Source organism: Mycobacterium sp., from assembly GCF_036488105.1.
In the GTDB taxonomy this organism is placed as follows: Bacteria; Actinomycetota; Actinomycetes; order Mycobacteriales; family Mycobacteriaceae; genus Mycobacterium.
The window spans coordinates 1-56434 of the sequence record NZ_DASXHW010000109.1 but is presented as its reverse complement, the minus strand read 5'-3'; the positions used below and the strand labels follow the sequence as shown (position 1 = coordinate 56434).

Annotated in this window: 53 protein-coding genes and 1 pseudogene; 30 read left to right on the top strand and 24 right to left on the bottom strand. The window is 64.6% G+C overall.

The genetic code is table 11. From position 1 onward, the window contains the following. The 3 genes from VGH54_RS05995 to VGH54_RS05985 all read left to right on the top strand — a co-directional run. On the top strand, nt 1–212 hold a 212-nt coding region (locus tag VGH54_RS05995; RefSeq protein WP_331511016.1), incomplete at its 5' end, for a nuclear transport factor 2 family protein. After that, a complete protein-coding gene (locus tag VGH54_RS05990) occupies nt 205–1827 on the top strand; it encodes an NAD(P)/FAD-dependent oxidoreductase (RefSeq protein ID WP_331511022.1) in 1623 nt (540 codons plus the stop codon). The genes VGH54_RS05995 and VGH54_RS05990, both read left to right, overlap by 8 nt. A 9-nt stretch (nt 1828–1836) precedes the next feature. Further along, nucleotides 1837–2958: a PHB depolymerase family esterase gene (locus VGH54_RS05985; RefSeq protein WP_331511015.1), complete on the top strand. Its 1122-nt coding sequence runs from the start codon at nt 1837–1839 to the stop codon at nt 2956–2958. Here the strand turns inward: VGH54_RS05985 and VGH54_RS05980 are convergent. Next, complete coding sequence (locus VGH54_RS05980) at nt 2921–3562, bottom strand: helix-turn-helix domain-containing protein (protein ID WP_331511014.1); 642 nt, start codon at nt 3560–3562, stop codon at nt 2921–2923. The two genes, VGH54_RS05985 and VGH54_RS05980, sit on opposite strands and share 38 nt — an antisense overlap. 68 nt (nt 3563–3630) lie before the next feature. Here VGH54_RS05980 and VGH54_RS05975 point away from each other — a divergent pair, with 68 nt between their 5' ends. Genes VGH54_RS05975 through VGH54_RS05960 form a run of 4 tightly spaced genes read left to right on the top strand, consistent with a single transcriptional unit; the run spans nt 3631 to nt 6975 of the window. Next, nucleotides 3631–4713 carry a phosphotransferase gene (locus VGH54_RS05975; RefSeq protein WP_331511013.1) on the top strand — a complete coding sequence of 361 codons (1083 nt, stop codon included), beginning with the start codon at nt 3631–3633 and terminating at the stop codon, nt 4711–4713. Continuing rightward, complete coding sequence (locus VGH54_RS05970) at nt 4710–5093, top strand: nuclear transport factor 2 family protein (protein WP_331511012.1); 384 nt, start codon at nt 4710–4712, stop codon at nt 5091–5093. Before VGH54_RS05975 ends, VGH54_RS05970 begins: the two co-directional genes overlap by 4 nt. Next, nucleotides 5057–6127: a TIGR03857 family LLM class F420-dependent oxidoreductase gene (locus VGH54_RS05965; RefSeq protein WP_331511021.1), complete on the top strand. Its 1071-nt coding sequence runs from the start codon at nt 5057–5059 to the stop codon at nt 6125–6127. Before VGH54_RS05970 ends, VGH54_RS05965 begins: the two co-directional genes overlap by 37 nt. Before the next feature lie 11 nt (nt 6128–6138). Beyond that, nucleotides 6139–6975: an SDR family oxidoreductase gene (locus VGH54_RS05960; protein ID WP_331511011.1), complete on the top strand. Its 837-nt coding sequence runs from the start codon at nt 6139–6141 to the stop codon at nt 6973–6975. 3 nt (nt 6976–6978) lie between these two features. Here VGH54_RS05960 and VGH54_RS05955 read toward each other — a convergent pair whose 3' ends face one another. Beyond that, on the bottom strand, nt 6979–8475 hold the full coding sequence (locus VGH54_RS05955; RefSeq protein WP_331511010.1) for an acyl-CoA carboxylase subunit beta: 1497 nt from the start codon (nt 8473–8475) through the stop codon (nt 6979–6981). A 158-nt stretch (nt 8476–8633) separates the two neighbouring features. On the opposite strand from VGH54_RS05955, the gene VGH54_RS05950 reads away from it, so the two are divergent. The 3 genes from VGH54_RS05950 to VGH54_RS05940 all read left to right on the top strand — a co-directional run bounded on the left by VGH54_RS05950 (nt 8634) and on the right by VGH54_RS05940 (nt 11628). Then, nucleotides 8634–9674: an LLM class F420-dependent oxidoreductase gene (locus VGH54_RS05950; protein WP_331511009.1), complete on the top strand. Its 1041-nt coding sequence runs from the start codon at nt 8634–8636 to the stop codon at nt 9672–9674. Between the two features lie 25 nt (nt 9675–9699). After that, a complete protein-coding gene (locus VGH54_RS05945; protein ID WP_331511020.1) occupies nt 9700–10920 on the top strand; it encodes a cytochrome P450 in 1221 nt (406 codons plus the stop codon). Between the two features lie 336 nt (nt 10921–11256). Then, entirely contained in the window at nt 11257–11628 is a 372-nt protein-coding gene (locus VGH54_RS05940) for a DUF732 domain-containing protein (RefSeq protein ID WP_331511008.1), read from the top strand. Between the two features lie 50 nt (nt 11629–11678). Here VGH54_RS05940 and VGH54_RS05935 read toward each other — a convergent pair whose 3' ends face one another. The 4 genes from VGH54_RS05935 to VGH54_RS05920 form a co-directional block, all read right to left on the bottom strand. After that, a complete protein-coding gene (locus VGH54_RS05935; RefSeq protein ID WP_331511007.1) occupies nt 11679–13034 on the bottom strand; it encodes an HNH endonuclease signature motif containing protein in 1356 nt (451 codons plus the stop codon). Nucleotides 13035–13113: 79 nt separating this feature from the next. Continuing rightward, nucleotides 13114–13863 carry an alpha/beta hydrolase gene (locus VGH54_RS05930; protein ID WP_331511006.1) on the bottom strand — a complete coding sequence of 250 codons (750 nt, stop codon included), beginning with the start codon at nt 13861–13863 and terminating at the stop codon, nt 13114–13116. A 24-nt stretch (nt 13864–13887) separates the two neighbouring features. Beyond that, a complete protein-coding gene (locus VGH54_RS05925; protein WP_331511005.1) occupies nt 13888–15045 on the bottom strand; it encodes a Zn-dependent alcohol dehydrogenase in 1158 nt (385 codons plus the stop codon). Further along, nucleotides 15042–16277, bottom strand: a complete 1236-nt coding sequence (locus VGH54_RS05920) for a cytochrome P450 (RefSeq protein ID WP_331511004.1) — start codon at nt 16275–16277, stop codon at nt 15042–15044. The genes VGH54_RS05925 and VGH54_RS05920 overlap by 4 nt, the downstream gene beginning before the upstream one ends. 100 nt (nt 16278–16377) lie before the next feature. Here VGH54_RS05920 and VGH54_RS05915 point away from each other — a divergent pair, with 100 nt between their 5' ends. From VGH54_RS05915 to VGH54_RS05905, 3 genes are read left to right on the top strand one after another with little or no spacing between them, the layout of a single operon-like run. After that, the gene (locus VGH54_RS05915; protein WP_331511003.1) at nt 16378–16737 is read left to right on the top strand and encodes a Rieske (2Fe-2S) protein; all 360 of its coding nucleotides are present in this window, start codon (nt 16378–16380) and stop codon (nt 16735–16737) included. Then, nucleotides 16734–17786, top strand: a complete 1053-nt coding sequence (locus VGH54_RS05910; RefSeq protein WP_331511002.1) for an amidohydrolase family protein — start codon at nt 16734–16736, stop codon at nt 17784–17786. Before VGH54_RS05915 ends, VGH54_RS05910 begins: the two co-directional genes overlap by 4 nt. Then, a complete protein-coding gene (locus VGH54_RS05905; RefSeq protein WP_331511001.1) occupies nt 17783–18952 on the top strand; it encodes an amidohydrolase family protein in 1170 nt (389 codons plus the stop codon). Before VGH54_RS05910 ends, VGH54_RS05905 begins: the two co-directional genes overlap by 4 nt. A 32-nt stretch (nt 18953–18984) precedes the next feature. Here the strand turns inward: VGH54_RS05905 and VGH54_RS05900 are convergent, their stop codons facing one another. Both VGH54_RS05900 and VGH54_RS05895 read right to left on the bottom strand, forming a co-directional pair. After that, nucleotides 18985–19653, bottom strand: a complete 669-nt coding sequence (locus tag VGH54_RS05900) for a response regulator transcription factor (protein WP_331511000.1) — start codon at nt 19651–19653, stop codon at nt 18985–18987. A 176-nt stretch (nt 19654–19829) separates the two neighbouring features. Beyond that, nucleotides 19830–20489, bottom strand: coding sequence for a DedA family protein (locus VGH54_RS05895; RefSeq protein ID WP_331510999.1), 660 nt, complete (start codon nt 20487–20489; stop codon nt 19830–19832). A 301-nt stretch (nt 20490–20790) separates the two neighbouring features. Here VGH54_RS05895 and VGH54_RS05890 point away from each other — a divergent pair, with 301 nt between their 5' ends. After that, nucleotides 20791–22146, top strand: coding sequence for a HAMP domain-containing sensor histidine kinase (locus VGH54_RS05890; protein ID WP_331511019.1), 1356 nt, complete (start codon nt 20791–20793; stop codon nt 22144–22146). A gap of 54 nt (nt 22147–22200) precedes the next feature. On the opposite strand, the gene VGH54_RS05885 is transcribed toward VGH54_RS05890, so the two are convergent. The 3 genes from VGH54_RS05885 to VGH54_RS05875 form a co-directional block, all read right to left on the bottom strand. Then, nucleotides 22201–23457, bottom strand: a complete 1257-nt coding sequence (locus tag VGH54_RS05885) for a hypothetical protein (RefSeq protein ID WP_331510998.1) — start codon at nt 23455–23457, stop codon at nt 22201–22203. Nucleotides 23458–23543: 86 nt separating this feature from the next. Beyond that, entirely contained in the window at nt 23544–24185 is a 642-nt protein-coding gene (locus VGH54_RS05880) for a hypothetical protein (RefSeq protein ID WP_414688650.1), read from the bottom strand. Next, entirely contained in the window at nt 24182–24994 is an 813-nt protein-coding gene (locus tag VGH54_RS05875) for a hypothetical protein (protein ID WP_331510997.1), read from the bottom strand. The genes VGH54_RS05880 and VGH54_RS05875 overlap by 4 nt, the downstream gene beginning before the upstream one ends. Before the next feature lie 160 nt (nt 24995–25154). Here VGH54_RS05875 and VGH54_RS05870 point away from each other — a divergent pair, with 160 nt between their 5' ends. Together VGH54_RS05870 and VGH54_RS05865 are read left to right on the top strand one after the other, a co-directional pair. After that, nucleotides 25155–26297: an acyl-CoA dehydrogenase family protein gene (locus VGH54_RS05870; RefSeq protein WP_331510996.1), complete on the top strand. Its 1143-nt coding sequence runs from the start codon at nt 25155–25157 to the stop codon at nt 26295–26297. Beyond that, nucleotides 26297–27562 carry an acyl-CoA dehydrogenase family protein gene (locus VGH54_RS05865; RefSeq protein WP_331510995.1) on the top strand — a complete coding sequence of 422 codons (1266 nt, stop codon included), beginning with the start codon at nt 26297–26299 and terminating at the stop codon, nt 27560–27562. The genes VGH54_RS05870 and VGH54_RS05865 overlap by 1 nt, the downstream gene beginning before the upstream one ends. On the opposite strand, the gene htpG is transcribed toward VGH54_RS05865, so the two are convergent. Further along, on the bottom strand, nt 27559–29499 hold the full coding sequence (htpG, locus tag VGH54_RS05860; RefSeq protein WP_331510994.1) for a molecular chaperone HtpG: 1941 nt from the start codon (nt 29497–29499) through the stop codon (nt 27559–27561). The genes VGH54_RS05865 and htpG overlap by 4 nt on opposite strands. Before the next feature lie 61 nt (nt 29500–29560). Beyond that, nucleotides 29561–29683 (bottom strand): annotated as a pseudogene (locus VGH54_RS05855) (CoA transferase); the annotation flags it as partial. Nucleotides 29684–29942: 259 nt separating this feature from the next. Between VGH54_RS05855 and VGH54_RS05850 the strand changes: the two are divergent. The 9 genes from VGH54_RS05850 to VGH54_RS05810 are packed head-to-tail and all read left to right on the top strand — an operon-like array spanning nt 29943 to nt 38949. Next, on the top strand, nt 29943–30806 hold the full coding sequence (locus tag VGH54_RS05850) for a mycofactocin-coupled SDR family oxidoreductase (protein ID WP_331510993.1): 864 nt from the start codon (nt 29943–29945) through the stop codon (nt 30804–30806). 46 nt (nt 30807–30852) lie between these two features. Then, nucleotides 30853–31173, top strand: coding sequence for a hypothetical protein (locus VGH54_RS05845; RefSeq protein ID WP_331510992.1), 321 nt, complete (start codon nt 30853–30855; stop codon nt 31171–31173). Between the two features lie 50 nt (nt 31174–31223). Next, nucleotides 31224–32162, top strand: coding sequence for a thiamine pyrophosphate-dependent dehydrogenase E1 component subunit alpha (locus VGH54_RS05840; RefSeq protein WP_414688651.1), 939 nt, complete (start codon nt 31224–31226; stop codon nt 32160–32162). Nucleotides 32163–32166: 4 nt separating this feature from the next. Next, entirely contained in the window at nt 32167–33165 is a 999-nt protein-coding gene (locus VGH54_RS05835) for an alpha-ketoacid dehydrogenase subunit beta (RefSeq protein WP_331510990.1), read from the top strand. Continuing rightward, nucleotides 33158–33409 carry a biotin/lipoyl-containing protein gene (locus VGH54_RS05830; protein ID WP_331510989.1) on the top strand — a complete coding sequence of 84 codons (252 nt, stop codon included), beginning with the start codon at nt 33158–33160 and terminating at the stop codon, nt 33407–33409. Before VGH54_RS05835 ends, VGH54_RS05830 begins: the two co-directional genes overlap by 8 nt. Nucleotides 33410–33429: 20 nt before the next feature. After that, entirely contained in the window at nt 33430–34302 is an 873-nt protein-coding gene (locus VGH54_RS05825; protein WP_331510988.1) for an enoyl-CoA hydratase-related protein, read from the top strand. Between the two features lie 16 nt (nt 34303–34318). Beyond that, the gene (locus VGH54_RS05820) at nt 34319–35854 is read left to right on the top strand and encodes an acyl-CoA synthetase (protein WP_331510987.1); all 1536 of its coding nucleotides are present in this window, start codon (nt 34319–34321) and stop codon (nt 35852–35854) included. 18 nt (nt 35855–35872) lie between these two features. Then, nucleotides 35873–37252, top strand: coding sequence for an aromatic ring-hydroxylating dioxygenase subunit alpha (locus VGH54_RS05815; protein ID WP_331510986.1), 1380 nt, complete (start codon nt 35873–35875; stop codon nt 37250–37252). Then, nucleotides 37249–38949, top strand: a complete 1701-nt coding sequence (locus VGH54_RS05810; RefSeq protein ID WP_331510985.1) for an FAD-binding protein — start codon at nt 37249–37251, stop codon at nt 38947–38949. The genes VGH54_RS05815 and VGH54_RS05810 overlap by 4 nt, the downstream gene beginning before the upstream one ends. Nucleotides 38950–39007: 58 nt before the next feature. Here VGH54_RS05810 and VGH54_RS05805 read toward each other — a convergent pair whose 3' ends face one another. From VGH54_RS05805 to VGH54_RS05795, 3 genes are all read right to left on the bottom strand, one after another. Then, on the bottom strand, nt 39008–39856 hold the full coding sequence (locus tag VGH54_RS05805) for an enoyl-CoA hydratase-related protein (RefSeq protein WP_331510984.1): 849 nt from the start codon (nt 39854–39856) through the stop codon (nt 39008–39010). Between the two features lie 29 nt (nt 39857–39885). After that, complete coding sequence (locus VGH54_RS05800) at nt 39886–41079, bottom strand: amidohydrolase family protein (protein ID WP_331510983.1); 1194 nt, start codon at nt 41077–41079, stop codon at nt 39886–39888. Between the two features lie 79 nt (nt 41080–41158). Then, the gene (locus VGH54_RS05795) at nt 41159–42193 is read right to left on the bottom strand and encodes a hotdog fold thioesterase (protein ID WP_331510982.1); all 1035 of its coding nucleotides are present in this window, start codon (nt 42191–42193) and stop codon (nt 41159–41161) included. Nucleotides 42194–42461: 268 nt separating this feature from the next. On the opposite strand from VGH54_RS05795, the gene VGH54_RS05790 reads away from it, so the two are divergent. After that, nucleotides 42462–42770 (top strand): DUF732 domain-containing protein, encoded by a 309-nt coding sequence (locus VGH54_RS05790; RefSeq protein ID WP_331510981.1) that lies wholly within the window; start codon nt 42462–42464, stop codon nt 42768–42770. Here VGH54_RS05790 and VGH54_RS05785 read toward each other — a convergent pair whose 3' ends face one another. Genes VGH54_RS05785 through VGH54_RS05765 form a run of 5 tightly spaced genes read right to left on the bottom strand, consistent with a single transcriptional unit; the run spans nt 42771 to nt 48562 of the window. Beyond that, entirely contained in the window at nt 42771–44273 is a 1503-nt protein-coding gene (locus tag VGH54_RS05785) for a class I adenylate-forming enzyme family protein (protein ID WP_331510980.1), read from the bottom strand. It abuts the gene before it with no gap. Continuing rightward, nucleotides 44270–45205: an acyl-CoA dehydrogenase family protein gene (locus VGH54_RS05780; RefSeq protein WP_331510979.1), complete on the bottom strand. Its 936-nt coding sequence runs from the start codon at nt 45203–45205 to the stop codon at nt 44270–44272. The genes VGH54_RS05785 and VGH54_RS05780 overlap by 4 nt, the downstream gene beginning before the upstream one ends. Further along, a complete protein-coding gene (locus VGH54_RS05775) occupies nt 45202–46350 on the bottom strand; it encodes an acyl-CoA dehydrogenase family protein (RefSeq protein WP_331510978.1) in 1149 nt (382 codons plus the stop codon). The genes VGH54_RS05780 and VGH54_RS05775 overlap by 4 nt, the downstream gene beginning before the upstream one ends. A 2-nt stretch (nt 46351–46352) precedes the next feature. After that, complete coding sequence (locus VGH54_RS05770; protein WP_331510977.1) at nt 46353–47486, bottom strand: acyl-CoA dehydrogenase family protein; 1134 nt, start codon at nt 47484–47486, stop codon at nt 46353–46355. Beyond that, on the bottom strand, nt 47483–48562 hold the full coding sequence (locus VGH54_RS05765) for an acyl-CoA dehydrogenase family protein (RefSeq protein WP_331510976.1): 1080 nt from the start codon (nt 48560–48562) through the stop codon (nt 47483–47485). The genes VGH54_RS05770 and VGH54_RS05765 overlap by 4 nt, the downstream gene beginning before the upstream one ends. Before the next feature lie 92 nt (nt 48563–48654). Between VGH54_RS05765 and VGH54_RS05760 the strand changes: the two genes are divergently transcribed. Next, a complete protein-coding gene (locus tag VGH54_RS05760) occupies nt 48655–49506 on the top strand; it encodes an LLM class flavin-dependent oxidoreductase (protein WP_331510975.1) in 852 nt (283 codons plus the stop codon). 9 nt (nt 49507–49515) lie between these two features. On the opposite strand, the gene VGH54_RS05755 is transcribed toward VGH54_RS05760, so the two are convergent. Both VGH54_RS05755 and VGH54_RS05750 read right to left on the bottom strand, forming a co-directional pair. Beyond that, a complete protein-coding gene (locus VGH54_RS05755; protein ID WP_331511017.1) occupies nt 49516–50244 on the bottom strand; it encodes an SDR family oxidoreductase in 729 nt (242 codons plus the stop codon). 12 nt (nt 50245–50256) lie between these two features. Further along, complete coding sequence (locus tag VGH54_RS05750; RefSeq protein ID WP_331510974.1) at nt 50257–51078, bottom strand: FadR/GntR family transcriptional regulator; 822 nt, start codon at nt 51076–51078, stop codon at nt 50257–50259. A 192-nt stretch (nt 51079–51270) separates the two neighbouring features. Here VGH54_RS05750 and VGH54_RS05745 point away from each other — a divergent pair, with 192 nt between their 5' ends. After that, complete coding sequence (locus VGH54_RS05745) at nt 51271–53652, top strand: CoA transferase (RefSeq protein WP_331510973.1); 2382 nt, start codon at nt 51271–51273, stop codon at nt 53650–53652. A gap of 16 nt (nt 53653–53668) precedes the next feature. Then, on the top strand, nt 53669–53860 hold the full coding sequence (locus VGH54_RS05740) for a ferredoxin (protein ID WP_325688507.1): 192 nt from the start codon (nt 53669–53671) through the stop codon (nt 53858–53860). 6 nt (nt 53861–53866) lie between these two features. Here VGH54_RS05740 and VGH54_RS05735 read toward each other — a convergent pair whose 3' ends face one another. After that, nucleotides 53867–55090 carry a cytochrome P450 gene (locus tag VGH54_RS05735; RefSeq protein WP_331510972.1) on the bottom strand — a complete coding sequence of 408 codons (1224 nt, stop codon included), beginning with the start codon at nt 55088–55090 and terminating at the stop codon, nt 53867–53869. Nucleotides 55091–55276: 186 nt separating this feature from the next. Between VGH54_RS05735 and VGH54_RS05730 the strand changes: the two genes are divergently transcribed. Further along, nucleotides 55277–56392, top strand: coding sequence for an aromatic ring-hydroxylating oxygenase subunit alpha (locus VGH54_RS05730; protein ID WP_331510970.1), 1116 nt, complete (start codon nt 55277–55279; stop codon nt 56390–56392). The last annotated feature ends 42 nt before the right edge of the window (nt 56393–56434 follow it).

Below are 56434 nucleotides of genomic sequence, written 5' to 3'. Positions count from 1 at the left end.
ACCATTGCCATACCCCGGAAATCACCCTCACCTCGCCCGTGACCGCCACCGGTATCTGGGCGATGGAGGACTGGGTCATATTCGGCAATGGCAACGAACTGCACGGCGCGGGCCATTACCACGAGACATATGAAAAGCAGGACGGCACTTGGCGGATCAAGACGCTGCACCTGACTCGGACCATCCAGCAGATCACCGGTGACAATGCGTGATAGCGATCCGCGCTTCGACGCGCTCGTTATCGGTGCGGGATTTTCCGGCTTGTACACATTGCATCGGCTGCGTCAGCTCGGGCTCCGGACCCGGGCGTTGGAGATGGCCGAAAACGTCGGTGGCACTTGGCTGTACAACCGCTACCCCGGTGCGCGGTGTGACATCGAGAGCATCGAGTACTCGTACAGCTTCTCCGAGGAAATCCAGCAGGAATGGGTGTGGACCGAGACCATGCCGGCCCAGCCCGAGGTGGAGGCCTACCTGAACTTCGTTGCCGACCGCCTTGACCTTCGCCGTGACATCCAGTTCGGCACCAGGGTCGTCGCGATGACCTTCGACGAGCAGGCGGCGGACTGGACGCTGCGCACCAAAGCCGGTGAGAGTCTGAAGGCCCCGATCGTCGTCGCCGCGACCGGAATCTTGTCCGCGCCGCTGGAACCCGACATCCCCGGGATAGCCTCCTTCGCCGGGACGTCGTTGTTCACCAGCCGCTGGCCGAAGGACGGCGTCGACCTTGCCGGACACCGGGTCGGCGTCATCGGGACCGGCTCGACCGGTGTCCAACTCATCCCGGTGGTTGCTCGAGAGGCCGAGCAGCTCTATGTGTTTCAGCGTTCTCCGGCCTACACCCTGCCGTGGCGGGTGCGGCGCTTCGAGCCCGGCGAGCTGGACGAGCTGAAAGCGCACTACGACGATATCCGGGCGGCCCAACGAGCCCACCCGGTTGGAGCGGCGCGGCTGAGCGCCTTCTCGGTGCTGCTCGGGATGCTCGGCAAGCCGCCGTTGAAGACGGCGTCACGCGAAGATCAACTACGCGCCGTCGAAGAGGACGGCGTGCTGGGCGCGCTGAATTGGGGTGACATCTTCTTCGACTTCGAGGCCAACCGGATGGCGGCAAGGTTGTATAGCGAGGCGGTAGCCCGGATCGTCAAGAACCCCGAAACGGCGGCCTCGTTGGTGCCCGATCACCCGTTCGGCTGTAAGCGGCCAATCATCGACCAGGGCTACTACGAGGCGTTCAACCGCGACAACGTAACGCTCGTCGATTTGCGCAAGGGAGCGATCCGCGCCGTGAGACCGTCCGGTATTCGCACCGACCAACGTTCTTACGATCTCGACGTGATCGTCTATGCCACCGGCTTCGACGCAATGACAGGCGCGTTGAGCCGCATCGACATTCGTGGCCGCGACGGACTTTCGCTCGGCGAATTCTGGGCCACCGAAGGGCCGCTGTCCTATCTGGGGCTGGCCGTCGCCGGCTTCCCGAACCTGTTCACGATTCAGGGCCCGGGCAGCCCGAGCGCGGCCACCAACTTCGTCGCCGCCCTCGAACAGCATGTGGACTGGATCTGTGACTGCATTACACATATGCGCACCAACGGTATTCGCACCATCGAGGCATTGTCGACCGCGCAGCAGGAGTGGATCGACCATGCCACCTCGTTGGTCGCCCCGACCGTTCTCGTCCATCCGTCGTGCAACTCCTGGTACAACGGTGGCAACGTGCCGGGCAAGAAACGGATGTACATGGGTTACACCGGCGGAATCCCTGAATACCGGCGCCGCTGCGACAAAATTGCGGCCGCCGGTTACACCGGTTTCAAACTGGCGTAGGTGAGCGGCATGTCGTTGGCGACGCGCAGCCTTGGCCTAACCCACGACGTGGTCCGCGAGCTGGGCATGGTGGTGCCTCGGACCGTGGCCGGCCTCAACGAGTCGACCGGGTGGACGCCGGCGTCGCCGCGCGGGGTGCGTCAGTTCGGCGAGGTCATGCTCGATGAACTTGTGCTATCCGGGTTTTCGCTGCTAGGCGGAACACCAAAGGCGATCCGGTCGCCGGACGCGTGCGTCGGGGCAGCCGAGGAGTTGTCGGCGCTGGGCATCGATCACGCGCATGCCGACCCAGAACCGTTGCAGGTGCAGACGACACAGCGACGGCGCATCGCCGGTCTGGCGTACGAACGGCTGACGTTCGAGCACGATCCAGCGCTGCCGAAGACGTTGGCGGCCGAGGGTCTCGGTGGCCCAGCGAGGGCCGTGGTGCACCTGTGCCGCCATACCGATGGCCCCCGGCCGTGGCTGATATGGGTGCACGGCGCCGGCCAGGGTGGCGCCGAAGACCTGCTGCTGACGCGGATCGGACGGATCCATCACCAGTTGGGATTCAACGTCGCAATGCCGGTGCAGCCCGGCCACGGCTGCCGGCGGCGCGAATGGCCGGCGTACCCGGACATGGACCCGCTCGGCAATGTCGCCGGCATGATGCGCGCAGTGTCGGAGGTACGCGCCGTGGTCAAATGGGTCCGGCCGCAAGCCAGCGCGGTTGTGGTGTCGGGGATTTCGATGGGCACCCCAGTGGCCGCACTGGTGTCACACCTGCAGCGGGACATCGACGCGGTTGGGCTGTACACCCCTATCCTCGGACTGAATGCCATGATCGCACGACACCTGGGACGTTGGGGCTCGTCGAGAGATGTATTCCGCGAGTTGCTGGCATCCCCGGTGGTCTCGCAACTGACCTCGGTCATCGATCCGCTGGCCGTCGACCCCGGGCCTCCGCCACATCGGCGGCTCATCGTCGGTGCGTGGCACGACCGGATGGCGATGCGCGAGCCCACGACCGCGCTGCAGGACCGGTGGGGTGGCCAACTGTACTGGTATGACGGCAGCCACGTTGGTCACATATTCTCGCGGCGGGTGCGGCGAGTTACCGAGCGATTCCTGCGCGAAGTTGAGCAGCTGTAGAGCCGTACTGCCGAATGATCCGGGAGCGAACGCAGTCCAGCTCGTCATCGAGGGCATGAGCTTGTGGTAGTGCGACCCACTGAAACGCGATGCCGAACACCGCGGCGGTGATGTCCTTGACGGCAGCATCGATATCGATATCGGATCGGACTGAGCCGTCGTCGATACCGTTGCGCAGGCCCGTTTCGACTTTGACCGCACCGCTGGTGAGTTGGGCCTGGACCCGTTGGCGCAGAGGCGATGTCGTCTTCGCTGCTTCGAACGTGGCAACGAACATCGCCCGCAGGAGTTCGCGATCCTCGCCAAGGATTTCCTGTATGCGATCGAAGTGCGCGAGGACCTGCTGCATGCCGATGGTGCTCGGGTCGGGTTCGGGGTTGAGCCGCTTCACATACTCTCCGAGGAAGGCTTCGAGGATGGCGTCCTTGCTGCCGTACCGGGCGTGCACCATGGCGCGGCTGTATCCCGCGCGGCGCCCGATCTCTGCGGCTGTGGTCGCTTCCCAACCCTTCTCCACGATCAGCTCAGCCGCGGCGTGTAGTAAGCGGCGGTTCGACAATTCCACGCGCTCGGGTTGGGTGAGCCCGCGTGCAGGGGATGGCACGGTTGCATTTTAAACCCTCGACAACTATGTTAGTTGTTCATCGTCAAATATCTTTCAGGAGCGCGATGATGACACTGGCCGAAACGCGTGTACCCCGCGCAATCGACGAGGTGACGGTCGAGTGGCTCAGCGAGGCCATGCGCGCAGACCACGCTTCGTCGAAACGTCTGACCGTCAATGCCATTCGTGTCGAACAGATTGCACAAGACACCGGATTCTCGTCGCTGCTGTACCGGGTTCACCTGACGGGCGAACCCGGCGCGCCGTCGACTGTCATCGTCAAGCTGCCCGCCCAATCCGAGGCGCGGTGGGCGATGGACATGCTCGGCGGCTATCGGCGAGAGTTATCGTTTTACCAATACATTGCCGGCAGGGCCCCGATAAACACACCACATGTCTACGCCGCCGGGATGGCTGAGGACTCAGCGGATTTCGTGCTGGTGCTCGAGGATCTGCGAGCCTGGGACAACGCTGATCACCTGGCGGGTCTGTCGATGCATCGGGCTCGGTTGTGCATCGAGCAGCTGGCCGGCATGCACGCTTGGTCGGTCACCACCACCGACGCGACGGCGCTCGACGCGTTTCCGAGCCTTGACGCGCCGATTGTCCGCGACATCCTGCATCCCGCCTTCGAGCTCGGATGGCGCGTCTACCGCGACAGGTCGGCGGTGGCGGTTCCCACCGCGGTGGCAAGGTATGCCGAACGGTTCGTTGAACTGGCGCCGAAAGCGCTGGCCGCTTTGACGGTACGGCCGATGTTGCTGCACGGGGATATCCGGGCCGACAACATGTTCTTCGACGGAGACTCGCTGAAGATTGTCGACTTTCAGTTCGCATCTCGGGGTGCCGGTGCGACCGATGTCGCGTACCTGATCAGCCAAGGGTTGCCCACCGAGGTGCGTCACGGACACGACGAGCAGCTGGTGCGCGAATACCTTGCTCGGCTCGCCGACAACGGTGTCACTGACTATTCGTTCGACGAGGCGTGGCGCCACTATCGGCTTGCGGTCGCCTATCTGATGCTTCTCCCCGTCATCACGCTCGTCGGCTGGGACACGATGCCGGAGCGCTCACGCGCCTTGTGCCTGAAGCTAACCGAACGGGCGGTGGCCGCCATCGACGACCTGGACGCAACTGAGGTGTTCGAATGAGCACCTCATCCCGCACGGCCCGCGAGGTCGTCGAGCTCTACAACCTCGTGGTGTGGAACAAGCGCGACTTCGCGCTGGCCGAGGAGTTGATCGGCGACACGGTCACCCGGCATGAGGTGGGCGAGGCGACCCTGCTCACGCACGAGGAGGCAGTCAACCGCATCACCGATCACTGGGCGATGTTCGAGGCCATCAGATTCGACCTGAATCTGGTGGTTGCCGGTGACGATGGCGAACACGTCGCCATCGTCTACCAGTCTCCGATGACGCTCAAGGATGGCACCAATGTTGACGTCGGCAGCATGGAGATCTTCCGCGTCGTTGCCGGGAAGATCACCGAAGTCTGGAATTGTGGCTACAAGCAAGGAGTTTGGAGTTGATCAAGACGCTCGACGAATTGGGTTATTACCTGCTGGCCGGAGCCGGCGGTGAGGGGCCGGCCACCTTGATGGACGAGGCCCGCCGCGGCGAGGAGCTGGGCTTCGGCACGGCGTTCATCTCAGAGCGCTGGAACGTCAAGGAGGCGTCGTCACTGGTTGGGGCGGCGTGTGCGGTGACCAGCCGGATGCAGATCGCCACCGCCGCAACCAATCACAACACCCGACATCCGCTGATCACCGGATCGTGGGCAACGACGATGCACCGGCTGTCCGGCGGCCGCTTCACTCTCGGCGTGGGGCGCGGTATCGCCGCCATCTATGGGGCATTCGGCATTCCGGCGGTGACGACCGCACAGATGGAGGATTGGGCGCAGGTCATGCGCCGGCTCTGGCATGGCGAGGTGATCTTCAACCACGACGGCCCAATGGGCAAGTACCCCATCCTTTTTCTCGATCCGGATTTCAAGGAGGACATCCGGCTTGCCCTGGTGGCGTTTGGACCCAACACATTGGCGTTGGGCGGCCGGGTGTTCGATGACGTCATCCTGCACACCTACTTCACGCCGGAGACGCTGCAGCGCTGCGTCACAACCGTGAAGTCCGCCGCCGAAAAGGCCGGTCGCGACCCCGACAGCGTACGGGTGTGGTCCTGCTTCGCCACGGTCGGCGACCATCTCCCGGAACAGCTGCGGTTGAAGAAAACCGTCGCGCGTCTGGCCACCTATCTTCAGGGCTACGGGGACCTGTTGGTGCAGACCAATAACTGGGACCCCGTTGTCCTACAACGGTTTCGGGCTGACTCGGTGGTGACGTCGATCGCCGGCGGGATCGACCACAAAGCCACACCCGAGCAGATCGAGCACATCGCGACGCTGATTCCCGACGAGTGGCTGGAGCCGTCGGCGACCGGGTCGGCGAGTGAGTGCGTGGAGCGGATCCGCAAGGAATTCGACTACGGGGCCGACGCGCTGATCATGCACGGCGCCACCCCCGACGAACTCGAACCCGTCGTCGCGGCGTACCGAGCGACCTGATAGGAAAAGGTATGTCGCAGTATTTGAAGGACAAGGTCATTATCGTGACCGGCGCGGCGAGCGGTTTCGGCAAGCTGATTTCGGAAAAGTGTGCCGCCGGTGGCGCGAAGGTTGTCGGCGTCGACGTCAGCGTCGAAGGCTTGAACGAGGTATTCGACGGCATCCGGGCCGCCGGCTTCGAAGGGACCGCCCACGTTGCGGACGTCACCGACATGGCCCAGGTTCAGGCGGCGGCCCAACACGCCGTCGACGCCTACGGTCGCATCGACGTGATCGTGAACAACGCCGGTGTGATGCCGCTGGCGTTTTTCGCCGATCACGAACGCGCGTGGGAGAAGTGGCACAAGGCGATCGACATCAACATCAAGGGTGTCGTGAACGGTATCTCAGCCGTCTACGACACCATGATCAAGCAGGGCCGCGGTCAGGTCGTCAACATTTCGTCGATCTACGGCAATGCCGGAACCGAAGGCTCCGGCGTCTACAGCGCGACCAAGGCGGCCGTCGATGTGCTGTCGGATTCGTTGCGGGTCGAGGCCCAAGGCAGGATCAAGGTGACCACGGTCAAGCCGACGGGTGTTCTTGGAACCAATCTCGCCGCCGGGGTCGTCAACGAGGCGGCGATCATCGGCATCGTGGGGCAGAAGGGCGCCCAGTTCCTCGAAAATGCCGGCAACTTGCAAACCGGAGCGCTTCGACCCGAACAGATGGACGTGGACTCCGTGGAGTACTGGCTGATCAGTCCCGATGATCTGGCGAACGCCGTGGTACATGTCATCGACCAGCCGTGGGGAATCAACATCAGCGACGTGACCGTTCGCGCCAGCGGCGAGAATTACGTCTGCTGACCCTCAGGGCATGATGACGGTCCGGCACACCGGTTCGGCGGCGGCCTGCCGGCTCGACAATCCCCGCCGCAACGACGCTAGCAGCGCGTCGCGCGTCTCGTGTGGATCGATCAGCTCATCAAAACCCATGTGCTCGGCGGAACGGTAGGACGCCTGCAATTCTGCATCGCGCAGCTTTGCGGTGAGGTCTTCACCGGCGTGCGATGCCTTGCTCAGCGCCGCCGCGCTCATCGCACCCATGGTGGCGCCCGGGTAGGCGAAGGTGGCGCCTTGGCCGTCAAAACTCAACAGCGACATGACCATTGAGCCGAATCCGTAGGCCTTGCGCAGTGTCACATGCAGCTTGATCGTGGTGGCCGCAGTCTGCGCGGCGAACATGCGGGCGCCGGCCCGCAGCACCCCGCTGCGCTCAGACCGGCTCCCGGGCAACATGCCTGGGTTGTCGGCAAGGAAGACGATCGGCAGGTGAAACGAGTCGGCCACCATGATGAAATGCGCCGCCTTGTCTGCGGCGTCGGCGTCGATGGAGCCGGCCAGCACCTTGGGTTGGTTGGCCACCACCGCGACCGGATGGCCACCGAGATGGGCGAGCGCGCAGATGATCGCCCTGCCGAACCGGGGCTGGACCTCGAACCAGTCCGGCCGGTCGAAAATCACGTCGAGCACGGAGTGCATGTCATAGACGCGGCGGTTGTCGCGCGAGACGATCTCGATCAACTCCGGCGTCGGCCGCGGCTGTGTCGTCTCGTCGTCGGGCAGCGGCGACGGGTATGACCATGCGCTGGACGGGAAGTACGACAGGTAGCGACGGATGTCGTCGAGCACCGCCTCGTCGTCCTCGCCGACGTTATGGATCACCCCGCTGGCCAACGCCACGCCGGGTCCGCCGAGGTCCTCCTTCGAGATGTCTTCTCCGGTCGACTCTTTGACGACGGGAGGCCCGGCGGTGAAGATGGCCCCCTGTTCGCTCATGATGCGGAAGTCGCACACCGGCGCCACCAACGCGCCGTGCCCGGCCGACGGGCCCAACACGGCGCCGACGGTCGGCACCCGGCCCGAGCATTGCGCCTGTGCGAGTAGGTCGGTCGGGGAGCGTCCATAGTGCCCGCCGCCCGGACGGAACCCCGCACCTTCGAGCAGCATCACCAGCGGAATCTTGTCCCGGAGCGCCAGTTCGGCAATGCGGTAGCGCTTGGAGTTGCCACCGGGCCCGATGCTGCCGGCCAGCGTGGTGAAGTCTTCGGCGCCGAGCATCACCGGTGATCCATTGATCAAGCCGGACCCGACGACGATGCCGTCAGCTGCGGTCTCGCCGCCGACCAACGTGCCGATTTCGCGAAACGTCCCAGGATCGAGAAGGTGGTCGATGCGCGCCCGTGCATCGAGTTTGCCCTTGCCGTGGTGCTTGGCCAACCGCTCCGGACCGCCCATCGCCAAAGTGCGCTGGCGGCGATTCTCGAGATCGTCGAGCGTCTCCTGCCAGTCGGGGGGCTTCGTCATTGGCACGTCCTCACTCGTCGGCCGCCACCTACTGAAGTGCTTACTGTAGCGTCTGCGAGAGGTGCACGGCCAGCGGCCGGCGGCGCTGCAGCGTTCTTGCTACCTCTGCGCGTAGCCGACATTGACCCTACCGAATCGCTTACTGTAGCTTCACGAGTATGACGCTTGAGCGCTCAACGCAAGCGTGCGGCCTCAAGGTCGACGGCGGCGTCTTCACCGACCTCGCTCGCGTGCCCGAACTGGCGGGTGAACTCGAGCAACAGGGCTACGACGCGTGTTGGACCGGCGAGATCAACCATGATCCGTTTCTGCCGCTGCTGCTGGCTGCCGAACACACCTCGCGACTCGAGCTGGGCACCAGCATCGCGGTGGCATTCGCGCGTAACCCGATGACCGTTGCCAACGTCGGCTGGGATTTGCAGACCTACTCGCAAGGCCGCTTCATTCTGGGCCTGGGTACCCAGATCAAGCCGCACATCGAGAAGCGATTCAGCATGCCGTGGAGCCACCCGGTGGCCAGAATGCGCGAGTTCGTGCTTGCGCTACAGGCGATCTGGTCGGCGTGGAAGGACGGCACCCGGCTGCGGTTCGAGGGTGAGTTCTACACGCACAAGCTGATGACGCCGATGTTCACACCTGAGCCGCAGCCCTACGCCGCGCCCCAGATCTTCATCGCCGCCGTCGGCGAGGCGATGACCGACATGTGCGGCGAGGTCGCCGATGGCCTTCTGGCCCATGCTTTCACGACACGGCGGTATCTGCACGAGGTCACTCTGCCGGCGGTCCGGGGCGGGCTCGAGCGTTCCGGGCGTGACCGCAGCACGTTCCAGATCGCGTGCCCGGTGTTCGTGGTGACCGGCGCCGACGACGCCGAAATGAGCGCCGGCGCAGCCGGAGTCCGTAAACAGATCGCTTTCTACGGATCGACACCGGCCTACCGCAAAGTTCTCGAACTGCACGGCTGGGGCGACGTGGCGTCCGAGTTGCACCGGCTGTCGCTGCAGGGGGAATGGGACGCGATGACGACGCTGGTCGACGACGAGATTCTGGATGCGTTCGCCGTTGTCGCGCCGACGAACAAACTCGCTGCCGCGCTCAAAGGCCGCTGCGACGGTGTCATCGACCGCGTGATGCCGGCGTTTCCCCGTACCCTTTCCAAGAACACCGTCACCGCGGTATTGCAGGAGCTGCGTCAATGAGGAGCCGCCGATGAGCACACCGACGATGGACGAAGCCGCCAAGGTCCTCGCCGACCCGCAGGCCTATGCCGACGAGACGAGGTTGCATGCCGCACTGACGCATCTGCGGGCCAACGCTCCGGTCTCCCGGGTCGAGGTGCCAAATTACCGTCCCTTCTGGGCCATCACCAAGCACGCGGACGTCCTGGACATCGAGCGCAACAACACGTTGTTCACCAACTGGCCGCGCCCGGTTCTGACGACGGCGGAAGGCGACGAGCTGCAAGCCGCGGCCGGGGTGCGCACGCTGATCCATCTCGACGATCCACAACACCGCGTGGTGCGGGCGATCGGTGCGGATTGGTTCCGGCCCAAAGCGATGCGGGCGCTGAAGCTTCGCGTCGACGAGCTTGCCAAGAACTACGTCGACAAGATGATGGAGGTCGGCCCCGAGTGCGATTTCGTTCAAGAGGTCGCGGTGAATTACCCGCTGTACGTGATCATGTCGCTGCTGGGCATCCCCGAATCGGACTTCCCGCGAATGCTCAAGCTCACCCAGGAGCTGTTCGGCAGCGACGACAGCGAGTTCAAACGCGGCAGCAACAACGAGGATCAATTACCGGCCCTGCTCGACATGTTCGGTTATTTCAATGGCGTCACCGCGTCGCGCCGCGAACACCCGACCGAAGATCTGGCGTCCGCTATCGCCAACGCCCGCATCGATGGCGAGCCACTGTCCGACATCGAGACGGTGTCCTACTACCTCATCGTCGCCACCGCCGGCCACGACACCACCAGCGCGACCATCTCCGGCGGATTGCACGGTCTGATCGAGAACCCCGACCAACTGCACCGGCTGCGTGATGATCTCGACCTGATGCCGCTGACCACCGAGGAGATGATCCGATGGGTCACGCCGGTCAAGGAATTCATGCGCACTGCCGCCGAAGACACCGCAGTGCGCGGAGTACCGATCGCGGCAGGAGAGTCACTGTTGCTGTCCTATGTATCGGCCAATCGGGATGAAGAGGCCTTCGCCGATCCGTTCCGCTTCGACGTCGGCCGCGATCCCAACAAGCACCTGGCTTTCGGTTACGGTGTGCACTTCTGTCTGGGGGCTGCGCTGGCCCGCATGGAAGTCAGCAGCTTCTTCTCCGAGCTGATACCGAGGCTGAAATCGATTGAGCTGACTGGTGACCCAGAAACCGTGGCGACGACGTTCGTCGGCGGGCTCAAGCACCTGCCGGTCCGTTACTCGCTGCGCTGATTAGGGCGCCTCGTCGTCATCCTCGAGAAGCTTCTCGGGGTGATGAAAGGTGTTGATCCGCGGCTAGCGGCAAACCGGCGAAATACACTATTACGACGCACCGTAACGCGGGCCGAGCGCGGCAGATGGCCCGACACCTGTGCCGATGAGCGCCCATCCTGGCCAATACCGGCGTCGCGGCGAAAGAGCTACAAGCGGAAGCGCGAATTCCGTTATATAGCAAGCATGTCGGATATCTCCTGCAGCTCGACCAACGGGAGAAGGTGGCAGATTTAGTGTTGGGGTTCATCGGCTCAGCCGGCTAGGGCTACCGGGACTGGCGGTTCTTAAAGATCGGTGCCACACTCAACCATCACCCTCGATCCGTTCCGTCCGGTCTTAGCCGCCGTCGCAGCTGTACTGCTCGCGGCTGCTGTCGCCCATGCCGACACGCTGGATGCCCAGTTTTTAGGGTTGCTGTCGAAAGACGGGATGAATGTCGGTCCATCGGACCGGTTGATCGCCATTGCGCGTGAGCGGTGTGCCGATGACGGTCTTTCTCGTGATACCGAGCGGAATTGGATCTTCGGCGCGCACCCGAGTCCGTACGCCCAAGCTATGTGGAAGATCAATGCCGAGCTGCAATCGCAGGGTTTAGCGGCTGGGCAGGTGGGGCCATTCGAGCGCGACGCCATTATCGTGTATTGCCCCGATACGCAGAACAAGTGAGCCAATAGCCCAGCAGTCGATCTGGTGTTGGGACACATCGGCTCGGCCCGCTAAGGGAATTCATCATCCTGTAGCAGTTTTTCGGGGTGGTGGTAGGTGTTGGTGCGGGGTTGCCCGTAATCCAAATGCGGCGGTGGGATCCATTCGGTGTCGCCGCGCGCGTTTTTGCGGGTGGTCCAGCCTTGTTCGGCGAGTTTGTGGTTGGGGCCGCAGCCAAAAGTCAGCTCGTTGACGTCGGTGACGGGGTTGGTGGCGTAGGGGTCGTTGTGATGCGCTTCGCAGAGGTAGCCCGGCACGTCGCATCCCGGGAATGAACAACCACGATCCTTGGCGTACAACACAATTCGCTGGGCTGGCGAGGCGAGGCGTTTGGTGTGGTAGAGCGCGAGTGCTTTGCCCTTGTCGAAGATCGCCAGATAGTGGTGGGCATGGGAGCCCAGCCGGATCACGTCAGACATCGGCAGTAAAGTACCGCCGCCGGTCAGCCCGCGCCCAGCGCCCTTCTCCAGTTCCTGCAGCGTGGTGGTGACGATGATGCTGGCGGGCAGTCCGTTGTGTTGACCGAGTTCGCCGGAGGCCAGCAGCGCGCGGGCCGCGGCGAGCAGGGCGTCGTGGTTGCGCTGCCCGAGGCTGCGGGTGTCGCCCTGGATGGCGGCTTGTGAGGGGGTGCCGCTGATGCACGGCTCGTCGTCGGCGGGGTTGCACATTCCTGGTGCGGCCAGTTTCGCGAAGACCGCGTCGATGGTCGCGCGTGCCTCGGGATTGAGATACCCGCTGACCGGCGACATGCCGTCGAGGTCCTGTTTTCCGATGATGAGGCCGCGGCGTTTGGCGCGGTCGACGTCGCTGAAGTCGCCGTCGGGGTTGAGGCAGTCGGTCAGCTTGTCGGCAAGCTTGGCCAACTCATCAGGGCGATGCTCACCGGCCAGGCGGGCCAGCTGGGCCTCGGCTTTGTACCGGGTCTCGATGTCGACGAAATCCGGCAGTCGATGCCAGAACCCGCGAATCACTGCGACGTGACCGGTGCCGATGTCGCCGTTGCGCTGCGCCTCGGCGGTAGCCGGTAACACGGGCGGCAACGGCTCACCGTTCAACGCGCGCCGCTCGCCGAGGTCGGCGGCTTCGTGCACACGCCGCGATGCCTCGGCGCGGCTGATCCGCAACCGATTCGCCAACGCGGGGGCGAGCTTGCCGCCCAGCTCGGTCGGGTCGGCTTGCTCGGCGAGTTGGTTGATCAGCGCGTGTTCGACGGCGGGTTGCCAGCGGCGCAGCTGTTCCCACCGCTGCAATACCCTTAGCCGTTCGGGGGTGGTGAGCACGTCGAAGGTCAGGTCCAGTGCGCGTTTGTAGCCGGCTTCGAGCGCGTCGAGGACCTCGACGATCTCTTCCCGACTACTAGAACGCATGTTCGAATAATAACGATCCCGTCCGACAAGTTTTGCAGCGTGAAACCAAAGTGACGTAAGTGATTTCAGGCGCGACCGACTAGCTGTCTGCTGAACGCAGCCGGCAGCGATCGAGCAGGATTTCGGCTAGCAGCGCGGGTTCGCTGATCATCAGGTCGTGGCAGGTGTCGACGGGGATCAGCGTCTGCACGCCGCCGAGCGCGGCGATGCTGCGTAACTGGATGGGGCGAAACAGGGCATGGTCGCGCAGCGTCAGGATCCAGGTCCGCGGAACGTCATCGGGCAGGTCGCTGCGATCGACCGGTTCGGTGATGATCGTCGCTGCCTCAGGATGAATCCGAGACAACGTGAACCGGCGCTGCTTGCGCGTCATGCCGTTGCAAAAGATCAATGCGCTCAGAATATTCGGCATTGTCCCCGGCGGCCTTCGCAGCCGAACCGCCCGACGCACATACCAGGCCAGCGGTCCGTTCAGCGTGTCGACGATCGCCTTGTCCTGCACTGGCAGACAGCATGCCGCCAAGACCATCTCCCGCACCCGCGGGGAGCCCAGCTTGGTCACCATGCCGGGCACCGTCAGGCCGGCCAGCGAATGCCCGACGACTATCACGTCGCCGAGTCCGGCGTCTTCGATCTGCTCGACTGCCGATCGCACACAAGCGGCGATGCTCACCGTGGTCAGGTCGCCGGGTGTGGTGCCGTGGCCGGGCATGTCCACCGCTAGTACCGGCAGATGCGGCGCCCGCCGACGCAACTCGTCGACGGTGAGATCCCAACAATCCGCCGAATGCTGGCCGCCGTGAACGAGAACCAAGGCCGGCGAATGCACGGGTGTCCTCCCCGGAGGCGGCAGCTATGCCACTGCGAAATCGATGATGCCGCGGACGATTTCACCGTTGAGCAAGTCGGCGTAGGCATCGTTGATGTCGTCGAGACGGTAGCGCTTGGTGATCATCTCGTCGAGCAGCAGTTGCCCGCTCTGGTAAAGCTTGGCCAGCCGGTCGATGTCGGCCTTTGGGTTGCATGAGCCGAAGATGGTGCCGGCCAGCGTCTTGTTCATCAGGATGAATTCCTGCAAGTTGATCTTGACCGACTGGGTCAGCTGCGAGGTCATCCCGGTGAGCACGCACGTGCCGCCCTTGCGGGTCAGTGCCACTCCGTCGCGGACGTCTTCGCGGCTCATCAAAGACGGCGATACCACCACGGCATCGGCCATCACGCCGTGCGTCAGACCCCGCACCAAGTCCATCGCCTCCTCGGCCGATCCGGCGCTGTGCGTCGCGCCGAACCGCAAAGCCGACTTCTGCTTGAACTCAACGGGATCGACGGCGACGATCTGTGCGGCCCCGTTGATCCGGGCGCTCTGGATGGCGGCCGTGCCGATGCCGCCGACACCGATCACCACGACGGTGTCGCCGGCGCGCATGTTCGAGCGGTTGGAAACCGAGCCGTAGCCGGTTGGGATGGCGCACGACAGCAGCGCACTGGGCGCCAGCGGAAGGTGTTGCTCGATCTTTACCAGCGAATTGGTGGACGCCACAGTGTGTTCGGCGAAGGTCCCCACCTTGGCGAGGTGGCCCAGGTCCCGGCCGTCGGCGGTGTGGTGGCGGAACGTGCCGTCCGTGGGCATGCCCGGGATCATGGTTCCGATTCCGGCGTCGCAGATGTATTCGGCTCCGGTTGCGCACCAACGGCATTGACCGCAGACGGCGACGAACGACATCACCACGTGGTCGCCCGGGGCGAACTCCGTGACGCCCTCACCGACTTCCTGCACGATGCCCGAACCCTCATGCCCACCGATGGTGGGGAACATGGTGGGCAACCCCATGGAACGCATGACCTCATTGGGCGCCGACATGTCGCCTTTGAGGATGTGGTCGTCGGAATGGCACAGCCCGGCGGCGGCCATCTTGACCAGGACCTCGCCGGCCTTCGGGGGATCCAACTCGAATTCCTCGACAGACCACGGGCCCCCGACGTCGTGCAGGATTGCGGCGCGGCTTTTCATGAAACTGGCGTGAAGCTCACGGGAAGCTTGTTGGGAGACCGGAAGATCGGGCCGACGATTTTGGTCTCCTCGCCGGTCCCGTCGTCGGCTATCAGAGCCAAGTCCGGGGCCCGGTCCAACAGGCTGTTCAGCATCACCCGGGTTTCCATCCGGGCCAAATGCATTCCGAGGCACATGTGGATGCCGCCGGCGAACGAGATGTGCGCTTGGCGAGGCCGGCGGATGTCGAAGATGTTGGGGTCCTTCCAGCGGCTCTCGTCCCGGTTGGCCGACCCCATACACAAATCGACCTGCGCGTTGGCGGGAATGGTGTGGCCGCCGACCTCCACGTCCTCGGTGGTGGTGCGCATGACCATGACGAGCGGGGTCTCGTAGCGCAGTCCCTCTTCGATCGCCGCCGGTATCAACGACCGGTCCTGCTGGACCATCGCCAGCTGCTCGGGGTGGGTGAGTAACAGGTAGAGCAGGTTGCCCGACGACCGGTAGGTGGTCTCCAGGCCGGCGGGCAGCAGCAGCCGCAGGAACGCGATGATCGCCTCGTCGGTGAGCTTCTCGCCGTCGATCTCCGCGGCGACGAGATCGCCGATAATGTCGTTGGTCGGCTTCTTGCGACGCTGCTCTACCTGGTCGAGGAAGTAGCCGTGCAACTCGTTGGCCGCGGTCAACCCCGCCATGATGTCGGTCTGGATCGAGATGATGTCCATCGACAACCGACGGAACAGGTCAAGGTCCTCGCGAGGGAGCCCGAGCAGTTCGGAGATGATCCGAGTGGGGAACTCGAACGTCAGCGCCTTCACCAGGTCGGCGTGCCCGTCGTTCTTGATCTCGTCGATCAGCTGATCGCAGACCGGACCGATGACCGACGGCTCCCAGCGTTCCAGCGCGGTGGCACGAAATGCCTTGGCTACCAAGCTTCTATGGTCGTGATGCTCCTTGCCGCCCATCGCCAGGATCATGTGGCCCATCACCAGCCCGATTGTCTTGTCGTAGGCGGCGGAGGTGAAGACCTTGTCGTCGCGGAACGCCTGGAAGACGCCGTCGTAGCCGAACAGCACCCATTCGTCTTCCGGTTTCAACTCTGGCGGCATTAATTCGTGGTCCATTAGCGACCCGTGGAACACCGGATCGGTGCGCCGCATGTATTCGAAGTACGGATAGGGGCTGGTCTCGCCGGTGGTGTCCAGAGTGACGGGCTGGTCCCCAACATCAGGGCGTTCGGTGCGCAGCGTCATTGCCGCTCCTTCGGGGGCCGGGAATGTCGCTATCATAATATAGATAGCAACGAAGCCCAATGGCTTGTGGTGGTTACCGTAACGAGGACAGTATTAATCCGTGCTAGAACGCCGATTCGTGTGCTCCCTCGACGACCTACCGCCGGGGGCGATGAAGCTCGTCGACGTCGGGAAATTCGGCGTCGGGGTTTACAACGTGGGCGGCTCTTTGCACGCGATCGTCAACTACTGCTCGCACGAGGGGGCTCCGTTGTGTGAGGGGCTGATCGGCGGCACCAATGAGACCGCGCCCGACGAGCCCGACGGCCTTCGGCGCGTCAAGGATGGCCAGATCGTCCGATGCCCTTGGCATAACTGGGAATTCGATGTCACCACGGGTCAAAACCTTGCCGACCCCAAGCGCCGGGTCCGTACCTACGACGTCGATGTCGATCACGGGAAGGTGTACCTGACCGCATGATCATCGACACGAACGTTCAGCCGCATTTCCGCTATAACGCCGAAATCAGGCGCTATCTACCCGCCGCCCACAAACTGCGTTCGATCCCCGACGTGGAACAACAGTGGTATCAGGCGCCGGGGGGAAACTACCGGCAGGACCTGTACGGCGAGCACTACCCGGGGTCAGACCCCGAGACCGTTGCCCGCCACCTGTTCGACGATGCCAAGGTCGATTTCGCAGTGCTGAACCCGTTGACCCGAGGCAACATTGCCGACTATCTACTCAACAGCCGAATCTGTGCCGCGGTCAACGACTGGCTGCTGGACCGGTGGCTGGAACCCGATTCCTCGAACCGGTTCCGCGGCACCATCCGGGTCAACCCCGAGGATCCCAAAGGTGCGGTCGCCGAGATCGAGCGTCTTGCCGCACATCCCAAGCTGGTGCAAGTCGGTGTTCCGATGCAGTCTCGCGAGCCCTACGGCAAACCGATGTTCGAGCCGATCTGGGAAGCCGCTGCGGCGCACGGGCTTCCGGTCGCCGTGCATATCAACGGAGGCAACGGCGTCGACTATCCACCCACCTTCGCTGGCCACGCCGACACCTATCCCGGCTACGCGGCCTTCATGCCACTGAACTACTTCGTGCACATGGCAACGCTGATCATCGAGGGCGTCTTCGGCCGCCACCCCGATCTGAGGTTCGTGTTCGCCGACGGTGGTTACGACATCCTGACCCCGCTGATGTGGCGACTGGACACGTTCTGGCTGTCGATGCGCGATCAGACACCCTGGGTCGACCGCTATCCCAGCGACTACCTGCCCGCTCATGTCCGGTTCTGTTCGTCGGCTTTCGACGGGCCCACCGATGCCGGTCAGATGCAGCGATGGATGGAGTTCTCCGGCAAGGCCGAACTGCTGATGTACGGATCGGGCTACCCTCATTGGTCTACGTCCTTACCCGAGGAGGCCGCCGGCGGTCTGGACAGCGCACAACGCGACAACGTGTTGTGGCGAAACGCCGCCGAACTTTACGGACTCGCCGCACCGGCGGAAGGGAGCATCCGATGACCACGATCGAACGGGTCGACCCGCACACCGAGCACGACGAGATCGCGGTGGCCGTCGTCGACACCGATGTGCACCCGATGCCCGTCTCGACCGACGTGCTCAAGTCGTACGCGCCTCCCGAATGGGTAGACAAGATCTGGCCAACCGGCCGCGAGGTCACACCGGTGCCGCACTTCTACGACACCCCCGATTCCTACAAGACCAACTCGATGCGGGTCGACGCGGCCCCACCCGGCGGCGGTTTCGCCGGCACCGATCCCGACTACGCCGCCAAACAACTGCTGCTCGACGCCGGGGTCAGCATCGCCACGCTGGAACCGATGTGCGATGCACAGCTTCCGCAGGCCGAACACGTGCTGAAGTCGACCTACAACGACTGGCTCGCCGACGTCTGGCTGGACCGCAACAACGCCCACGGTCGCTGGCGCGGATCGATCAGCGTCAGCGCGCAGGTGCCCGGCTTGGCGGCGCGCGAGGTAAAACGCTGGGCCGGCCACCCGTACATGGCGCAGGTGTTGATGACGCCGCAGACACGTGGAATCCCGTTCGGCAACCCGCATTTCGACCCCCTGTACGCGGCCGCATCGGCCAACGGACTACCGGTGGCCACCCACTTGATGGGACAGACGCCGTTCGAGCTGATTCCGCTGTATCCGGTCGGCAACCCGGCGCACTGGCATGACTTCTTCGCCTCGTGGCCGCTGCTGTACGTCTCGCATCTGATGAGCCTGGTGTTCGACGGCGCCTTCGACCGGCACCCCGATCTGCGGGTGGTGTTCGTCGAGGGCGGGTTCACCTGGGCGATGCCGGTGATGTGGCGGATGGACCGGATCTGGGAAGCCCGTCGCGCCGACCTTCCGCACGTGCGTCGCCGGCCGTCGGAATACGTCCGCGAACACGTCCGGTTCACCACCCAGCCGCTGGAAGACGCCGACGTCAAACAGTTCCGCGAGTACCTGGAGATGATGGACCTCGGCGACAACCTGATGTTCTCGACGGACTATCCGCACTGGAGTTACGACGCGCCGACATACGCGATCAACCGATTCCCGGCGGCGCAGCGTGAGCGGATCATGCGCGGCAACGCCACCGCGCTGTACGGGCTGCCGTCCACCGTCAAAGCACTCCCCGGGGAACGACCGGCCGTCGATGTCAGTTTCGAGTGAGGCGCGGATCGGCCCCGATAACTGGAGTCGCGTCAGGGCAGTAGGCGGTAACCAAAACCACGGGTCGTTTCGATCGTGTTAGTACCAAAGGGGACATCGATCTTCCGGCGCAGATTGCGCACGTAGACTTCCACGATGTTGTCCGGACCATCGAAGTGCCAGTCCCAAACACCTTGCACTATCTCGGTCTTCGTCACGACAGTGTCCTTCTTGCGCATGAGGTATTCGAGCACGCTGAACTCTCGGGGCGTTAGCGAAATGCACGTACCGCCGCGCGTGACCAATCGTCGGGATGGATCGAGGGTTAGGGTGCCGGCGGTCAGTACGACGGGACGCTGCGGAGCCCCACGCCGGACCAATGCGTACAGCCGCGCGATGAGCACCCGGAATCGGAACGGCTTCGTGAGGTAGTCATCGGCTCCGAGTTCGAATGCGTCCGTCTCGTCGTACTCACCGTCCTTAGAGGTGAGCATCAGGACCGGTGTCCAAACCTCGCGTGCGCGTAGCTGTCGGAGCACCTCATACCCACTCAGCCCAGGCAGCATGATGTCCAACACGATCGCGTCAAACTGCTCCTCCGAGCCGAGCCATAAGCCGTCAGTTCCGTTGGTTGCCGTGACCACCACGTAGCCCGCAGCCCGCATGCCCTTGGCCAGAGTGGACGCCAGGCGCCGCTCGTCTTCGACTAGCAGGATCTTCATTCTCGCTTCACTTGGACTCGTCTGAGGGTGTCGATGGTCGAAGTTGTCTCCGGAGGCGGTTGGGCGGAACCGGCGCTGCGACTTGAGATAGCGTATTCGCTTCGGAAGGCGTCGCCATCATCGAGCGCACACACTGGCCCCATCCTGGCGGCTGGAAAAATTCTCCGTCCAGTGCATCACGACCCGTCCCGCGCATCGACATTTGTCCGAAGGTCCATCGAACTGACCGCTTCGCCTGCGCTTTCGCGTCGGCTACGGCGGATGGCTAGTAAGACCCAGATGCCGATCGCCATGGAGACCACGACGGCGATGGCGAGGCTGGGACCGTGCAATGCGCGTTCAGCCCTGTGCCAATTCGCACCGATGCCGTATCCGACGATGGCCAGTACCGCGGTCCACGGCAGGCAACCGGCCGCCGTGTAGAGGCCGAATCGCACAGGAGACATCTCGGCGATACCGGCGGGAAGAGAGATGAAGGTTCTGATGCCTGGCAACAGCCTCGACCAGAACACCGCCGATGCTCCACATCGATCGAACCAGTCTTGGGCTTTGTCGATCTCTCGAGGTCGTACCCCCACATAGCGTCCCCAACGGCGCAGCCCGGATCGGCCACCGTGCTTGCCCATCAGCCATGCAAGATAGCTGCCTACGACGTTGCCGAATGTGCCTGCCAAGATCACCGCCGCCAGGCTCGGATGCGGGCCGCTCTCGGCTCCCGCGGCTAACGCTCCGGCGAAGAGCATCGTCACCTCTGACGGCACCGGGATACAAGCCGATTCGGCTGCCATCAGCACCAAGACTGCCAACAGTCCGTAGGTCGCGATCAGATCCTGCACCGCGTGCCCTTCTCGTCGCGATGGGCCCTTCGGCTCAAGGGTGATCGAGCATCGCTGAAGTGACGCTGAAGGTGCAGCCGCCGACATCAGAACCTTCAGCGGTGCCTCGCTCATTGCCCCCGCTCGAGCCGGCAATCACCGCCGATGTGTGTCTTGCCACGCGGCGTACTCTGACGCGGCCTCCGACACCAGGAGAACCCCTCTGGGATCGACAAGCAACCCTTAAGGTTTCATCGTGAACAGCAGTGCACATGCGGCCAAGGCCGACCACCCACGAAGGTGGTCCGCACGGTCCTACAGGCTGCGCCCTGCCAATTGGGGAATCTCGACACGCTCGGCGATCGTCTGTGCATCGGTGGTGCTGGTCGCCAGCCTCGTTACCGGCGCGGGACTTCTGTTTGTCTTGAACCGATCACTGCTGTCCAGCGTCGACGATGCCGCGGCGGGACGGGTTCGCGACACAGTCGCCGCCCTCGGTTTCGAACCCGCCGCCGACCTCGACAACAGCTTGCTCGCCGGGGATCAACGCATACGTGCGGTCCAAGTCATCGGCAGCGATGGCAAGGTCATCCGACGATCGGCATCCGCACCGGATACACCCCTGCTTCCGGTGAGCTGGTTCGGTATGTCGCTTCGGGCCGGGATCTCCGACGACCTCTCGCCCAACAACGACATGCGCTTGAGTGGCCAGACCGCTCACACCGCGACCGGCACTTACACCGTCATCGTCGGTGCCGGCAGCGAATCCGCCGAGCACACCGTCGCCACGGTAGCGCTGCTGTTGGCGATCGCTGCAGCGATCATCACCGGCGTGGCGGCAATGGCGAACTTCCGCTTGGTGAAACGTTCCCTGCGCTCGGTGGAGGCCATCCGGTCGCGCGTCTCCGAAATCTCCGCATCCGGGCTTTCCCAACGCGTACCGGTGCCACCACAAACCGACGAAATTTCGGCGCTGGCGACGACGATGAACGAAATGCTCGCACGCGTTGAATCCGGCCACGACGCGCAACGTCGGTTCGTCGGCGATGCATCCCACGAACTTCGCAGCCCGTTGGCCAGCATTCTCTCAGCGCTCGAAGTTGCGCAGGACTATCCGGAAGCCCTCGACGACGAGCTCACCAGCGGAACCCTCATCCCAGAGACACAACGCATGCAGGCACTCGTCGAAGACCTCCTGCTGCTCGCGCGTGCCGACGAACGCGGACTCGTTCTGCGGAACGACGAAATAGACCTCGACGTCTTAGCCGAAGCCGAGGCGGATCGGCTCCGACACGAGACCGACTTGGACATCCGTCTGCACACCGAGGCTGCGACGCTCACCGGCGATCTTGGCGGCATCGCCCGAGTCTTGCGCAACCTGCTTAACAACGCCGTTTGGTACGCCAAGTCGACCGTGGAAATCGTGGTGAAGCACCGCAAGACCGCAGCCGTGCTCAGTGTTGCCGATGACGGGCCAGGAATTCCCGCCCAGGACAGGACTCGGGTCTTCGACCGGTTCGTCCGGCTGGACCCCGACCGGTCCCGCGACGGCGGCGGTACGGGCCTCGGACTGGCAATTGTCGCCGAGATCGTCGCATCCCACAAAGGAACCGTCAGCATCGACGACCGGCCCGGCGGCGGAACGATCGTGACCGTAACCCTGTCATCGGTGAAGTGAAAGATGTAGCGCCGCAAATGAAACGAATCGTGCCCCCGACATCTCGTGCCATCCTCAGCGCAGATTGGCCAATAACGTTGTCAATGTCTCTATTTGGGCTCTTGGGTCGGGCCTGATGGTGCGCAGTGCCTTGAGCGCCGCGTCGATCTGACCGTCGAGTATCGACCACGCATTGGAGTTCATCGGCTGCAACGTGGCCTGATCGTCATCCCACGCGGTCTCGAGGTCTCTAATCCGGTGGGCGGCGCCGACCCGATCACCGGCCTGCACCTTCGCCAAGGTGTCGTGCGTGATCTCCCGGAACTTCGCGATCTCCCCCGGCGGGAACGTGGCGCTGGCCTGCGTTGGTAGGGTGCCCGATGCCGGGGGTGGACTGACCTCCTCCTCACTGCCAGCCGTGGCAGCGGTGTGCGGCTGCCCGGCCGCCCAGACGAGCAGCACAACGGTGGCCACGGCCACGACCGCGTAGTAGCCGAGCATGGCCTTCTCCCGCGCGGGACGGCTGACGACGGCCGAGGCGTCATGGCGGTGAGTTGCCTCGATTACGTCGGCCCGCGACAGCGTGAGGTAGCCGACCGAGCCGAAGATAGCGACGAGGAAGATCACACTGGTGATGCCGTAGCCCAGCCCGAGCCCACCATCGCCGACGGGGGAGGCGAACCAGTCACCCAGGTTGGCGCCCAGCGGACGGGTCAGGATATAAGCGAGCCAGAAGGACAGCACGGCGTTGGCGCCAAGGCGCCAACCGACGATGATCATAACGATTAGGCCTGCGGGCAACAGGACTGAAACGCCGCGTTCCCAACCGGTGAGTTGCAGTGTCCAGTCGCCGACAGCCGTCCCCAGCGCGAAGGTGACCAGGACTGCCAACCAGTAGAACCGTTCACGCGGCACGGTGACGATGCTGTGGATCGACAGCGTTCGTTCCCGGGCGAACCACACGCCGAACACTGCCGCCAAGACCACCGCGAAAACGCTCGTGGTAGCCGCCAGCGGTATCCGCAGGCTGTCGGTGAGGATGTCGGTGTAGAGCGTACCGGCCACGCTGAGCACGACGACGGTCAGCCAGTACACGACGGGCACATAGCGGTTGAGACGCAACTGGATTCCCAGTACGAGGGCGAGCGCGACACTGAAGATGAGTGCGGTGATATTGAGGCCTAAACCTAAACCCACATTGATCCAGTCCGCGAAACTCTCACCAACCGTGGTGCAAAGGATCTTGATGATCCAGAACCAGATGGTGACTTCTGGGACTTTGCTCAGCATCACGCGTCGTCGGCGGCCCGCTTTGGGTGCTGTGTCGGTCACGCGCTCGACGGTATAGACCACATGCTGAACCGACGCTGAAATGAATGGCGGCCCTTCGCACCGATCACCTGGCGTCCTGCGGTCCGCTAGACCGGATCGAACTTGGTGATCAGCCAGTCCCCGTGCACCTTGGTCAACGACACCAGCACGCTGCTGGACGCCATCGCCGGATCCGGCCGTTCCTTGCTGGTGGTCACCTGGTTGACGAAGACCAGCACGACCGCCGAATTCGGGTGCAGCTCTGAGGCGGCCGCGCCCACGACCTGAGCGGTGGTCGCCACCGCCTTGGACTGGGCGGCCGGCGTCACGACCTCTTTGGTGAACTGGTCGTAGTAGTTCAGGAAGTCGCCGGTGAGGTGCGACCTGGCCGCGGCGAAGTCCCGATTGAGGGTGTCGGGCTTGTAGGACAGCAAGGCCACGGTGCCATCGCGGGCCGCGTTGATCGCGCTCTGTGCGACCGCGGGGTCGGTCTGCGTATCTGGCCGAAGCTGGGTGAAGTACAGCCATCCGGTCAGCCCACCGGCCGCCAGTAGGCCCAACACCAGCGCTACCGGAATGAGCGGGATGGTGATGAGGCGTCGCCGGGCCGCAGACGAGCTGTCGGCGCTGTCCGTGGCCTTGTCGATTTCGGCCGCGGCCGAGTCTTCGTCTGTGTCATCGGTCGCGGTGTCGATCTCGGCCTCGTCGGTGGGCTCGACGTCGGGCGCGGTTTCGTCGTCGGCGCTCACAGCACGAACTCCACTTTCGACAGCTTCAGCTGATCGCCGTCGTGCACCACCGAGACCCGGAACCGGAACGTCCGCGGTTGATCCTTGGCGCCGGCGATATTGGTGACTCGCTCGTTGGCCAGCACCAGAACGACGGCGGAATCGTTGTTCATCGACTCGACCGCCGCGGCCGACACCGATCCTTCGGTCACTGCCTTGGAATCCTTCACCACCGACTCGAAATCCTCTGCACGCTTTTGGAAGTCATCTCTGAATGCGCCGGTGGCGGTGTCGAGTACGCGCTGGACGTCTTCCTTGGCCTTGTTGAAATCCAGCGACGTCAGGTTGACCACACCTTGCCGGGCGGCGGCGATGTAGGCCGCGGCGCGCTGCCGCTCCTGCACGACGTTGTGGTGATGCCAGCCCATCCAGCCGCTGACTCCGAGCAATGCGCAGATGGCGACAACCGCGGCGATGGTCAGCGCCACGGCCAACTTCGGCGCCCGTAGCCGGCGGCGGGCCGGCTCGGGTTCTGCCGTGTCGGTCGGCGCGGGGGCTTCCGCAGTCTCCACGGTCTCGGTGGCCTCGGGCGCTTCGGAAGTCTCGTCGGCCCTTTCGTCGGCGTCGTCGGCGTCCGCGGTGGCTGCCTCGGCCTCTTCGTCAGCTGTTGCCTGCGCTTCGCGCCGCAACTTGATGGCGAGAGCTCGCGCGCGGGCGGCTGCGGCGAGCGCCTCAGCCTCAGCGGCTTCGGCCTCGGCTTGCTCGGCCAATGCGAGCGCGTCCGCCTTCGCCTTGTCGGGATCCTGCGGCCCTTTTCCCGGGTCAGCCATGGCGACCGCGGCTCCTCAACGTCATTATCGACTGAACTCCGGTATCTCTTACTGTATTGCTCATTGCTACCATCGGGTCACCAGCGACCACCGACTGGGACACACGCCGGGCCTTCATCCGCAACGGTGAAGGAAGGCCAGGAAGGTCTTAGCCAACATCATGACTGCCGTCGATTCCCCCGAAAAGATACTCTTCGCGTCCACCACCCAAGCATTTCTGCAAAAAGAGGTTCCGCTGACCCGGGTGCGGGAGCTGCACGCTCAAGGTGTCTCGTTCGAGCCGGACTGGTGGCAGCGCGCCGCCGAGCTCGGGTGGACGGCGTTGCTGGTCCCCGAGGAACTCGGCGGCGGCAGCGTCTCGGGCGACGGTGTGGCTGATCTGGCGATGGTCGCTGAACAACTCGGCAAGACGGTGGCTCCCGGCCCGTTGTATCCGGTCAGCACGGTGTTGGCCGGGCTGGTGGATTCCGCCGACCCGCAATCGCACGCGGCGACGATCGAGGCGCTGATCGCCGGGGAGACCGTCGCGTCGTGGGCGGTATACGAACCCGGGCAGGGTTGGGCACCCCATGAGCCGGCGCTCACCGCGACGGCGACCGATTCCGGTTACCGCATCGACGGTGTCAAAGACCGTGTGGAGGCCGGCGCGCAGAGCAGCCTTCTGCTCGTGGTGGCGCGGATCGACGACGGCGTACGCCAATTTCTGGTGCCGGCCGACACAGCGGGTGTGCGCATAGAGCCGCAGCAGTCGATCGATTTGGTGAAGCAGTACGCCCGCGTGCATTTCGACGGGGTCGAGATCGACCACAGCGCGGCGATCGACGGCACCGCCGAGTTGATCGACCGGCAAAGCCAGATCGCCCAGGTGCTGCAGTGCGCCGAAGTGGTCGGCATTCTGCAGACCGTTTTCGACTTCACTGTGGCCTGGGCGTTGGATCGGCACAGTTTTGGCCGCCCGCTGGCGTCCTATCAGGCGCTCAAGCACCGCTTCGCCGATATGAAGATGTGGCTGGAAGCTTGCCGGGCTACAACTTCCGCGGCGGTGGCAGCCATCTCCGACCGCTCGCCGGATGCCGCCTTGTCGGCCAGCATTGCCAAGTCCTACGTCGGGGAGATGTCCACCGAGATCATCCAGGCCTGCGTGCAGATGCACGGCGGAATCGGCGTGACGTGGGAGCACGACCTGCACGTCTACCTGCGGCGGGCTGCGCTGTATCGGTCCATGTTCGGGACGCCCGAAGAACACAACCTGCGGGTGTACCAGTTGCAGGAGGCGGGGCAGCAGGCGCCGAGGTCCGCCTGATGACCGAGACGTATCGCTCCGACGCTGTCGCCGAGCCCGAATCGATCGATGACTTCCGGGCTCGGGCGCAAGCCTGGCTGGCCGAGAACATGCCGCCCATCGATCCAGCGCACCCGCCGGCAGCTCATCGCGACGAGGAGCGTTGCTGGCTACGCGCTCGCGAACTCCAAAAGCGCCTCTATGAAGGCGGATTCGCCGGGATCTGCTTTCCGCGCGAGTACGGCGGCCTGGGTCTGGACTACGAGTACCAAAAGGCGTTCAACGACGAAAGCCTCAGCTATGAGATGCCGCTGATCCTCAACACGCCGACGTTCACCATCTGCTGCGCGACCTTGCTCGACACCGCCAGCGAGGAACAGAAGCGTCAGCACATCGGCGCCGCGCTGCGGGGTGACGAGATATTGGTTCAGCTGTTGTCCGAGCCCAGCGGCGGCTCAGACCTCGCGGGTGTGCTCACTCGCGCAGAGCGCGACGGTGACCACTGGGTGCTCAACGGCGCAAAGACGTGGAGCACCAGCGCATTCGGTGCCGATTATGGCCTGTGCCTGGCCCGCACCAATTGGGATGTGCCCAAGCACGACGGCCTGACCATGTTTTTGGTGCCGATCAAGCATCCCGGAATCACGTTGCGGCGCATCACTCAGCTGAATGGATCCACGGAATTCTGCGAGGAGTTCCTCGATAACGTCAATGTCGGTGACGATGCGGTCGTCGGCGAGGTCAACGACGGGTGGTCGGTGGCTTCGCGCCAGCTCTATCACGAGCGCCGCGCGGTGGGCATGGGCTCGGAATTCGCCAGCGGCAGCGGCAGCGAGGGCGGCCGATCGACCCCGGTGAACTACATGCGGCTCGCCGAGAAGACCGGACAAGCCGACAACGAACGAGTGCGCCAGATCGCCGGACGCGCACTGGTGCACCGGGCGGTCAGTGACCAACTGGGCGCCCACGTCTTCCGCAGCGTCAACGACGGCACGCTGCCGCCCGCCGCGGGTACGCTGCTGCGGCTATTTCACGCCGAGACAGTAACTTTGGAGATGGACGCCGGATTGGCGATCACCGGAACGGCGGGAGTCGTCGGCGCCGACGGGGAGGGCCTGGAGACCGGTCTGCGCTATCTCGCCCGACAAACGGTTTGTATTGGCGGCGGCACCAGCGAGTTGGCCCGCAACGTCATCGGCGAGCGGGTGTTGAATTTCCCTCGCGAGTACGCCGCCGACCGCGGCGTGCCGTTCAATCAGGTCAAGCACGGGAAGGTCGGGCGCTAAACCGTCCGCGCCAGCCGGTGCGTCAACAATTCGGCGAACCGCGCCGGATCTTCAGGCGCGTTACCTTCGGCGAGAAGTGCTGCACCATAGAGTAATTCGGCAGTTTCGCCATTCGCCGGATCGTCGCCGCGGTCTTTGTGGGCCTGCTGCAGGCCGGTGATGAGCGGGTGGTTCGGGTTGAGTTCCAACGTCCGCTTGCCGACCGGGATATCCTGCCCGGTGGCCCGGTAGATGCGGGCCAGTGACGGAGTCACGCCGAAGGCGTCCGTGATCAGGCAGGCCGGCGAGTCGGTCAGGCGGGTGGATAGCCGCACTTCCTTGACGTGCTCGCTCAGCGTCTCGGTCAGCCAGGTCAGCAGATCGGCGAAATCCTGTTCCTGTTCTTTACGTTCGGCCTCGTGTGCCGCCTTTTCTTCCTCGGAGTCGAGGTCCACGTCGCCCATGGCCACCGACTGCAGGGGCTTACCGTCGAACTCGGTCACCGATCCCAACCAGATCTCGTCGACCGTGTCGGAGAGCAGGAGCACCTCATAGCCCTTCGCTTTGAACGCTTCGAGGTGCGGCGTGTTCAGGATCTGCTGTGGTGATTCGCCGGTGGCGTAGAAGATCTGTCGCTGGCCTTCTTTCATCCGCCCGACATACTCGGCCAGGGTGGTCAGTTGCTCCTCGCTGTGCGTCGAGGCGAACGACGAGATCTCCAGCAGCGCCTCCTGGTTGTCGAAGTCCCGCATCAATCCTTCTTTGAGGACCTTGCCGAACTCGCCCCAGAATGTGCGATAGTCGTCCGGCCGCTGGGACTGCAGATCCTTGATGGTCGACAGGACCTTCTTGGTCAACCGCCGCCGGATCGCGTTGATCTGCCGGTCCTGCTGCAGGAGCTCGCGGGAAACGTTCAGCGACAGGTCCTGTGCGTCGACGACACCCTTGACGAAACGCAGATATCGGGGCATCAGCTGGTCGCAGTCGCCCATGATGAAGACGCGTTTGACATAGAGCTGCACGCCGATCGAGGCGTCCGGCTCGTACAAGTCAAGCGGGGCTCGCGACGGGATGAAGAGCAGGGCTTGATATTCGAAAGTGCCCTCGGCCTTCATCGAGATGACTTCGAGCGGCTCGTCCCAGGCATGGGCGATGTGCTTGTAGAACTCCTTGTACTCCTCGTCCGACACCTCGTCTTTGGGCCTTGCCCACAGCGCCTTGCCCGAGTTCAGCGTCTGGACCTCGGTGGTGACGGTCTCGTCGCCGCCGTCCTCCGAAGCGGGAGTGCGTTGCTCGACCTGCATCCGGATCGGCCAGGCGATGAAGTCGGAGTACTTCTTGACCAGCGTCCTGATCTTCCACTCCGAGGTGTAGTCGTGGATTGCGTCCTCGGCGTCCGCCGGCTTGAGATGCAGGGTGACCGATGTCCCTTGCGGAGCACCCTCGACGGTGGCGATGGTGTAGGTGCCATCGCCGCTCGACTCCCATTTGGTGGCCTCGCTGTCGCCCGCCTTGTGCGTGAGCAGCTCGACCTTGTCAGCCACCATGAAGGTGGAGTAGAAGCCGATGCCGAACTGACCGATCAGCTCCTCGGAGACGGCTGTGTTTTTAGTATTCTGCGCTTCCTTTAATTGCTGACGCAGCTCGGCGGTACCGGATTTGGCCAGCGTGCCGATCAGATCGACCACCTCGGCGCGGGTCATGCCAATGCCGTTGTCGCGGATGGTCAGGGTGCGAGCGTCCTTGTCGACGTCGATCTCGATGTGCAGATCAGACGTGTCGACGTCCAGGTCTTTGTTGCGGAATGCTTCGATTCGCAGCTTGTCGAGCGCATCGGAGGCGTTCGAGATCAACTCGCGCAGAAACGCATCCTTGTCGGAATAGACCGAGTGGACCATCAGGTCCAGCAGTTGCCGCGCCTCGGCCTGAAACTCCAGCTGTTCGACGCCCGAAGTCATGACCTGTCCCTCCACCAGACGGTATTCGAGGGCAGGCTACAGGATCGCGCCGTTGCGGCCACGGTCCACCGCCCACGACGCTGTCCACCTTGATGACGTCGGCGCCCCAGTCCGCCAACGCGACACCGGCAGCCGGAACGTATGTCCACGAAGCCAGCTCGATGACCCGGACGCCACTGGGCACGCCTGTCGTCTGGTCACCCTTTTCGGTGTCTTTTCTATTTTAGGTAGTATAGATACTATAGGTTTTCGTCAGCCTGTCCTGCAATGACGCAGCGCGTGGAAGAGAAGCAATGGAGTCGAACGCTCGTCCGGTCCTCATCGACGGCCGGGTCAGCGCACTTGCGGAGCCCACCGTGACGAACACCGACGACGATCCCCATGTCGAATGGCTTGAGCCCCAATGTAGGTCGCATTGTTGAGCGCATGAGAAGGGATCGGCTATGGGCAGGGTGACAGGCAAGGTCGCGGTAGTCAGTGGAGCCGCGCGCGGACAAGGGCGCTCGCACGCGCGGATGCTCGCCGCCGAGGGCGCCGACATCATCGCGATCGACTTGTGCGAAGACATCGAAACCAACAAATACCCGCTGGCCCGGCCGGAAGACCTCGACGAAACCGCTCGCCTGGTCGAGAAGGAGGGCCAGCGCGTTTTCACCGAGATCGCCGATGTTCGCGACCGCGCGGCACTGTCGGCGGCGGTCGACCGCGGCGTCGCAGAGCTCGGTCATCTCGACATCGTGGTCGCCAACGCCGGCATCTGTCCGCTGACGGCGGGCCTGCCGGCGCAGGCTTTCGCCGATGCCGTCGACGTAGACCTGGGCGGCGTGCTCAATCTGGTGCACGCCAGCCTCAAGCATTTGGACTCCGGCGCGTCGATCATCGTGATCGGTTCCAACGCCGCCTTCATGTCGTCGATGAACACCACCGGCATCGACGGCGGTCCCGGAGGAGCCGGGTACGCCTTCGCGAAAATCGCTGCCGCGCACTACGTCAACGACTTCGCACGTGCGCTGGCGCCGTTCTCCATCCGGATGAACGCGGTGCACCCGACGAACGTCAACACCGACATGTTGCACAGCGAACCGATGTACCGAGCCTTTCGGCCTGACCTGAAGAACCCGACCCGCGAGGATGCCGAACCGGTCTTTCCGCTGGTGCAGGCGATGCCCATTCCCTACGTCGAACCCGAGGACATCAGTGAGGCCGTGCTGTTCCTGGCGTCCGACGCGGCGCGCTACATCACCGGCCAGCAGCTCCGCGTCGACGGCGGAGGATTCCTGAAGGTGAAGCCGTGGTCGGGCGGCTGAGGCCCGGTCAATCACACTGCACCGCAAGCGAAATGGAGAGGTGAAGATGCCCAAAGGGATCATTTACCTGGAGACCATGCCGGTGTCGGCCGACCGCGAGGCCGAGTACCACAAGTGGTACAACGACACACATTTGGCGGAGATCTGCTCGGTCGACGGGATCGTCTCCGCGCGCCGCTTCGCGCCGACCGACAGCAACGGCCCGTTCATCGCCATCTACGAGCTCGACTGCGACGACCTCGACTCAGTGGTCCAACGGCTAGGGGAACTCGGCGCCAGCGGCAAGATGTCGTCGCTGGAGCTGCTCAACATGGACACACCGCCAATTCCCAAGGTCTACGGAGAGATTGGTTCCTACCCAAAGTGAGTCCGGCCGCCGGGGTCTCGGCAGAAGTGCACAAGCGCCTCTATGCGTTGATGGTGCTGATGAAGGCCGCCGACGACCGGCTCTCCAAGGGGATCGGCACCGGAGAGTTCATGTGTGTGTACTGGCCGTCGCGCGGTCAGGAGGCGATCGCCGCCGCGATGGGTGTCGCACTGCGGGCCGACGACCAGCTGGTGACCACCTACCGAGGACTGCACGATCTGATCGGCAAAGGCGTGCCGCTCGAAGAGATTTACGGCGAGATGATGGGGCGCACGACCGGCGCCAGTCGCGGTAAAGGCGGCACCATGCACATCGCCAAACCGGAGAACGGGGTGATGCTGTCGACCGGCATCGTTGGCGCCGGGCCGCCGGTGGCGGTGGGCCTGGCGATGTCCGCCAAACGCAAAGGACTCGATCGCGTCACCGTGGTCAGCTTCGGCGACGGTGCGACCAACACCGGCTCGTTTCACGAGGCCGCCAACATGGCAGCGCTGTGGGATCTGCCGATGGTCTTCGTGTGCCAGAACAATCTTTACGCCGAGATGACGCCTACCCGCGACACCATGAAGCTCGAGCACGTCGCCGAACGCGCGGCCGGCTACGGCATGCCGGGTGTGCGCGTCGACGGCAACGACCCCTTGGCGGTGAAATCGGTTCTCGACGAGGCGCTGCAACGAGCCCGCTCCGGCGGCGGTCCCACCTTCATCGAGTGTGTGACGTTCCGGTTCCGGGGCCACTACTTCGGTGACCGGATGCCCTACATCCCGAAGGAGCAGCTGGCCGCAGCGATGGATGCCGACCCGGTGCCGAGGTTCCGCATGCAGCTCGCCGAAGCGGGCATCTGCGGCGAAGCCGAGTTGGATGGCATCGACAACGATGCGCTTGCGACGGTCGAAGCAGCGCTGCACACCGTGATGAGTGCCGATTCCCCGACGGTCGACGAACTGGACCGCGACGTGTACGCAACCCCGATCAAGTTCCCGGTGTAATGGCATGGACGACAAAGAGATGACGATGCGCGAGGCGCTGAACCTCGCGTTGGATCAGGCGTTGCAGGCCGACGACAGAGTGTTCCTGCTCGGTGAGGACATCGCCGACCCCGGGGCGTCGGGTCCCACGGCGGGCCTGTCGACGAAGTACGGCCATGACCGAGTCTTGGACACCCCGATATCGGAGGCGGCGATCGTCGGCGCCGCGATCGGCGCGGCCATTGACGGAATGCGGCCGGTGGCCGAGATCATGATCATGGACTTCATCGGTATCGCCGCCGACCAGCTGATCAACAACGCCGCCAAGCTGCGATTCATGACCGCCGGGCGCACCACGGCGCCGATCACCGTCCGCACCCAGGTCTATGCCGGGCTGGCCACCGGCGCGACTCATTCGCAGAGCCTGGAGGCGTGGTTCATGCACATCCCCGGCATGAAGGTGATCGTGCCGTCCACCCCGCGGGACGGCAAAGGCCTACTCGCGTCGGCGATCTTCGACGAGGACCCGTGCCTGTTCGTCGAAACGATTCGGCTGCAGGGCAAGAAGGGGCTGGTTCCCGTCGACCCGGGCTTCAGGATTCCGCTGGGCCACGCCGACATCAAGCGGTCCGGCACCGATGTGAGCTTGATCAGCTACGGCCGGCCCGTGCACGACGCGCTGGCAGCGGCGGAGACCCTGGCCGGACAGGGCGTCAGCGCAGAGGTCGTCGATCTGCGGACCCTGGTTCCACTCGACGTCGACACGATCGTCGAATCCGCGCGCCGAACTCGCCGGGCCGTAATCATCCACGACGCAGTGCAATTCGCCGGCCCGGGAGCAGAGATCGCCGCGATCCTGCAGTCCGAGCTGTTCGGCGAACTCGTAGCGCCCGTCGAACGGGTCGCCGCCAGGTTCATCCCCAACCCCGCCGCGCCTGCGCTGGAGGCGACTGTGTATCCGTCGCCGGAGCGCATCGTTGCCGCCGCTCAGAGGACCCTGGACAGAGCGGAAGCCCATGGCTGACTTCATCATTCGCATTCCGCGAGTATCGGTAGCTGTCTCGGAGGCAGAGCTCACCGATCTGCTCGTTGAAGCCGGACAGCATGTGGACGAGGGCACGCCGATCTACGTGATCGCGACCGAGAAAGTGGAACAGGAAATCGAGGCCGGGGCCTCCGGCACCGTGCAGTGGACGGGCCAGATCGGAACTACCTACGACATCGGCGCAGAAATCGGCGTCATCACTTCACACGTCATCACTTCTTAGCGGAAAGGGTACGAAAACAAATGGATCTCAACGAGACCCGCGAAAGAATCATCTACCAAAAAGACGGGCCGATCGCGAAGATCACCCTCAACTGGCCCGAGAAGGCCAATGCCCAGGATCAGAAGCTGGCCGAAGAAGTCGACGCCGCACTACTTGATGCCGACCGCGACTACGACATCAAGGTGCTGGTGCTCAAGGCCAACGGCAAGGGATTCTGCTCCGGGCACGCGATCGGCAACAACGCCGTCGACTATCCGGCGTTCGTGGAGAACGCCATGGTGACGGGCCACCCGTGGAAGGCGCAGTCGGATCTCTTCGTCAAGCCAACCCTGAATCTGTGGGAGTTCTCCAAGCCCACCATCGCCCAGGTGCACGGCTACTGTGTGGGCGGCGGTACGCACATGGGCCTGACGACCGACATCGTCATCGCCTCCGAGGACGCCTACTTCTCTTACCCGCCCCTGCAGGGGTTCGGCATGCCATCCGGTGAATGTTCCATCGAGCCTTGGGTGTTCATGAACTGGCGCCGCGCCGCCTACTATCTGTTCACCGCCGAGGTGATCGACGCCAAGAAGGCGCTGGAGGTCGGCCTCGTCAACGAGGTGGTCAAGCGGGAGGACCTGGACGACCGCGTGGACGCGATCGCCCGCCACATTGCCCAGGCACCGTTGACGACGCTGATGCTCACCAAGGCCAACCTGAAGCGAGCCTGGGAGCTGATGGGCATGCGGGTGCACTGGCAGAGCTCCAACGACCTCGTCGCGCTGGCCTCGATCAGCAAGGATGTGCAGCAGCTGATCCAGACCGTGTTCAAGGACAAGGTGCTGCCGTCCGAGCATGCCCGGCGTCAGGCCGCTGCCGCCGCATCGAACGACGGCGCCTCGGCCACCTAGCCACTCGGGTCTGCTCGTGAACATCGTCGATCACGCGATCAGCGCCGGCCAGTCACCGGCGCTGATCCTGTCCGACGGTGGGGTGATGTCCTTCGGTGAGCTGCACGCCAGAAGCCGGCGGGTCGCCGCGGTGCTGCACGGTTCGGGGCTGCGCCCCGGCGACGGCGTGGCGCTGGTGCTGCCCAACCGGCCGGAGTTCTTCGAAATCACCTGGGGATGCCAGCTTTCCGGGCTCTACTACACCGCGGTGAACACCCATTTCACGCCCGATGAAGTCGCCTACGTGATCGACGACTCCGACGCCAAGGCGGTGTTCGTGGACGCGTCGATGGGCGACCTCGCCGCGCATCTGCGTACCGCGAATACCGCTGTCGACGTCCACATCGCGGTCGGCGGAAACCTGGCGGGCTGGCAGTCCTACGACGAGGCCACGGCGGCCGCAGGGGATGCGCCGCCAGTGACGGACGGGTCGGAGATGCTGTACTCGTCGGGCACCACCGGACGGCCCAAGGCCGTTCGGCGGCCACTTCCGACCGACGGCAACGGTTCATGGGCGCAGTCGGTCCTGGAGATGGCGCTGATCCACAAATACGGTATGAGCGCGGAGAACGTGTACCTCTCGCCGGCACCGATGTACCACGCCGCCGGGGTGAACTACACGATGGCGGTCAATCGTGTTGGCGCTGCGGCGATCATCATGCGCAAGTTCGACGCCGAAGACGTGCTGCGCTTGATCGAGAAGCACCGGGTGACGCATGCTCAGTTCGTGCCGACGATGTTCGTGCGGATGCTGAAACTTCCCGAGCCCGTTCGCCGGCGATACGACGTGTCCAGCCTGCGGTGCGTCATCCACGCGGCCGCGCCATGCCCGGTGGACGTCAAGCACCAGATGATGGACTGGTTCGGCCCGATCATCCACGAATACTACGGCGGGACTGAGGGATTCGCGGGCACGACGATCGACCCGGAAGAGTGGCTGGCCCACCCGGGCTCGGTCGGAATACCGATGTCCCCGGTGCATGTTGTCGGCGACGACGGAGAAGAACTCCCGGTCGGTCAGACCGGCGAGCTCTACTTCGAAGGCGGCCCGAAGTTCGAATACTTCAAGGATCCCGCCAAGACCGCGTCGGTCTTCAACGAGCACGGCTGGCGTTCACTGGGGGACATGGGTTACGTCGACGACGATGGCTACCTCTACCTCACCGACCGATCAACGTTCATGGTCGTCTCCGGCGGGGTGAACATCTACCCGCAAGAAGCGGAGAACTTGCTGGTGATGCACCCCAAGCTCGTCGACGCGGCGGTGTTCGGTGTGCCGAACGAGGAGTTCGGTGAAGAGGTGAAGGCGGTCGTGCAGCCGGTCGACGGCGTCGCGGCCGGGCCCGAGCTGGAAGCCGAACTGGTCGAGTATTGCCGAACACACCTCGCGGGCTACAAATGTCCGCGCACAATCGAATTCGACGCCGAGCTGCCGCGGGACCCGAACGGGAAGCTCTACAAGAGACGGATCCGCGAACGCTTCTGGCAAGGGCGCGCGTCACGGATCGTATGAGCTGACAAGGATGATCGGATGAACTCGCGAACTGACGTGAACTGGACACCGCTGCCGGTGCCGTTGGCCGTTGAGAGCCCGGACCGGATTCCCAAGCAGCGCTACTACGACCCCGCTTTCTACGCGCTGGAAGCCGAGCTGTTCTGGCCGCGGGTGTGGCAGATGGCGTGCCGGCTGGAGGAGATCCCCAAGGCCGGCGACTTCGTCGAATACGAGATCCTGGACCAGTCGATCATCGTCGTGCGACTCGATGCCGACACCGTGCGGGCCTACCACAACGCCTGTCGTCACCGCGGCGTGAAGCTGGTCGAGGGCAACGGCGCTCTTGCTGGGGCCCGGCGGACCTTCGTCTGCCCGTTCCACGGCTGGTGCTGGGGTATCGACGGTCGCAACACATTCGTGTTGCGACCCGAGGCCTTCGCCGAGGAGAACATGTCCGCTGACGACTTGCAGCTCGTCTCGGTCAAATGCGAGCTCTGGGGCGGATGCGTGTGGATCAACCTCGACGACAACGCCCCGCCGCTTCGCGACTGGATGGAACCCTTCGCATCGATCTACGACGCCTGGAAAGTCGAGTCGCTGCGTGTCGAGTGGTGGCAATCCTGCCGGCTGCCGGTGAACTGGAAGTTGGCGACGGCCGCGTTCATGGAGGGCTACCACGTCCCGCAGACGCACCCGCAGTTGCTGCCGTCGGCGCAGACCAGCACCCCGTCGGAAGCCGTGCATCCCATCGTCGCGAGCAGTCTGTACTTCATGCGCACGCTGGGCGACGGCATGGGTGGCATGACCCATGAGAACGACATCCGCATCGCCGAGGGCATGCAGACCATCGCGCTGCCCTCCGATCCGGCTGAGGCGCTGGCCGGTTGGCGCGGCGCCCTCAACGACGCGGTGGTGGCCTGGCATCGGGCGCGGGGAAGCGACATGCCCGACCTGAACGACCTCGTCCGACGGGGGATCACCGATGCGATCGGCTTCGCCTTCCCGCACCACTTCATCCTGCCCACCTACAGCAGCGCCTCGTCCTACCGGATCCGCCCGCTCGGCCCCGAGGAAACCCTGTTCGAGATCTGGTCGCTGACTCGGACGCCGAGCGACCTGTCCACCGGAAAGCCCACACCACCGGAGCCGTTGTCGCCGGACGATCCGCGCTGGCCGCCGATTCCGGCTCAGGACTTCTCCAACCTGCCGCGGCAGCAAAAAGGACTGCATTCCAAGGGCTTTGAGTACATGCGGTTATCAGACCAGATCGAAGGGCTGATCTCGAACTTCGAACGCGTCGTAGACGGCTTTCTCGCCGGCTTGCCGTACGACGCACTGGTACCCGCAATCCAGAAGACGAACACCACCATCGATGTACCGATCGCCGATCTCGGTTTCACCTCGGAGGCGCGATGACCACGCAATGGGACCGGTCAGTTGACCTGGTGATCGCCGGCAGCGGCGGCGGCGGCATGGTGGCGGGACTGGCCGCGCTCGACTGCGGTCTCGAGCCGCTGATCGTGGAAAAGCAAGCCCTGGTGGGTGGTTCGACGGGATTGTCCGGTGGCATCGTCTGGCTGCCCAACAACCCGCTGATGCGGGCCGACCGCATAGCGGATTCGCATGACGACGGCCTTGCCTATCTTGCCGACGTCGTGGGCGACGTCGGCGCGCCATCGTCACCCGAGCGCCGCGAGATGTTTCTGACCGCGGGCTACGAGATGCTGAACTTCTTGATTCGCAAAGGCGTGAAGCTCATCCGCTGTGAAGGGTGGAGCGACTACTACCCGAACCACAAGGGCGGCAACTCCGTCGGCCGCGCCGTCGAGGGCATTCCGTTCGACGCCGCGGAGTTGGGCAGCTGGAGTGACAAAGTGCAGCCGCCGCTGGCCAAGAACTACGGCTACGTGGTGCTGACCAACGAGCTCCGCTCGGTGCAGTATTTCAACCGTGCGCCAAGGGCTTTCGCTGTGGCGACCCGGGTGTTCCTTCGCACCGCCGCGGCGCGGATACGTCGGCGCCAGATTCTGACCAATGGCGCCTCGCTGATCGCTCAGATGCTCAAGGCGCTGATCGATCTCGGCGACGGACAGCCACCGCTGTGGATCAACGCCGCTCTTGCCGACCTCATCGTCGAAGACGGCCGAGTCGTCGGTGCGCGCATCGTCCACGACGGCACACCGCTGAACGTCGAGGCGCGCAGGGGAGTGTTGTTGGCCGCCGGTGGCTTCGGCCACAACGCCGAGATGCGGCAGCGCTACAGCGGCGATCAACCCAACGACGCCAAGTGGTCGATCGCCAACGCCGGCGACACTGGCGAGGTGCTGCAGACGGCGATGCGACTGGGTGCTAAGACCGATCTGTTGGACGAAGCATGGTGGTTGCCTTCGGTTTTCATCGCCAACGGCGGGGCAGTTGCCGCGTCGTTGGGCTCGGGTCGTCAACGACCCGGGGCCATCTACGTCGACTCGACCGGCAGGAGATTCTGCAACGAGTCGAACTCCTACGTGGAGGTCGGCAAGGCGATGTACGCGAACAAGGCGGTGCCGTGCTGGATGGTCTTCGACGACGGATACGTTCGGCGCTACGTCACCAGCGTCAACCCGCTGAAGCGCAACCAACAGCTGCCGTCCGAGCTGATCGATTCCGGTGCGGTCAAACGTGCCGACACCATCGAGGACCTGGCCCGCCAAACGGAGCTCCCCGCAGACGAATTGACGCGTACGATCCATCGCTTCAACCAGTTCGCGGTCAAAGGACTGGACCCCGACTTCGGCAGAGGACAGTCGGCTTACAACGACTGCCTGGGCGATCCGGGGTATCGGCCCAACGCCGCCGTCGGTCCGCTGGAAAAGGCGCCGTTCTACGCAACGAGGGTGCTGCCGGCCGACGTCGGGACGTGCGGTGGCGTGATCACCAACGAGCACGCACAGGTGCTCGACGAGAAGGATCAGGTGATCGAGGGCCTGTATGCGACCGGCAACACCACCGCGACGGTGATGGGCCGAACCTATCCGGGCGCCGGCGCGAGCATCGCCAGCTCAATGGTGTTTGGTTACGTCGCCGCTCGGCACGCGGCTGGGCGCAAGCTCGCCGGCGAAAAGAGCCGCTGAACCTGCGACGCCGAGCGTGACGCTGCAGTCATGTTCAGCCGCAACTGTGACTGTGCCGTCACGTTGGGCCGGGTTCAGCTTCGTCGCGGCCGACGAAATCCCGTGGCTTCAAACCCGATTGCATGAGTTGGGCCCGACGTTCCTGGACGTCGGAAGCAGCGCCGACCATGTTGGTCAGGATGTGGCTGACTTGCAGGTGCACCCGCATACCCATCAACTCGTAAGCGCGCTTCACGCTGTTCTTGACCGCCATCGACGTGGTCAACGGGATCTGGGCGATCTTGCGGGCCATCTCCTCGACGGTGTTCTCGAGATCGTCGCGGGGCACCACCTTGTTGAGCAGCCCCCACTCCAGCGCTTCAGCCGCCGACAGCGTCGGCGCCAGCAGCAGCCAGTCCATGGTGCGATGCCAATTCATTAGCAGCCACGGCTCGATCATGGTGTGCCCACCCGGTTCACCGAGGCTCTGGGCAAGCGGCATCTGAAAAAAAGCGTCCTCGGATGCCACGCAGAAGTCGGTCAGCAGGCCCAGATAAATCCCACCACCCATGCAGTAGCCGTGAATCTGCGAGATCGTCGGTTTCGGAAACTCCCACAGGTACAACGTCGGCCACAGAAACAGATCGGCGGTGCCTTTGTAGAGATCCTCGAACGTGTCCCCGAAATCGGGATAAGGATTCTCGTCGGGACCCCAGCGGGCCACGTGCCCGCCGCAGAAACCTTTGCCGTTGGCCTTGATGACCACGACTTTGATATCGCGGTCACGGTCGGCTTCGTGCAGGCAGGCATCGACCTCCTGCACCAACGTCGCATCCTTGGTGTTGGCCTTGTCGGGCCGGTTCAGGATGATCCGCGCGATCGGCGGTTCACGTTCGTAGATAACCGCTTCCAGAGTGCGCCGCTCCATCTGGCGACCCTATTACGGTGCGCGGCGAATCAGGCCGAGACCGGCTTGGCGACCTTCATCAGTTTCATCAGGTTGCCGCCCATGATCTTGGCGACGTCCTCTTCGCCGAAGTCGGTGAGCTCGTCGACGAAGGTGATCGGGTCCTTCAGGCCCTCGGGGTGCGGCCAGTCGGATCCGAACAGCACCCGGTCGGTGCCGACCATGTTGACGATCTCGGTGAACCGGTCCTCCCAGAACGGGGTGATGTACACGCACCGCTTGAACGCCTCGATCGGGTCCTCGAGGAAGGCCTGCGGCATCTTCTTGTAGACGCCCTTGAGGCCTTTGAACAGGTCCGGCACCCAGTCGGCGCCGTTTTCGATCGACAAGATCCGCAGCTCGGGGTTGCGGGACAGTGCGCCGTGGCAGACCAGCGCACCCATCGCGTCCAGGATCGGCCGGTGGCCCATCGCGAAGCTACGGAAGGCGGTCGGCTTGAACGGCAGGAACTCGTCGCCGGGCTCCCACACGCTGGCGAACTCCGAGTAGCCGCTGTCCGAGGCGTGCATCGAGACCGGGATGTCAGCCTTGATGCAGGCCTGCCAGAACGGGTCGAACTCCTCGAGGCCGAATGATCGGCTGCCCTTGAAACCCGGCACGGGCGCCGGCCGGACCAGCACGGTGCGGGCGCCCCGCTCCAGACACCATTCGAGTTCTTCGAGCGCGCGGTCGACGATCGGCAGGGTGATCACCGGGGTGGCGAAGATGCGGTCCTGGTAGTTGAACGACCACTGCTCGTGCATCCACTCGTTGAGCGCGTGGATGACGTCGTGGGTCATCTCCGGGTCGTCCTTCATGCGCTCTTCGACCAGGCTGGCCAGGGTCGGGAACATCAGCGCGTAGTCGATGCCGAGTTCGTCCATCACCTCGAGGCGCGCACCCGGCTCACGGAACGCAGGAATCGCCTTCATCGGCTCGCCCAGGATCTCGCGGTAGGTCTTGCCCTGCGCGCCGTTGCGAAAGTAGTCCTCCTGCGCACCGGGTTTCGCGACGACCTCGAAGGTCGGGTTCGGGATGTACTCGCTGATGTGCCCGCGAACCACGATCTTGGTGCGGCCGCGCACCTCGACGTAGTCGATGACCCGCTTGCGGTTCTCCGGGAGGTACTTGGTCAGCGCTTCCTGCGGCTCGTACATGTGGTTGTCGGCATCGAACACCGGGAAGGAAAGCTCGCGTGACGGCATGGCGATCTCCTTGAAGTCTGGATTCTCACGAGGTGGTAATGACGTTACCACCTCTGCGTAGCGAGGTGTAATCGGCAGGTCAGCCCGGCGGGCGGTCGGGCAGTTTCGGGGTTGCGCCACTTATAACGGCAAAGTTCACCGTTGCCGTGGCGAGCAGCGTTTCCTCGCCGTCAGCATCGCTGAGGACGTCGACCTGCATGACCATCGCGCGTCGCCCATTTCGCAGCATCCGGGGCACTGCGTATGCCATGCCCTGGCGGATCGGACGCAGGTAGCGGATGTTCATGTCGGCGGTGGTCATCGTGGTGCCCTCTCGCAGATGCTGCACCCCGAAGTGTCCGCCGGCGACGTCGATGAGCGTGGCGATCAGACCGCCCTGCAGGGCGCCGGAGGTGTTGACCACCTGCGGGCTCACCGGGATCGTCATCGCGAACTCGCCGTTGTGCGTGCCGGGCCGCATCCCGATCTGGTCGAACAACTCAGCGAGTGTCGGCGGCGCCACTTGCACGGCGTCGTCGTTGCCCAGCGCGCGGATGCAAAAGTCGTACAGGTGGGCCGCATCGATCGGCGAACCGGTCAATTCGGCTCCCAGCCAATGCAATCGGAGGGCGCCCAAGATGGTCTGCATGACGATCGCCGCCGCCGGCCCGACATCGAGGTTGGGCCGGAAAACTCCTTCGGTGATGCCGCGCTGGACGACATCGCGGAGCAGGTCGTGCAGCGGCGAGAGCACCCGGGCGTAGTCTCGCGGCCTGGTTTCGGAGAGGTGTTGGTTGTAGAGGTTCATCGCCCGATTCAGGCTGTCCTGCGTGCTCGACTCGGGTTCCGCGCTGATCCGGTCGATGATCAGCTTGATCGCGGCACCGCTGTCCAGCCCGGTCGTCTCGGTGCGCCAGGCCTGCGTCGACTGCGCCATCGTCCGCTCCAGCAGCGCGATCAGCAATTCGTCCTTGCTGCTGAAGTGCTGGTAGAAGGCCCGTAGCGATGTTTTGGAGCGGGCCACCACTTCTTGCACGGTGAAGTCGGTGCGCCCGGTCTCGCGCAGGATCTCAACCGCGGTCTTGATGAACCGCGCGTCCCGGGTCGTCGGTTCGGCTTCGTCGTCGCCGGCCATGCCGCCTCCTCAATACCACGCGCGTTGCGCTGTGAGAATGAGGTTACCGCGCGTTGCGAAGGGAAAGTTAGAACGGCGTTGGCTCGGGTACATCCCGTTGCCGGCCGATTCCAGACCAGGGTTGCTACGGCCGTCGACAGCATCAGCTGAGACGTCACTCCGACGGTTTCGGCCGCGAAGAGAAACGTCTCGATCTCGGCTAGCATCACGTATGGCCTTCGATGGCACCGCGCGATCGATACCGTGTGCCGTCCTGGTATTTGCCGCCGTGCTGTTTTCGGCGGCTCCGGCGTCAGCGGACCCGAACGACGGTGCGTTCGTTGATGCCCTCGCCAAGGGCGGGATCGTCCTTCCGGATGACAACGCCGCAATTGCTATGGCCCACACGGTGTGCGCCGGACTCGATCAGCGTGCGAAAACCAGCCTTCTCGCGTTGAAGCTGATGAAGGATACGGACCTTTCGATGAGGCAGTCCAGCTACTTCGTCGGCGTTGCCATCTCCGCCTACTGCCCGCAATACATCGGCCATACCGACGACTCGACGCGCTGGCTCAACCCCGGCCCCCCGCTGATGTGATCAGCCGCCGCGGGCTTCGACCATGGCTGAGCGGTTGACCTTGGTCGCGTCCGTGCGGGGGATCTGATCGACGAACTCCACGGTCTTGGGCACCTTGTAGGCGGCCAGGCGGGTCTTGGCGTAGACGATGACATCCCGTTCGGTCAGCGACTGTGTGCTGTCGGCCAGTTGGACCACGGCGTGCACCCGGCGGCCCCAGTCGCGGTCGGAGAGTCCGATGACCACCACATCGGCGATGCCTTCGTGTTCGGCGAGCGCGCATTCCACTTCGGCGGGAAAGACATTGGCGCCGCCGGTGATGATCATGTCGCTGCGGCGATCGGCGATGTAGAGATAACCGTCGGCGTCGACGTGGCCGACATCGCCTGCGGTCCGGAACCCGTCGGGTGTCGACGGCAGCAGCGGCGCGCCGCCCAGGTAGCGGTATCCGGCGCTCATCGGCGAGCGCAGATAAATTTCGCCGAGTTCACCGGGACTCACCGGCTCGCCCTGCTGGTCCAGGATGAGCACTTCGGTGTCCCGGAAACCGCGGCCGACACTGCCAACGTGCGCCAGCCACTCGTCACCGCGTAATGCGGTGATTCCCAGGCCCTCGGTCATCCCGTAAGCCATCACGACCTGTTCGGGGCTGAGCAACTCGAACCAAGTGTGTAGCAGCGCATGCGGCATCACCGCGGCACCTTGCAAGATCCACGCGACGCTGGATAGATCCCGCCGGCGTATGTCGGGAAGGGCCGCGATGCGCGCGAGCATCGTCGGTGTTGCGGTGAAGTTGGTGACGCGGTAGCGCTCGATCGCGTCCACAACGGTTGCCGCGTCGAACTTTTCGAGCACCACCAATTGGTCGCCGCCCAGCAGGTAGGTAAGTGGCGAGAAGCCGTTGGTGTGATACATCGGACCGGGCACCAGGATGGTCTGGGGTTGCGCGGTCGGCGCCCAGGCGGCCAGGAATGGGAACGACGACTCCGGCGTCCACACGCCTTGCGCCAGAGTCAGAATGACCTTCGGCAGGCCGGTGGATCCGCTGCTGCAAATCCCATTGGCGTTGGGGGACACGACCGCCGGCAGCGGGTCGTCGGACTGGTCGCCGGCGCGCGCGGTGAATGTCGACAGCGTCTGTTCGTCGATGGTGACCGGCGGGTCGATGACCTCCAGCACCCGGGACCGCTCCCAGTCGGGCAGATCCCAGCGCATCGGAACCGGGACGGCGCCGATCTTCCAACAGCCCAGCACGGCCAAGACCAGTTGCTCGGAATTGGGAATCGCCAGTGCGACAAGCGAACCGACCTCAGCGCCGCTGGCTGTCAGCGCGCGTCCCCATTGATTGGCTCGGCGGTCCAATCCGGCGAAGGTCATCGAGTGTCCCGTACCGTCACGTGCGATGACGGTCAGAGCAGTATCGTCACAACGCTGTTCGGCGAGCTGCTGAAGTTTGGCGCCGAACGGGATTCCTTCGTCAAGCGGTTGGGAAGCCTCTTCGGCGGCGACGTGCTCGGTGCTCACGCCGATACCGATCCCGAGAACAGCGTCTCGAACCCCCCGTCGCGGATGCCGGGCAGCAGCCGCAGCGCGAGCACCTCGGTGCTGACCGGCAGCCGGATCAGCGGCTGCGTGTGCCGGTCGAGCACGCTGACGTCGGACTCGTCGCAGAAGCCCAGGGCTCCCAGTAACTGGTGCGCGGCGCGCAGGACTTGTCGTGCGGTCTCGCCGGCCTTGAGGCGGAGGATCAGTGCGTCCGCCGAACGAACCTGGGCCGGAACAGATTCGACGCGGCTGATGGTGTACTTGGCGAGCTCGTGAAGCCCGCGTGCCGCGACTGCGGCATCGGCGACCGTGAACCGGACCGCCTGGAATTCCGCCAGCGGCTTGCCGAACTGCATCCGCGCGACAACGTGCTGGCGAGTGATCTCCAGGCACTGCTGCACTGCGCCGACGATCCGCCAAGACCCCAGCGTCAGATGCAGATCGATGTCGGCGGCCGGCACCGTCCCGTCGGGCGGGCCCAACGTGGCCGGAACCAGAAACGGTCCGAGCTTGGCGTCAGTGCGTGACGACGGCTGCACCCGGTAGCGCGCGCCATCGAGGTCGGCGCCGATCCAGTCGCCGGCCAAGTCGCCGTGATCGATCCGGGGTGCTTCGGGATTCACCAAGGCGAGCCGGGCACCGTCGATCGCCAGTAGCTCCTCGATTAACGGATAGGGCAGCGCCGTTGCGCCGACAGCCTGGCAGAGCACCGCGGCTGCCAGCAGGTCCTCGGAAGAGGATCGCACGTCGAGGTCGAATGCGCCGAGGTCGGACAGTGCGGTCCGGGCATCCTGCCGGAGCCGGTCGTCGGTCTCGGCCTGCAGCGCGGCCTGGGGTCCGCCGAACCGGGCCAGCCGTTTGGTGGCGACAGCGGAGAACTCGGCGATATCTTCTGGCAGAGCGGTTTTCATCCGTGAGCTCCCAAGGTTTCCCGCGCGACGAGCATCCGCTGCACTTCGATGGTTCCGGACGCGACCGTGGCCGCCTGGGCGTAACGCCAGTGGTCTTCGACGGCGCCGTGCAGCGCCGCCGACAAGCCGCTGTCCAGCGCCGTCGGCCCGAGCACGTCGAACAGCAGCTCGGCTACTTGCTGGTCGCAGGTGGTGGTCGCGATGCGCGCGGCGCTGGCCGCGGCACCGGCTGACGGGTCGTCCTGCAGTGAGACCGCGCGGTAGGCCAGCAGGCGCGCGATTCGAAGGTCGATCAGTGCCCGCACCCAGCGCGCGCGGATGGACTCGGGCAACTCGTCCCAGTTGTCACCGAGTTCGGTTTGCATCCGGTCGAGCAGTGACTCACACCGGGCGTATCGGGCGATGCCGACGCGCTCGAAGGCAAGCGCTTCGCGCATCACCCGCCAGCCGTCGCCCAACTCGCCGAGGACCTCGTCGGGAAACACCTCGACACCGTCGAGAAAGACCTCGTTGAGGTGATGGGGCCCGAGCATCGAGCGGATTGGCCGCACGGTGATGCCAGCCCGGTCCATCGGAACCAGAAAGAGGCTGAGCCGGTTGGCTTTCGGGGCATTCGGGTCGGTGCACGCAGCCAGCACGCACCATGACGCCATCTGGGCGTAGGAGGTCCAGACTTTCTGCCCGGTGATGCGCCAACCGTCACCGTCAGGAACCGCGCGGGTCCGCAGTGACGCGAGGTCCGTTCCGGCCTCAGGTTCGGAAAAGCCCTGACACCAGATGACCTCACCGGCAGCGATGGCGGCCATGTGTTTGGCCTTCTGCTCGGTGGTTCCGTATCGCATGAGCGCCGGCCCGACCCAGTTGATGCCCATGTACTGGGCACCGCGGGGTTCGTGGTGGGCCCACATCTCCTCGCGTAACACGGTCTGCTGCCACACCGAACCGCCGCCACCGCCGTGTTCCTTCGGCCAGGCCAGGGCCAGCAGCCCATCGGATGCGAGCATTTTGCAGAACGACTCGGTGGTCGCCAGGTCCTTGGGGTCGTTGGTGCAGGCGCCGAGGAAGCCTTCGGGGATATGCGTGGCGATCAAGTCCCGCAAGCGCTTTCTGAGTTCGGCAGCATCGGTGCCGAGGTCGTAATCCATCGTCATCCCTTCGGCAAACCGAGCAGTCGCTCGGCGATGATGTTGCGTTGGATCTCGGATGTTCCGCCGTAGATGGTCGCCGCCAGGGCGTCCTGGCGTTCGAAGAGCAGATCGGTGTCGTCGATCGAACGTGGCCCGGCCGCCGCGGCGGAAAGCTCCCAAACCCGCTGCAGTGTTTGCGAACCGAGGAGCTTGAGAATGTCGGCTTCGGGGCTCGGCCGGCCGGCCAGCTCGTTGTTCAGCGCGCGGTAGCCGGTGGCCCGAAGTGCTTCGGCGTCGGCGAGCAGCGAGCCGAGTTCGGCGAAGACCTCACCTGAGGCGTAGTCGTCGTCGGTGGCCTGGGAATCCCGCACCGAGCTGAGGCCGCGCTGGATCTCGACCCAGTTCATGATCCAGATCATCTGCCGCTCATGGTTGAGCGACGACATCGCCACCTGCCATCCGCCGTTGACAGGTCCAAGCAAACTGTCGGCCGGAATCTCGACATCGTCGAGAATGACTTCGCAGAAGGTCTCATCGGAGATCGATGCCATCCGAATGGGTTCGATGGTGACCCCGGGGGATTCGAGATCGAGTATGAGGCAAGAGATTCCGCGATGCTTGGGCGCGTCCGGATCGGTGCGGGCATACAGTGTGCACCATCGTGACTGGTGGGCCTGCGTCGTCCAGATCTTTCTGCCCTTGACCCGGAACACGTCGCCGTCGCGCACAGCACGGGTGCGCAGGCTGGCGAAGTCGGAGCCGGCTTCGGGCTCGGACATGCCCAGTGCCCACCACTCGTCGCCGCGCAGCAAGGGGACCAGCAGACGGTCGATTTGCGCGGCGGTGCCGAATTGGCGGATGCCGGGTGCGGCAACACCCGGCCCGGCGACGTTGGGTAGTTTGGGCGCCGATCGCATCGCCGCCTCGAGTCGGATCTCCATCGCCTCGGCCAACCCGAGTGATCGGCCACCATGCTCGGGCGACCAGGTCGGCTGCAGCCAGCCCGCCTCGAAAGCCGCGCGTTGGTGAGCTCGACGAAGTCCGATGTCCCATCGGTATTCGCGATAGCGCTCGTAGTAGTCGCTCGGCAGGAAGTCCGTCAGCCACGCCGCGTATTCGGCGACAAGATCTGTCTTGAGCTCCGTGTGCGTCATGCGGCGCTCCCAGCGAAGCGGCGTCCCACCGCGTGGTAGAGCGCGCGGCTGTCGCCCAGCGTCGAGGCACCTTGCCAGGCATGCCGCAGATAGAGGTGCATGTCGTGCTCCCAGGTCTGCGCCAACGCGCCGTGGACCTGTACCGCGGTGCGCCCGCAGCCGACCGCAGCCTCGGCTGCCGCCGCCTTGGCCAAGGCCGCCGCGTTCCAGCCCGCGGTAGTTGAGGTCGCCGGGTCGTCGAGCCGCGTGGCCGCGGCGTAGGTCAGACTGCGGGCGCGCTCCAGCGCGACATAGTTGTCGGCCAAGGCGTGCTTGATGCCCTGGAACGCGCCGATCGGCTTGCCGAACTGCTGGCGAGTCTTCGCGTAGTCGATCGCGCGGTCCAGCGCGGCGCCGGCGACACCGACCAGATCGGCGGCGGCCGCGACCAGCGGTGTTGCCAGAGCTGACTCCAGGTCCACCGGCGCGATGGCTATCGCGTCGGCGTCGATCTCGACGTCGGCGACCGGCTGGGCGGGGTCGGTGCATTCGGCTTCGTGCACGGTCACGCCATCGCCGACGCGCACGACGGCGGCGACCGGTCCGTCGGCTGACGAGGCCAGGGTGACGACGAGTTCGGCGCGGGGGAGGCCGGGCACCGCGACTGCCCGCCCGTGCACCCGCCCGTCCTGCAGCGTCATCGGGACCGCGGGCAGCCGATGGGCCGGTGGGTGAACGGCCAGCGCGGCCACCACACCGCTGCCGATCTCGGTCAGCACATCGTCGACGCCGGGACCGGCCAGACGCAGCAGACCCGCGGCCAGGCCGACGCTGGACAGCAACGGAACAGGCGCCAGCGCCGCGCCGCACTCCTCGAGGACAACGGTGAGATCCATCCGACCGAAGGTGCTGTCGCCCTCGGCGGTGGGCACGGCAAGTTCGCTCCAGCCGAGGTCGACGACCGTCTTCCAGAGCGTGCGCCAGCGATTGGGATCCGTCATGGCCTGCCGCGCGATCGCCGGCGGGCACTCGGCACGCAGGACGTCGCGCACGCTGTCGCGCAGCGCAAGTTGACCCGAATTCAGTCCGACGTCCATAAGGCCCCTAACATAATAAAAATAGTAAACTAGCGCGACAAACGTCAATCGCGGCGGCGTGGTGACTTCAGCGATCCGAATGGTGGTGGGTAATGGCGGAGTGGTACCTGTTCCTACCGCAGGTGAGGGTGCCGGTCGCCGACATTGTCGATCGCGCACGCCACGCCGAAGACAGCGGATTCACCGGCATAGCGTTCATCGACCACCTCGAAGCGCCCGGCCTGCGCGACGAAAGCATTTGGGAGGCAATGAGCGTCGCCACCTGGGTGGCCGCAAAGACCGAGCGGTTGCGGATCGGCCACCTGGTGCTCTGTGACGCCTTTCGTCATCCGGCGGTGCTGGCCAAGCAGGCCGTCACATTGTCGGAAGCGTCGGACGGTAGGTTCGAGCTCGGTCTCGGCTCCGGATCCTGGCCTGCGGAGTTCACCAGATTCGATGTCGGGCAACAAGATCCGGTTGCCCGGGTCAAACAGCTCGAAAGTCATCTCGACGTGATAGGCCAGTACTGGGGACGCGGTGACGATGCCACTCGCAGCCAGTCGCCGCTTCCCACGCATCCGATACCGCTGATCCTCGGTGGGACTGGCCGGCGAATGATGGAACTTGTTCGCAGATATGCGGATTGGTGGAACATCCCGGCCAACCACATCGACAGGCTGGCGGAGCTCGCCCCCACCGCCGGGTCGGCCCGGGTGTCGATTCAGCAGATGATCGGTTTCGTTCGCGAGGACAGCGATCCGGCCAAGGTGCGTGAGGTGAGCGCCCGGCGCTTCGGCAATCTCGGATCAGGCCTGATTTGTGGTGACGCCGACGAATTGTCTGGACATTTCAGTAATTTGTCCGGTCAAGGCGTTGAGCGGTTCTATGTCTGGTTCGCTGATTTCGCCGCTCCGGAGTCGCTGCACGAATTCGGCGAAACGGTGATCAAGACGTTCCCGCGATAGCGGGCCCGGTCATTGACGCTGTGCGGCACGGCGGCGAACCTCATCGGGCACAACGGGCTCGCGCGCGAACGGGCCGCGTCGCACCGCGTGCAACCGGATCTCCGGCAGGTCCACTGATGGGTCTACGGTGTCGAGCCACGCGACGGCGTCGGCGACATCGGAAACCGCAATGGCGTTCATCTCGAACGGAACATCCTGCAGCATCTCGGTTTCCACCGGCCCCGGCGTCACGATGTGCACGGCGATGCCGTCCCGGTCGACTTCGAGTGCCAGCGCACGGGCAAAAGCGTTCATCCCGGCCTTGGACGCCGAATAGGCGGTGCGGGCCATCATCGGTTCGTGCGCCGCGGAGGACGAGATGAACACCAGCCGGGAGCCGGGACGCATCTTCGGCAGCGCGGCCGCGGTCACCACGAAGCACGAGTCCAGGTTGGCCGACATGATCGTCTGCCACTGCTCGAAAGTCTGCTTGCGCGCGTAAGTCCCGCCCAGGGTGCCCGCCGCGTGTACCACAAGGTCGACCGTCTCCAGCGGGGCGATAGCCTGCGCGAAGCCGTTCGGGTCGGACGCATCGGCGGCGATGTATCGGGCCCCGATCTCGTCGGCCGCGGCGCGCAGCGGGTCAACCCGGCGTGCCGAAAGCACTACGTCGTAACCCAGTTCGCAAAGTTTGGCGGCGCAGGCCTTCCCGATGCCACCACTGCCACCGGTTACCAGTGCCGTTCTCGCACCGATCAGCTCGTCCACGACTTAGAGATGACGGTTGTCCCGCGGGCGGCCCAACGCTTGCGGCGACACCGCGTAGATCCGTTGGTCCGGTCCGGCGGCCAGCACGTGGCTCTGGGTGTCGGACAGATGCCGGGCGGCGATCCGGCGCGCCCGGTCGACGTCACCGGCCGCGATCATGTCGGCAAGCTTGACGTGCGTGTTGAGCACGGCGCGCCGTTTGGTCAGCGACGGGTAGGTGCCCTTGGCGGCGCTCTCGTCGGCCCACTGCTGCTCGTGGCTGGTCCACAGCGTTTCCAGGGTGCCGACAACGGCGATGATCGTGCGGTTGCCGCAGCCGCGGACAACGGAATCGTGGAATCGACGCCCGATTTCGGTGAACTCGGGCCCGTCTTCCAGATGCGTCTCCATCGCGTCGTTGATTTCCTTGAGCTCGGGCACGATGGTGTCGGCGCGGTCGGTGCGCTGAGCCGCCAGCGCCGCGCACGCGGGTTCGAGTTCCAGGATCGCCGTCCCGAGATCGGCGACGACCACGGACTCGCTCTGCAACAGCAGGCCCAACATGTAGGCGGCGCTGGTCTTGGCCGGCGCGTGCACGATAGCGCCGCCCCGGTTACCGCGCCGGACCGATACCAGGCCTTCGGTCTCCAGGATTCGCAACGCTTCTCGCAGCGAGACGAGGCTGACGTTGAACTGCTCGACGAGCACTTCCTGGCGGGGCAGCAGATCGCCGTCGGCCAATTCACCGTCGATGATCTGTCGCCGCAACTCGTCCGCGACGATCTCGGCGATCCGCGGCGCCGACAGTCGACGTCGCGCCTCGGGGCCAATTCCCAGCGCAGTCATCTGATTCCAGCAGCGGAACGGCTGAACGGAGCCGCGGCCGCTGCAGCCGCGAACTCCATATACTGCAATTTTAGCAGTAATGGCATAATAGCCGCGCTGGTCAAGCGCTCGGCCCGAATGCGAGCGGAGTCCGATCGGCAAATTTACTAAGATGGTATAGACACCAACCCGACGAGCGTAGACGGAAACACGTTGAGCGACGGGCACGACAGCCGACCGACACCGCTGGCGGACGTCCGTGTTGTCGAGATCAGCGACCGCATCGCCGGGAGTTACTGCGGAAAGTTGTTGGTCGACGCTGGCGCCGACGTCAGGAAAATTGAACCGCCACAAGGGGATTGGTTGCGCCGGTTCAGCGCAAGCGGATCGGCCGTCCCGACCGGCGCGGACTCGCCCCTATTCGGGTATCTCAATGCCGGAAAGCGCAGCGTGACCTCGTCCGCTGCGGACCTTCGCTCCGAGCTCGCCGGCGCCGACGTCATCGTCGTGACGGCCACCCGGTCGGAGGCGGCCCACTTGGGCATCGATCCGCAGCAGGTGCTGACGGAGTTCCCGCGGGCGGTCATCGTCACCATCTCCGATTTCGGCTGGACCGGTCCGTACGCTGATCGTGCCGCCAGCGAGTTCACCTTGCAGGCCTGGTCGGGCCTGACCGGCTTCCGCGGCGACCCAGCCGGACCACCGATCGCGATCGGCGGCGACCTGGGGGAGTACATGGGCGGGGTGTTCGCCGCGTTCGGCGCGCTGGCCGTGCGCCGCCGCGTCGAGCACGGTGGACCCGGCGAGCATCTCGATTTGTCGATGCTGGAAGCAATCACGCTGATGCAAAGCGGCGAGTGGCTGCATTCCCATCTGCTGCAAGCGCCGCCGGTGTTACGCACCATCGAAGTCCCGTCGATCGAGCCGGTCAAAGACGGCTACGTCGGGATCACCATGGTCACTGGCCAGCAGTGGCTGGATTTCGCGGCGATGGTCGACTGCGCGGAGCTGACCGAGATCCCGCAGCTGAGTTTCCAAATCGGGCGATGGCAGTACCGCGACTTCATCCGGGAGCGGATCCGGCCGTGGCTGGCCGAACGCACCGTCGCCGAAGTCGTCGAGCTCGGACAGCTGTTCCGGTTGCCGATCGCGGCGCTGGGTAACGGCGCGACCATCCGGGAGACCGCCTACGCCAGGGAACGCGGGGCGTTCGTGGAAAATCCGGCGGGCTTCCATCAGCCACGCACCCCATGGCTGATGTCGCAGTGCAAACCGGCCGCGCTGCGCGGCGCACCGGCGCTTGGCGAGGCCGATGACACCGCGCCATGGCCCACCCGCGAGTACGGCGAGCCGCCGTCGGATCCCCGGCTGCCGCTGGCTGGCATTCGGATCGTCGATCTGACCGCGTTCTGGGCCGGGCCCGCCGCCACGCACCTGCTCGCCGCGTTCGGCGCCGACGTCATCAAAGTCGAGTCGATCCAGCGCCCCGACGGCATCCGGTACTCGGGCGGCATGCGAAAAGACCGGGACGACTGGTGGGAATACGGCTGGGTGTTCCACGCCATGAACACCAACAAGCGTTCTGTGACACTGGATTTGGGGTCGGACGACGGGCGTCGCCTGTTCCGCGAACTCGTCGCCGACGCCGACGTGGTGATTGAGAACTTCTCCCCGCGGGTGATGGAACACTTCGGGCTGACCGCGGATGCCTTGCTGGCGATCAATCCGCGACTGGTCGTCGCCCGGATGCCGGCCTTCGGGCTGGACGGTCCATGGCGCGACCGGGTCGGGTTCGCGCCGACGATGGAGCAGATCGCCGGCCTGGCCTGGGTCACCGGACTCGCGGACGGTCCGCCCATCCCGCCCCGGGGTGCGTGTGACCCGCTGGCCGGTGTTCACGCGGCGTTCGCTGTGACGGCGGCGCTGTGCTTCACCGATCGCACCGGAGTCGGCCAGCTCGTCGAGCTGCCGATGATCGAGACGGTACTGAACGTCACCGCGATTCAGCCGATGGAAGCCGAGGTATTCGGCGTCACGCTGAGCCGGCGGGGCAACCGTGGACACGGCTGGGCCGTCCAGAACCTCTACCGCTGCGCGGGCGACGACGACTGGGTCGCCGTCACGGTTCGCACCGACGACCAGTGGCAGGCGCTGGTCGACGTGATGGGCCGCCCGTCCTGGACCGACGACGACCGGTTCGGCACTGTCGCGGGTCGACAAGCTCACGCCGACGAGATCGACTGTCAGCTGCAGGACTGGTTCCGCGGCCAGGAGCTACGCCGCGCCGTGGATGAGCTTGGCGCTGCGGGCGTTCCCGTCGCACCGGTGGTGTCGCCGTCGTTGGTCACCGAGAACGACCAGCTCAACGACCGCGGGTTCTTGGAGACGCTCGAGCATCCGCGCACCGGTCCAGGCCGGTACCCGCGCCCGCCGTTCGCCCCGCTCGGCGGCCAGCGCGCGTGGCTGATGCGCCCGCCGCCCACGCTCGGTGAGCACAACGACGAGGTACTGCGGGACAGATGTGGGCTCACCGACCAAGAACTCGCCCGCCTGGCGTCGGCCGGGGTGATCGGCACCAGGCCCAAAGGGCTGTGAAAAAAGGGAGTAAGCGATGCGCGTAATCGTCGACGAAACGTTGTGTGAGGCCAATGGATTCTGCGAATCGTTGGCGCCGGACATCTTCGTGATCGGGAAATCCGACGTGGTGCACGTCGCCGACGCCGACGTGCCGGAGCATTTGAAGATCGACGTGGCGGCCGCGGTCGACCAGTGTCCCAAGGCGGCGCTGCGACTGGTCGACTGAGAGCGCCTAACGCGGTCTCAGCGTTATCGGCATCTCGTCGTAGATCGACATGTTGGTGGTCAGATTCGGGTAGGTCACCCGGGCCGGTCCGAGAGTGAATCCGTCGCCGCGCAGCAGCAGTTCATCCAGCACGGCGCCGATCTCGGCGCGGGCCAGCATCGCGCCCAGGCAATGGTGCGCTCCGCCGCCGCCGAACGCGACATGTGGGTTGGGTTGGCGGCCGATGTCGAAGGTGAACGGTGAGGAGAAGACCTCCTCGTCGCGATTCGCCGAACGCAACATCGACACCACCCGCTCGCCCTTGGGGATGTGCTGCCCGTCCATTTCGATGTCGACCTTGGTGCTGCGGGTCCAGTACGCGACCGGCGACGCCCAGCGCAGCACTTCCTCGACGGCGCTGGATCGCACCGACTCGTCGTCGCGGTACCGCTGAATCTGATCGGGATTCGCCACGAACGCCTGCAGTCCGATCGCCAGCGCGTTCTTGGTGGTATCGCTGCCGGCAAACGCGAGCACGAAGAAGAAGAACTCGAGTTCGTTTGCGGCCAAGCTGAATTGCTCACCGTCGTCACCGGTGATGACGCCGGACGCAATCGTGCTCCAGATGTCGTCGGCCGGATTGCGCCGTTTCTCGGCCGTCAGTTCCATCGCGTAGCTAAAAATCGACGCGAACACGTCGTTGTCCATCTGGGCGCCTTTGGATTGGACCTTCAGAATGTGGTCGAAGCCGTCGAAGATGCGCGGCCGGTCCTTTTCCGGAATGCCGATGATGTCGCCGATGACGGTCATCGGCAGCGCGTCGGCGACATCGTCGATCCAGTCACCGCCTCCGCGGGCGAGCAGGTCGTCGATCATCCGCGATGCACGGGCCCGAATGCCGTCTTCGAGCTGGGCGATCGCCCGAGGCGTGAAGGCACTCGAGATGAGTTTTCGGTGCTTGCTCTGCTCCGGCGGGTCCAGGGTGATGATCGTCGAATACGACGCGAACAGGTCGGCCGGCTGGATAAGCGGACCGTCTACGGCCGTGAACGACTCGTGGTCGCGGTGCAGGCGCACCGCGTGCCGGTGTTTGGTCGTCATCCAGAAATCCCGCTTGACGGTCTTTGCGACACCAGGCGTCAGCCCGTGGCGGAACAGCGGTCTGGTGCGGCGTAGCTCGGTGAACACGTCATCGGGAAAGCCATTGCGCCACAATGCGAAATCGGACAGGTCGACTGTCGAAGCCGTCATTCGCAACCTCGATTCTCCTCGACGCTCGCGCTTTGAAGGGGGCCGGTGTGTTGGCTCACCCTACCGTCGGCCGCGGCGTGCGTTGACGTTCAATGCTTAAAATAGTAAAAATAGACTTGAGTCCGCCAAGTGCGGCAAGCGTCAGCGCGCCGTGCACCAGGTGGCTGCGCGGGAACGGAGAAGGTAGTGACGGACACAGTTTCGGACACCTCCATCGATCCGTCCGAACGCGAATTCGGGCCCAGCGGCATCAGCCTGTCGCCGTACCGATTCCCGACCGGATGGTTCATCGTCGGCTTTGCCTCGGACCTGGCGGCCGGCGAGGTCAAGCGGGTCCACTACTTCGGCGAGGAAATGGTGCTGTTCCGCACCGAGTCCGGCGAGGTGAACGTGCTCGACGCGTACTGCCAGCACCTGGGCGCCAACATGGGTGTCGGTGGCACGGTCGAGGGGGAGAACATCGTCTGCCCCTGGCACGGCTGGCAGTGGCGCGGCGACGGCACGAATGCGCTGATCCCGTACAGCAAGATCGGCTGCAAGAACAATGTCCGCGTCCGCACCTACCACAGTACGGAGTGGTACGGCTTCATCCTGGTCTGGCACGAGCGGCACGGTCGGGCGCCGTACTGGCAGCCGCCGGTGCTGCCCGAGCTGGAAACCGGCGAGTATTACCCGCTGCACCCGCACAGCCGAATGCTCAACCGGGTCAAGGTGCATGCGCAGATGATCATCGAAAACGCCGCCGACCCGTATCACGTGCAATACGTGCACAAGGCCGCTAACCCGGCCAACACCACCTCATTCGAGGTCGACGGCTACCACCTGCACGCCACCGTCAGTGCCCACTTCGGCGGCGGCCGGGCGGAGACCTGGCTGACCCCGAACGGTCCGGTCGATGCCAAGATCGTCTATGACAACTATTCACTGGGTCTCGGCATCGTCCGCTTCCCCAGCGACCTGGTGGCCACCATCGAGGTGACCGGGCAGACTCCGGTCGACGAGGACTACACCGACTACTTCTACACCCAGGCGTCCGTTCGCGAACCCGGCGACACCGGCGACGCGCCCACCGGGCGCGCCGCCAAGTTCCTGGCGCTGCAGCAAGAGGTGATCAAGCAGGACTTCTTCACCTGGGAGAACATGAAGTATCTGGAGAAGCCCAATCTCGCACCGGAAGAGGCGCACGACTACGCCGCGCTGCGTCGCTGGGCGCATCGCTTCTACCCGGGTGAAGAGGCTGCGCGGGACGACTTCGGCTACACCGCCAACGGTGATCCGGACCCGGCGGCTGCAGGAGCCTGATGTCCCGCGTGCCGGTTGGGGCGGCACCCGCATGCGACGGAA

What these genes read in the sequence shown, in the direction of transcription:
- VGH54_RS05975 (WP_331511013.1), top strand. Translation starts at nt 3,631, where the DNA reads ATGACACTGGCCGAAACGCGTGTACCCCGCGCAATCGACGAGGTGACG.
- VGH54_RS05800 (WP_331510983.1), bottom strand. Translation starts at nt 41,079, where the DNA reads ATGCCGTCACGCGAGCTTTCCTTCCCGGTGTTCGATGCCGACAACCAC.
- VGH54_RS05950 (WP_331511009.1), top strand. Translation starts at nt 8,634, where the DNA reads ATGACGCTTGAGCGCTCAACGCAAGCGTGCGGCCTCAAGGTCGACGGC.
- VGH54_RS05935 (WP_331511007.1), bottom strand. Translation starts at nt 13,034, where the DNA reads ATGCGTTCTAGTAGTCGGGAAGAGATCGTCGAGGTCCTCGACGCGCTC.
- VGH54_RS05770 (WP_331510977.1), bottom strand. Translation starts at nt 47,486, where the DNA reads ATGACGCACACGGAGCTCAAGACAGATCTTGTCGCCGAATACGCGGCG.
- VGH54_RS05845 (WP_331510992.1), top strand. Translation starts at nt 30,853, where the DNA reads ATGCCCAAAGGGATCATTTACCTGGAGACCATGCCGGTGTCGGCCGAC.
- VGH54_RS05815 (WP_331510986.1), top strand. Translation starts at nt 35,873, where the DNA reads ATGAACTCGCGAACTGACGTGAACTGGACACCGCTGCCGGTGCCGTTG.
- htpG (WP_331510994.1), bottom strand. Translation starts at nt 29,499, where the DNA reads ATGACTTCGGGCGTCGAACAGCTGGAGTTTCAGGCCGAGGCGCGGCAA.
- VGH54_RS05805 (WP_331510984.1), bottom strand. Translation starts at nt 39,856, where the DNA reads ATGGAGCGGCGCACTCTGGAAGCGGTTATCTACGAACGTGAACCGCCG.
- VGH54_RS05900 (WP_331511000.1), bottom strand. Translation starts at nt 19,653, where the DNA reads ATGAAGATCCTGCTAGTCGAAGACGAGCGGCGCCTGGCGTCCACTCTG.
- VGH54_RS05925 (WP_331511005.1), bottom strand. Translation starts at nt 15,045, where the DNA reads ATGAAAAGCCGCGCCGCAATCCTGCACGACGTCGGGGGCCCGTGGTCT.
- VGH54_RS05920 (WP_331511004.1), bottom strand. Translation starts at nt 16,277, where the DNA reads ATGACGCTGCGCACCGAACGCCCTGATGTTGGGGACCAGCCCGTCACT.
- VGH54_RS05775 (WP_331510978.1), bottom strand. Translation starts at nt 46,350, where the DNA reads ATGGATTACGACCTCGGCACCGATGCTGCCGAACTCAGAAAGCGCTTG.
- VGH54_RS05865 (WP_331510995.1), top strand. Translation starts at nt 26,297, where the DNA reads ATGACCGAGACGTATCGCTCCGACGCTGTCGCCGAGCCCGAATCGATC.
- VGH54_RS05955 (WP_331511010.1), bottom strand. Translation starts at nt 8,475, where the DNA reads ATGACGAAGCCCCCCGACTGGCAGGAGACGCTCGACGATCTCGAGAAT.
- VGH54_RS05830 (WP_331510989.1), top strand. Translation starts at nt 33,158, where the DNA reads ATGGCTGACTTCATCATTCGCATTCCGCGAGTATCGGTAGCTGTCTCG.
- VGH54_RS05945 (WP_331511020.1), top strand. Translation starts at nt 9,700, where the DNA reads ATGGACGAAGCCGCCAAGGTCCTCGCCGACCCGCAGGCCTATGCCGAC.
- VGH54_RS05905 (WP_331511001.1), top strand. Translation starts at nt 17,783, where the DNA reads ATGACCACGATCGAACGGGTCGACCCGCACACCGAGCACGACGAGATC.
- VGH54_RS05760 (WP_331510975.1), top strand. Translation starts at nt 48,655, where the DNA reads ATGGCGGAGTGGTACCTGTTCCTACCGCAGGTGAGGGTGCCGGTCGCC.
- VGH54_RS05990 (WP_331511022.1), top strand. Translation starts at nt 205, where the DNA reads ATGCGTGATAGCGATCCGCGCTTCGACGCGCTCGTTATCGGTGCGGGA.
- VGH54_RS05910 (WP_331511002.1), top strand. Translation starts at nt 16,734, where the DNA reads ATGATCATCGACACGAACGTTCAGCCGCATTTCCGCTATAACGCCGAA.
- VGH54_RS05750 (WP_331510974.1), bottom strand. Translation starts at nt 51,078, where the DNA reads ATGACTGCGCTGGGAATTGGCCCCGAGGCGCGACGTCGACTGTCGGCG.
- VGH54_RS05765 (WP_331510976.1), bottom strand. Translation starts at nt 48,562, where the DNA reads ATGGACGTCGGACTGAATTCGGGTCAACTTGCGCTGCGCGACAGCGTG.
- VGH54_RS05875 (WP_331510997.1), bottom strand. Translation starts at nt 24,994, where the DNA reads ATGGCTGACCCGGGAAAAGGGCCGCAGGATCCCGACAAGGCGAAGGCG.
- VGH54_RS05840 (WP_414688651.1), top strand. Translation starts at nt 31,224, where the DNA reads ATGGTGCTGATGAAGGCCGCCGACGACCGGCTCTCCAAGGGGATCGGC.
- VGH54_RS05835 (WP_331510990.1), top strand. Translation starts at nt 32,167, where the DNA reads ATGGACGACAAAGAGATGACGATGCGCGAGGCGCTGAACCTCGCGTTG.
- VGH54_RS05850 (WP_331510993.1), top strand. Translation starts at nt 29,943, where the DNA reads ATGGGCAGGGTGACAGGCAAGGTCGCGGTAGTCAGTGGAGCCGCGCGC.
- VGH54_RS05960 (WP_331511011.1), top strand. Translation starts at nt 6,139, where the DNA reads ATGTCGCAGTATTTGAAGGACAAGGTCATTATCGTGACCGGCGCGGCG.
- VGH54_RS05740 (WP_325688507.1), top strand. Translation starts at nt 53,669, where the DNA reads ATGCGCGTAATCGTCGACGAAACGTTGTGTGAGGCCAATGGATTCTGC.
- VGH54_RS05795 (WP_331510982.1), bottom strand. Translation starts at nt 42,193, where the DNA reads ATGGCCGGCGACGACGAAGCCGAACCGACGACCCGGGACGCGCGGTTC.
- VGH54_RS05985 (WP_331511015.1), top strand. Translation starts at nt 1,837, where the DNA reads ATGTCGTTGGCGACGCGCAGCCTTGGCCTAACCCACGACGTGGTCCGC.
- VGH54_RS05825 (WP_331510988.1), top strand. Translation starts at nt 33,430, where the DNA reads ATGGATCTCAACGAGACCCGCGAAAGAATCATCTACCAAAAAGACGGG.
- VGH54_RS05810 (WP_331510985.1), top strand. Translation starts at nt 37,249, where the DNA reads ATGACCACGCAATGGGACCGGTCAGTTGACCTGGTGATCGCCGGCAGC.
- VGH54_RS05970 (WP_331511012.1), top strand. Translation starts at nt 4,710, where the DNA reads ATGAGCACCTCATCCCGCACGGCCCGCGAGGTCGTCGAGCTCTACAAC.
- VGH54_RS05780 (WP_331510979.1), bottom strand. Translation starts at nt 45,205, where the DNA reads ATGAAAACCGCTCTGCCAGAAGATATCGCCGAGTTCTCCGCTGTCGCC.
- VGH54_RS05870 (WP_331510996.1), top strand. Translation starts at nt 25,155, where the DNA reads ATGACTGCCGTCGATTCCCCCGAAAAGATACTCTTCGCGTCCACCACC.
- VGH54_RS05735 (WP_331510972.1), bottom strand. Translation starts at nt 55,090, where the DNA reads ATGACGGCTTCGACAGTCGACCTGTCCGATTTCGCATTGTGGCGCAAT.